At 74.0% G+C, this 57,671-nt stretch carries 37 protein-coding genes and 1 pseudogene (1 of these 38 running past the window's edge); 23 read left to right on the top strand and 15 right to left on the bottom strand.

Features of this window, described 5'->3' with window-relative positions:
- Both ACFYNX_RS24160 and ACFYNX_RS24155 read left to right on the top strand, forming a co-directional pair.
- A pseudogene (locus ACFYNX_RS24160) lies at positions 1-141 on the top strand (GNAT family N-acetyltransferase) (its annotated part extends 114 nt beyond the left edge of the window); the annotation flags it as partial.
- A gap of 118 nt (positions 142-259) precedes the next feature.
- Positions 260-964, top strand: a complete 705-nt coding sequence (locus ACFYNX_RS24155; protein ID WP_388664024.1) for a phosphodiesterase — start codon at positions 260-262, stop codon at positions 962-964.
- A 32-nt stretch (positions 965-996) separates the two neighbouring features.
- On the opposite strand, the gene ACFYNX_RS24150 is transcribed toward ACFYNX_RS24155, so the two are convergent.
- Positions 997-1,146, bottom strand: a complete 150-nt coding sequence (locus ACFYNX_RS24150; protein ID WP_388664022.1) for a hypothetical protein — start codon at positions 1,144-1,146, stop codon at positions 997-999.
- A gap of 285 nt (positions 1,147-1,431) precedes the next feature.
- On the opposite strand from ACFYNX_RS24150, the gene ACFYNX_RS24145 reads away from it, so the two are divergent.
- The 3 genes from ACFYNX_RS24145 to ACFYNX_RS24135 are packed head-to-tail and all read left to right on the top strand — an operon-like array spanning position 1,432 to position 3,268.
- Positions 1,432-2,184 carry a hypothetical protein gene (locus tag ACFYNX_RS24145; RefSeq protein ID WP_388664020.1) on the top strand — a complete coding sequence of 251 codons (753 nt, stop codon included), beginning with the start codon at positions 1,432-1,434 and terminating at the stop codon, positions 2,182-2,184.
- Between the two features lie 2 nt (positions 2,185-2,186).
- Positions 2,187-2,621, top strand: a complete 435-nt coding sequence (locus ACFYNX_RS24140) for a phage holin family protein (RefSeq protein ID WP_125661365.1) — start codon at positions 2,187-2,189, stop codon at positions 2,619-2,621.
- Positions 2,597-3,268, top strand: coding sequence for a DUF3618 domain-containing protein (locus ACFYNX_RS24135; RefSeq protein WP_388664018.1), 672 nt, complete (start codon positions 2,597-2,599; stop codon positions 3,266-3,268). Before ACFYNX_RS24140 ends, ACFYNX_RS24135 begins: the two co-directional genes overlap by 25 nt.
- Before the next feature lie 102 nt (positions 3,269-3,370).
- Here ACFYNX_RS24135 and ACFYNX_RS24130 read toward each other — a convergent pair whose 3' ends face one another.
- Positions 3,371-3,598, bottom strand: coding sequence for a DUF5133 domain-containing protein (locus ACFYNX_RS24130; protein WP_388664016.1), 228 nt, complete (start codon positions 3,596-3,598; stop codon positions 3,371-3,373).
- 260 nt (positions 3,599-3,858) lie between these two features.
- Here ACFYNX_RS24130 and ctaD point away from each other — a divergent pair, with 260 nt between their 5' ends.
- The gene (gene ctaD / locus ACFYNX_RS24125; RefSeq protein WP_388664014.1) at positions 3,859-5,586 is read left to right on the top strand and encodes a cytochrome c oxidase subunit I; all 1,728 of its coding nucleotides are present in this window, start codon (positions 3,859-3,861) and stop codon (positions 5,584-5,586) included.
- The gene (locus ACFYNX_RS24120; protein WP_388664012.1) at positions 5,583-5,951 is read left to right on the top strand and encodes a hypothetical protein; all 369 of its coding nucleotides are present in this window, start codon (positions 5,583-5,585) and stop codon (positions 5,949-5,951) included. Before ctaD ends, ACFYNX_RS24120 begins: the two co-directional genes overlap by 4 nt.
- Before the next feature lie 46 nt (positions 5,952-5,997).
- Here the strand turns inward: ACFYNX_RS24120 and ACFYNX_RS24115 are convergent, their stop codons facing one another.
- From ACFYNX_RS24115 to ACFYNX_RS24085, 7 genes are all read right to left on the bottom strand, one after another.
- Complete coding sequence (locus ACFYNX_RS24115; RefSeq protein WP_365540188.1) at positions 5,998-6,654, bottom strand: methyltransferase domain-containing protein; 657 nt, start codon at positions 6,652-6,654, stop codon at positions 5,998-6,000.
- A gap of 93 nt (positions 6,655-6,747) precedes the next feature.
- Positions 6,748-8,175, bottom strand: coding sequence for an NAD(P)/FAD-dependent oxidoreductase (locus ACFYNX_RS24110; RefSeq protein ID WP_388664009.1), 1,428 nt, complete (start codon positions 8,173-8,175; stop codon positions 6,748-6,750).
- A 153-nt stretch (positions 8,176-8,328) separates the two neighbouring features.
- Positions 8,329-9,555 (bottom strand): LuxR C-terminal-related transcriptional regulator, encoded by a 1,227-nt coding sequence (locus ACFYNX_RS24105; protein WP_388664007.1) that lies wholly within the window; start codon positions 9,553-9,555, stop codon positions 8,329-8,331.
- Positions 9,552-11,294 (bottom strand): phenylacetic acid degradation protein PaaN, encoded by a 1,743-nt coding sequence (gene paaN / locus ACFYNX_RS24100; RefSeq protein WP_388664005.1) that lies wholly within the window; start codon positions 11,292-11,294, stop codon positions 9,552-9,554. Before paaN ends, ACFYNX_RS24105 begins: the two co-directional genes overlap by 4 nt.
- 409 nt (positions 11,295-11,703) lie before the next feature.
- The gene (locus ACFYNX_RS24095; protein ID WP_365540184.1) at positions 11,704-12,579 is read right to left on the bottom strand and encodes an SDR family oxidoreductase; all 876 of its coding nucleotides are present in this window, start codon (positions 12,577-12,579) and stop codon (positions 11,704-11,706) included.
- Between the two features lie 29 nt (positions 12,580-12,608).
- Positions 12,609-13,823 (bottom strand): NAD(P)/FAD-dependent oxidoreductase, encoded by a 1,215-nt coding sequence (locus tag ACFYNX_RS24090; RefSeq protein WP_365540183.1) that lies wholly within the window; start codon positions 13,821-13,823, stop codon positions 12,609-12,611.
- Positions 13,824-13,875: 52 nt separating this feature from the next.
- Positions 13,876-21,132, bottom strand: coding sequence for an amino acid adenylation domain-containing protein (locus tag ACFYNX_RS24085; protein ID WP_388664002.1), 7,257 nt, complete (start codon positions 21,130-21,132; stop codon positions 13,876-13,878).
- Positions 21,133-21,316: 184 nt separating this feature from the next.
- Here ACFYNX_RS24085 and ACFYNX_RS24080 point away from each other — a divergent pair, with 184 nt between their 5' ends.
- Positions 21,317-22,120, top strand: a complete 804-nt coding sequence (locus ACFYNX_RS24080; RefSeq protein WP_388664000.1) for an alpha/beta fold hydrolase — start codon at positions 21,317-21,319, stop codon at positions 22,118-22,120.
- Positions 22,121-22,216: 96 nt separating this feature from the next.
- On the opposite strand, the gene ACFYNX_RS24075 is transcribed toward ACFYNX_RS24080, so the two are convergent.
- Positions 22,217-23,422, bottom strand: a complete 1,206-nt coding sequence (locus ACFYNX_RS24075; RefSeq protein WP_388663998.1) for an MFS transporter — start codon at positions 23,420-23,422, stop codon at positions 22,217-22,219.
- A gap of 155 nt (positions 23,423-23,577) precedes the next feature.
- Here ACFYNX_RS24075 and ACFYNX_RS24070 point away from each other — a divergent pair, with 155 nt between their 5' ends.
- A complete protein-coding gene (locus tag ACFYNX_RS24070; protein WP_388663996.1) occupies positions 23,578-24,483 on the top strand; it encodes a LysR family transcriptional regulator in 906 nt (301 codons plus the stop codon).
- Between the two features lie 13 nt (positions 24,484-24,496).
- On the opposite strand, the gene ACFYNX_RS24065 is transcribed toward ACFYNX_RS24070, so the two are convergent.
- Entirely contained in the window at positions 24,497-25,057 is a 561-nt protein-coding gene (locus ACFYNX_RS24065) for a TetR/AcrR family transcriptional regulator (RefSeq protein WP_388664528.1), read from the bottom strand.
- Positions 25,058-25,308: 251 nt separating this feature from the next.
- Between ACFYNX_RS24065 and ACFYNX_RS24060 the strand changes: the two genes are divergently transcribed.
- From ACFYNX_RS24060 to ACFYNX_RS24045, 4 genes are all read left to right on the top strand, one after another.
- The gene (locus ACFYNX_RS24060; protein WP_388663994.1) at positions 25,309-27,888 is read left to right on the top strand and encodes a beta-glucosidase; all 2,580 of its coding nucleotides are present in this window, start codon (positions 25,309-25,311) and stop codon (positions 27,886-27,888) included.
- Positions 27,889-27,970: 82 nt separating this feature from the next.
- Complete coding sequence (locus ACFYNX_RS24055) at positions 27,971-29,839, top strand: RICIN domain-containing protein (protein ID WP_365540177.1); 1,869 nt, start codon at positions 27,971-27,973, stop codon at positions 29,837-29,839.
- A gap of 114 nt (positions 29,840-29,953) precedes the next feature.
- Positions 29,954-31,633, top strand: coding sequence for a protein kinase (locus tag ACFYNX_RS24050; protein WP_388663991.1), 1,680 nt, complete (start codon positions 29,954-29,956; stop codon positions 31,631-31,633).
- Entirely contained in the window at positions 31,630-32,235 is a 606-nt protein-coding gene (locus tag ACFYNX_RS24045) for a hypothetical protein (protein WP_388663989.1), read from the top strand. Before ACFYNX_RS24050 ends, ACFYNX_RS24045 begins: the two co-directional genes overlap by 4 nt.
- Here the strand turns inward: ACFYNX_RS24045 and ACFYNX_RS24040 are convergent.
- A complete protein-coding gene (locus ACFYNX_RS24040; protein ID WP_388663987.1) occupies positions 32,216-32,464 on the bottom strand; it encodes a hypothetical protein in 249 nt (82 codons plus the stop codon). The genes ACFYNX_RS24045 and ACFYNX_RS24040 overlap by 20 nt on opposite strands.
- Before the next feature lie 157 nt (positions 32,465-32,621).
- Between ACFYNX_RS24040 and ACFYNX_RS24035 the strand changes: the two genes are divergently transcribed.
- The 5 genes from ACFYNX_RS24035 to ACFYNX_RS24015 all read left to right on the top strand — a co-directional run bounded on the left by ACFYNX_RS24035 (position 32,622) and on the right by ACFYNX_RS24015 (position 37,379).
- Positions 32,622-33,077: a MarR family winged helix-turn-helix transcriptional regulator gene (locus ACFYNX_RS24035; RefSeq protein ID WP_365540173.1), complete on the top strand. Its 456-nt coding sequence runs from the start codon at positions 32,622-32,624 to the stop codon at positions 33,075-33,077.
- A gap of 48 nt (positions 33,078-33,125) precedes the next feature.
- Positions 33,126-33,467 carry a GNAT family N-acetyltransferase gene (locus ACFYNX_RS24030; protein WP_388663984.1) on the top strand — a complete coding sequence of 114 codons (342 nt, stop codon included), beginning with the start codon at positions 33,126-33,128 and terminating at the stop codon, positions 33,465-33,467.
- Between the two features lie 247 nt (positions 33,468-33,714).
- Positions 33,715-35,124 (top strand): family 2B encapsulin nanocompartment shell protein, encoded by a 1,410-nt coding sequence (locus ACFYNX_RS24025; protein WP_388663982.1) that lies wholly within the window; start codon positions 33,715-33,717, stop codon positions 35,122-35,124.
- Between the two features lie 107 nt (positions 35,125-35,231).
- Positions 35,232-36,488, top strand: coding sequence for a family 2 encapsulin nanocompartment cargo protein terpene cyclase (locus tag ACFYNX_RS24020; RefSeq protein WP_388663980.1), 1,257 nt, complete (start codon positions 35,232-35,234; stop codon positions 36,486-36,488).
- A 15-nt stretch (positions 36,489-36,503) separates the two neighbouring features.
- Positions 36,504-37,379 (top strand): geranyl diphosphate 2-C-methyltransferase, encoded by an 876-nt coding sequence (locus ACFYNX_RS24015; RefSeq protein ID WP_388663978.1) that lies wholly within the window; start codon positions 36,504-36,506, stop codon positions 37,377-37,379.
- Between the two features lie 94 nt (positions 37,380-37,473).
- Here ACFYNX_RS24015 and meaB read toward each other — a convergent pair whose 3' ends face one another.
- Genes meaB through ACFYNX_RS24000 form a run of 3 tightly spaced genes read right to left on the bottom strand, consistent with a single transcriptional unit; the run spans position 37,474 to position 42,436 of the window.
- Positions 37,474-38,454: a methylmalonyl Co-A mutase-associated GTPase MeaB gene (gene meaB / locus ACFYNX_RS24010; protein ID WP_388663976.1), complete on the bottom strand. Its 981-nt coding sequence runs from the start codon at positions 38,452-38,454 to the stop codon at positions 37,474-37,476.
- Positions 38,451-40,625: a methylmalonyl-CoA mutase gene (gene scpA / locus ACFYNX_RS24005; RefSeq protein WP_388663974.1), complete on the bottom strand. Its 2,175-nt coding sequence runs from the start codon at positions 40,623-40,625 to the stop codon at positions 38,451-38,453. The genes meaB and scpA overlap by 4 nt, the downstream gene beginning before the upstream one ends.
- The gene (locus ACFYNX_RS24000) at positions 40,622-42,436 is read right to left on the bottom strand and encodes a methylmalonyl-CoA mutase family protein (protein WP_388663972.1); all 1,815 of its coding nucleotides are present in this window, start codon (positions 42,434-42,436) and stop codon (positions 40,622-40,624) included. The genes scpA and ACFYNX_RS24000 overlap by 4 nt, the downstream gene beginning before the upstream one ends.
- A gap of 140 nt (positions 42,437-42,576) precedes the next feature.
- Here ACFYNX_RS24000 and ACFYNX_RS23995 point away from each other — a divergent pair, with 140 nt between their 5' ends.
- The 5 genes from ACFYNX_RS23995 to ACFYNX_RS23975 form a co-directional block, all read left to right on the top strand.
- Complete coding sequence (locus ACFYNX_RS23995) at positions 42,577-43,281, top strand: DUF2470 domain-containing protein (RefSeq protein ID WP_365540165.1); 705 nt, start codon at positions 42,577-42,579, stop codon at positions 43,279-43,281.
- A gap of 132 nt (positions 43,282-43,413) precedes the next feature.
- Positions 43,414-45,696, top strand: coding sequence for an MMPL family transporter (locus ACFYNX_RS23990; protein ID WP_388663969.1), 2,283 nt, complete (start codon positions 43,414-43,416; stop codon positions 45,694-45,696).
- Positions 45,697-46,207: 511 nt separating this feature from the next.
- Positions 46,208-47,452: an NAD(P)/FAD-dependent oxidoreductase gene (locus tag ACFYNX_RS23985; RefSeq protein WP_388663967.1), complete on the top strand. Its 1,245-nt coding sequence runs from the start codon at positions 46,208-46,210 to the stop codon at positions 47,450-47,452.
- Positions 47,453-47,863: 411 nt separating this feature from the next.
- Entirely contained in the window at positions 47,864-49,054 is a 1,191-nt protein-coding gene (locus ACFYNX_RS23980; protein WP_388663965.1) for an SRPBCC family protein, read from the top strand.
- A 2-nt stretch (positions 49,055-49,056) separates the two neighbouring features.
- On the top strand, positions 49,057-57,671 hold an 8,615-nt coding region (locus ACFYNX_RS23975; RefSeq protein WP_388664526.1), incomplete at its 3' end, for an amino acid adenylation domain-containing protein.

The raw sequence follows: 57,671 nt of genomic DNA, 5'->3' as shown, positions 1-57,671 counted from the left end.
GACGACACGGCGATGCCGCGCCCCGCCGAGCGCGACGGCTTCGTCCGCGAGGGCGTCCTGCGCTCCCCGGCCCGGGTGACGGGCACGTTCCTCGACGAGGTGCTGCTCGGCCTCCTCGCGGAGGACTGGAAGCCGGGCCCGGAGGCCTGGGCCCGGAGGCCTGAGGGCCTGTCCGGTCGACCGGCACGATCCGGGGCAGACGACGGGCACACCGAGTCCCACCGGGACACCGCCCTCGGCACCAGGAACGGACAGCCCCATGGACCTCCTCGACCGCATCGCCTTCCGTACGGCACGGGCCACCGCCCGCCGACGCGGGGACCGGCCGGCCCTGCACCCCCGTGGGACGGCCCTCGCGGGGCGCCTCGCCGTGCCCGGCCGCCGGGACCACGGGGGCGTGCCGTGGCTCGACGCCCCCGGCTCCTACGCGGTGACGGCCCGCTGGTCCCGGGGCGCCGGACTGCCGCGCCCGCTGCCGGACGGACTGGGCCTCGCGCTGCGGGTGGAGGACGCCGGCGGGCCGGACCGCCCCCTGGACCTGCTTCTCACGACCGGCGGCCGCGGCCGGTGGACCCGCCACGTACCGCTTCCCCGTACGTCCGCCACGGCCGGCCCGTACTCCAGCCTCCTGTCGTACGCCGTCGGCGGGCGGCGGGGCGTGGTGGCCGCGTTCCCGGCGCCCGGGTCCCCGCGGATCCCCGCCGACCCCGCGACGGTGGGAGCCGCCGCGGCCGGGCGGCCCCTGGTGTTCCAGCTCTGCTTCGGGGCGGAGGGAGCGGGCGCGGCCTGGCGGCCCCTGGCCCGGCTCACCCTCCACGGGGAGGCGCCCCCGCCGGACGGCGGCGCGTTCGACCCCTACCTCAACTTCCTGCCCGGCTTCCGCCCCGTCGACCGGCTCCGGTCGCTGCGCCTCGCCGCGTACGCGGGATCACGGGCCGGACGGCACGCGCCGCCGCCCTCCTGAGCGGGTGCGCGGGCGGCCCGCCCCGCTCGCCGTCACGCGCTCTCGTCGTCGTCCGGCTCCCGCTCCCCTTCGGCCTGCGACGGCGTGGTCCGCTCCGGTCCGGCGTCCCGGTGCTCCGTCCCCTCCGGGCCGCTGTCCTCGGGCCGTTCTCCCTCGGCCTGCGACGGGGTGCTCTGCTCCATGGCTCCGTTCCTTCCCTCGGCAGGGTTCCTACGGCTTCGCGGCAACCGCGTACGGGTGCCCCGAGGGCGAGTACCCACTGGGGCACGGTTCACCGCCGGCCACGGCGGACGGGAGGCGCCACGCGGTGGCAGCGCGTGAACCCGCGCCCCCGACCGGGGCGGGAGCGCGCCGGACGGCGAAAGGTCTGGCATCGCCTCGATGTCCGGGCGTATGAGCGGACCGGAAGGGGGCAGGTGGGGGATTCAGCAAGCAGACGGAACCCCTTCCGGCACCCAGGAGGAGCCTTGAGTGACTTCCAGGAATCGAACCGGCAGAACGAGAACAGGGCGGCGGAAGTAGCGCGAACCGCTCAGGACAAGGCGGGAGACGGCGCTTCGCTGGTGGGCGGAAAGGCCGCGGAAGTGGGCGGCACGGCGAAGGAGCAGGCCGGCAACGTCGTCGGCGAAGCCGCGGCCCAGGCCAAGGACTTGGCGAGCGAACTGCGCACCCAGTTGCAGGGCCAGGCCGAGACCCAGACCCAGCGCCTCGCGGAGAACGTACGGCGCCTGTCGCAGGAGCTGCGCGAACTGGGCGAGAACGGCAAGCCGGACTCCACGGTGGCCGACCTGGCCCGCCGGGCCGCCGACGGAGGCCACCAGATGGCCTCCCACATGGAGAAGCGCGGCCCCGACGGCCTGGTGAGCGACCTGCGGGGCTTCGCCCGCCGGCGTCCGGGCGTCTTCCTCGCCGGCGCGGCACTGGCCGGCTTCGTGGTGGCCCGTGCGGGCAAGAGCATCGGCGCGGCGTCCTCCGGCGGCGCGGGCGACAGGGGCGGGGAGACCCGCTCTCCGGAACCGCGCGCCGCGACGTACGAGGTGGAGCGGCCGCTCACGGCTCCCGATCCCCTACCGCGCGCCACGCCGGGCACGTACGAGGACCCGCTCGACACCTACGGCCAGTCCCAGCCCCCGCACGTCACGCCGGCTCCGCCGAACCACCCGCCCGCGGGCGGCGGGCAGACGTACGGCGGCCCCTCGCGTCCGACCGGGGGGATCTGACCATGGCCCTCTCCTTCCAGGAGCGCCCCACCTCGGCGGCCGTGCCGCCGGGCGAGGCGCCCGAACCGTCGATCGGCGATCTGGTCAGCGAGATCGGGCAGGACCTGTCCCGCCTCGTCCGGGACGAGATAGAGCTGGCGAAGGCCGAGATCAAGCAGGAGTCCGTCAAGGCGGGCAAGGCGGTCGGCATGCTCGGCGGAGCGGGCTACGCGGCCCACGTGGTGGCGCTGCTCGGCAGCCTGACCGTCGTCTTCGCCCTGGGCAACGTGATGAACCTTGCCTGGGCGGCCCTGATCGTCACCGCTCTCTGGGCGGTCGCGGGCGGTGTGCTCTACTCCGCCGGGCGCAAGCGCCTGCGCGCCGTCAACCTCAAGCCGGAACAGACCGTGGAGACCCTCAAGGAGGACGCCAAGTGGGCACGACACCCGACGAGCTGAGGAACGACGTGGAGGAACGACGGGCCCATCTGGCCCGCAACGTCGACCGCCTGGCCGACCGGATCACCCCGGGCAGGGTCGCCCGTCGCAAGGCCGATTCGATACGGAACCAGGTGAGCGGAGTGAAGGAGCGCGTCATGGGCAGCGCACACGACTCGGCGCACGGGGCGTCCGAGGGTCTGAACCGCGCGGCGAGCAGCGTCGCGGACACGGCGCGGGAGGCGGGCGGCAACGTGAGCGAAGCGGTCCAGCAGGCTCCGGCCCAGGTGCGCCGGCAGACCCAGGGCAGCCCGCTGGCCGCCGGCCTGATCGCCTTCGGGGCGGGCATGCTGGCCTCGGCCCTCCTGCCGACCACCGAGGCGGAGGAGCGCCTGGGGCAGCAGCTCAAGGAGCACTCCGGCGAACTGCTGGAACCGGTGAAGCGGACGGCCGTGGACGCGGCGCAGGAGGTCCGGGAGGAACTGCGCGGTCCCGCCGCGGACGCCGTCGAGTCGGTGAAGAGCACCGCCCAGGAGGCCGCCGGGACGACCAAGGAGCACGCGCGGGAAGCGGGCCGGGAGACCGCCCGGGAACTGCGCCGGGTCGGCCGCGAAGCCGCCGACGACGTGAAGCACACCTCCGGCGGCGCGGGACGGGCGGGATACTGAGCACCGCGTCACCGCACGCCGACAGGGGCGACCGCCGGTCCACGAGGCCGGTGGCCGCCCCTGTGGGGGGAGGGTGTCCGCGGTGCGGTGCGACCGCCGCGGTCAGCCGACGAGGGCGAAGTCGATCTCGGAACGCGCGCGGGCCAGTTGACGGCGGGAGGCGATCAGGGCGGCGTCGACGTCACGGGTGCCGGTGGACACGCACAGGGTGTAGGTGACGTCCTCGAGCTGTCGGCGCACCTCGGCCGAACCGTTCTCGGCGTACAGGGCCCGCAGTGTCCCGTACTGCTCGACGAGGTTCTCCAGCACCAAGGGGTGGGCCATCAGCATCAGCCGTCTCCTTACTCCGAACGGGGGACATCCCGTTCGGCGCGTGTGCCCCGGACCGCGCGACGGAAACCGTGCGGCGAGCCGTTCTCCGTGCCCGCCGTACGGGTGCTTCCTGTCCGTGGCGGTGGGACGGCGCAGGTCACGGCCCGTGAAGTGAAGCGTTTCACGGCGAGTGCCCGTATTTGTTCGTTTCGCCGGAAAAATTGGTCTACGGTCGCCCTGCCCGCGTGCTTTTCTCCGAGCCCTCCGCAGGAGTTCCCATGACCGTCGCCACGGAGCCGCCCGCCCTCGTGCCCGTGAGGGCGAAGAGCCCGGGGCGGGTCGTCGTGGACTGGCTGACGACGACCGACCACAAGAAGATCGGGCACCTCTACCTGATCACGTCGTTCGTGTTCTTCCTGCTGGGAGGCCTGCTGGCGCTCGTGCTCCGGGCGGAGCTGGCGCGGCCGGGCCTGCAGATCGTCTCGCCCGAGCAGTACAACCAGGTGTTCACCCTGCACGGGACGGTGATGCTGCTGCTGTTCGCCACCCCCACGTTCGCCGGTTTCGCCAACGCGATCATGCCCCTGCAGATCGGCTCGCCCGACGTCGCCTTCCCCCGTCTGAACATGTTGTCGTACTGGCTGTTCCTCTTCGGCGGCCTGATCGCCTTCGCGGGGATCTTCACCCCCCAGGGCACGGCGGACTTCGGCTGGACCGCCTACACGCCCCTGAGCGGCGGGGAGCGCTCGCCGTACGTCGGCGGCGACATGTGGATCATGGGCCTCGCGCTCGCCGGCTTCGGCACGATCCTCGGCGCGGTCAACTTCATCACCACCGTCATCTGCATGCGCGCACCGGGCATGACGATGTTCCGGATGCCGATCTTCACCTGGAACGTGCTGCTGACGTCGGTGCTGGTGCTGTTCGCGTTCCCCGTCCTCGCCGCCGCCCTGTTCGCCCTGGAGGCGGACCGGAAGTTCGGAGCGCACGTCTACGACCCCGCCAACGGCGGGGCGCTGCTGTGGCAGCACCTCTTCTGGTTCTTCGGGCACCCGGAGGTCTACATCATCGCGCTGCCGTTCTTCGGCATCGTCACCGAGATCCTGCCCGTCTTCTCCCGGAAGCCGATCTTCGGCTACGTGGGTCTGATTGGCGCCACCATCGCGATCGCCGGCCTGTCGGTGACGGTGTGGGCGCACCACATGTTCGCCACCGGAGCGGTCCTGCTGCCGTTCTTCTCCTTCATGACCTTCCTGATCGCCGTCCCGACCGGGGTGAAGTTCTTCAACTGGATCGGCACGATGTGGAAGGGGTCGCTCTCCTTCGAGACGCCCATGCTGTGGTCGATCGGCTTCCTCGTCACCTTCCTGTTCGGCGGCCTGACCGGCATCATCCTCGCCTCGCCGCCGATGGACTTCCACGTCACGGACAGCTACTTCGTCGTCGCCCACTTCCACTACGTCGTCTTCGGCACGGTCGTCTTCGCGACGTTCGCCGGGTTCTACTTCTGGTGGCCCAAGATGACCGGCAGGATGCTCGACGAGCGCCTGGGCAAGGTCCACTTCTGGACCCTCTTCACCGGCTTCCACGGCACCTTCCTCGTCCAGCACTGGCTGGGCGCCGAAGGCATGCCGCGCCGTTACGCGGACTACCTGAACGCCGACGGCTTCACGGCGCTGAACACGGTCTCCTCCATCGGCGCGTTCCTGCTGGGGGCGTCCACCCTGCCGTTCTTCTACAACGTCTGGAAGACGGCCAGGACCGCCCCCCGCGTCACCGTCGACGACCCGTGGGGCTTCGGCCGCTCCCTGGAGTGGGCCACCTCCTGCCCGCCGCCCCGGCACAACTTCGTCACCATCCCGCGCATCCGCTCCGAGTCGCCCGCCTTCGACCTCAACTACCCCGAGGTCGCCGCCCTCGACCAGGGCAAGGGGGACAAGCGGGACGTGTTCGACGACTCCGGCGCCGCCACCCACGAGGGCCCCGACGCCGGCCGGAACGCGTGACCGCGTACGGCCCCGGGGAGCCACGGGCCCCGGCCGTGGAGGCGGCCGCGGGCATCGCCCGACTGGAGGGGTACCTCCTGGCGCACCGGGTCAGGACCGAGGCCACGGAGGCCGGGGCCGTCTTCGCCGACCGGTTCCCGTGGCTGGGGCCCCGGGAGCGGTCGGAGATCGCCCGCGAGTTCGCGCGGGAACACCTCGCCGTGCGGCGTCGCATGCTCCGGGACGCCGCCGCCCGCGCGGACGGTCTCCGCCGCGAGTACGGCGACCGCTACGCCCGCCTCCGCCGCCGGCTGCTCGCCGTCGCGCTGGGCGCGGCCGGTGCGACGACGGCCGTGGTGTCACTCGTGGTGAGAAGCACCGGCTGACCCGACGCCCGATGCCCGACGCCCGACGCCCGACGCCCGGCGTCCGTCAGGCGTCCGCCGTGCCGCCCCGGCGCCGGCGGCAGTGCAGGAACACGTGCGGTTCCGGACCGGCGTCCGGGTGGGCCGGGGTGAACAGCGTCTCCTCGCGCTCCAGTACGTCGAGGCCCGCCTCCTCGGCCACGGCGACGAGGTCCGGCGCGCCGAAGCTGGTCACGCGCACGGGCTGCCCCATGAAGACGGCCTCCACGCCCTCCACGTCCAGCGGCACGGTGGCCAGGACCAGATGGCCGTCCGGCGTCAGCGCCCGCGCCAGCCGCCGGACGACGTCCTTCTGCTCGCTCCGGTCCAACTGGAGCAGGGAGAAGTACACGCAGACCGCGTCGAACGAGCCCTCGTCGAGCGCCAGTTCGCGGACGTCGGCGCACCGGAAGGAGGCGGACGGCACCTGACGGGAGGCCAGCTCCACCATGACGGGGGAGACGTCGACGCCGAGGACCTCGTGACCGGCGCCCGCGAGCGCCTCGGCGGTGGGCCGGCCCGTGCCGCTGCCCACGTCGAGCACCCGGCTGCCCGGTGCGAGCCGTCCGAGCAGCCACTCCAGCGAGCGCCGGTGCGCCTCGGAGCCGGCGAACGCCTTCTCGTACGCCGCTCCCAGCGCGTCGAACACGACTGCCGCGGGGGGCCGTTGCCGCTCGTCGGTCACGAGGGTCCTTCCGGTCGGGTCGGGCGGATGCCGTCGCATCGTTCCACCGGCGGGCGGACGCCCGCAAGGGATCCCGGCCCGCCGCCCCGGCGGTCAGAACACCGACACCAGCCGCTTGACCAGGTCCGGGACCCGGCCCCCGCGGTCCTCCCGGGCCTCCACCGCGCGCAGGGCCGGCAGGACGAACCGCGCGCCGGGGTAGCGGACCGGCTCCGGGGGGAACCAGCCGGTCGGCGTCCGGGTGAAGGCCGACCGCGACCACTCGTCGCTCGTGCCCAGGACGAAGGAGGCCAGCACCTTGGCCATCAGCCGTGAGGGCCCCACGCCGTCGCCGGAGTACCCGGCGGCGTAGCAGACCCCCGGCACGGACTTCAGCCACCCGGCGAACGGCAGGGAGGTCACCGAGTACTCCACCGGCGCGGTCCAGCTCATGTCCACGGGCACGTCGGCCAGTTCGGGGAAGAGGCGGCCCAGATGGGCCCGGAGCTCCGCGGGGCGCAGCGCGTCGCCCCACAGGGTGCTGGGGCCGAGGTCGCCGAAGGCGACGCCGGAACCGCCCTTGCCGAACAACAGGCGGCCGTCGGGGGTGGTGCGGTAGTAGTTCAGCCGCCGCCGGGAGTCGCAGACCGAGACCTCGCCGTGCCACCCCAGGGCCCGGAGCCGCTCCGGCACCGGACGGGACAGGAGGGTGTCGCTCGCCACCGTCACCATGCGGCGGCCGAGGTCCTCAATCTGCCCGGCCCAGGCGTTGACGGCGAGCACCACCCGGTCCGCGTGGACACCGCCGTACGGCGTGCGGACGCGGACGGTGCGCCCCTCGGCGGCCCGCAGCGCGGTGAGCGGGGTGCGCTCGTGGATCCGTATCCCCGCGTCGAGGGCCACCCTGCGCAGCCCGCGGACGAGGGCGGCGGGCTGGAGGGTGGCGCAGCCCGGGTCGAGCACCGCCCCGTAGTGGCTCCGGGTGCCGACGGTCCGGCGGGCCTCGTCCGCGGTGATCCGGTGCAGCGGCTCGATCCCGGCGCGGTGCAGGTCGTCCAGGGTCCGCTGCCAGGCGCCGCGCTGGGCCGGCGCGGAGGCGGCCCACATCCAGGGGCCCCGGCGGTGCCCGACGTCGATGCCGTGCGCGTCGGCGAAGTCGACGATCTCGTCCACGGCGGCGGCGGAGGCCTCGCCGATGCGGCGGGCCTCCTCGTGGCCCCCGATCGCGACCAGGCTGCTGAACCGCGCCCACATGGGCATCAGGAAACCGGCGTTGGCGCCGCTGGCCCCGCCGCCGCACACGTCGGCCTCGATCAGCACGACGTCGGTGCCGGGCGCGCGGCGCAGGATCTCCAGCGCCGTCCACAGCCCGGTGAAGCCGCCGCCCACCACGCAGACGTCGCAGCGCAGTTCGTCGGTGAGCGCCGGGGTGCGGCCGTCCTCGGGCTCGGCGGCCAGCGCGTCGCGCAGCCAGGGCGTGCGGCGGGCGGGGGACGGGGCGTCGACGTGGGGCCAGTTCGGGGAGAGGCGCAGTTCGGACACGGGAGAGGATCCTCCGATGGGGCGGGACGGGTGGGTCGGGCGGGGGAGGGGAACTCGGCCGGGACGGCTCGGTTGCGGTGGGGTGGGACAGGGGAACCCGGCCGGGACGGCTCACTCGCAGCGGGCGGGACGGGGGAGCCGGGCCGGGGCGGCTCAGTTGCTGCGGGCGGCCCGCAGCAGTTCGATCCGTGAGCTCACTCCGTAGAGCTTGAACAGCTTGCGGAGGTGGTAGTTGACGGTGTGCGGGGAGAGCGCGAGGCGGCTGGCTATCTGCTGGCTGGTCAGCCCCTCCGCGACCAGGGCCACCAGTCCCCGCTGCCGCTCGCTCAGCTCCCCGCGCCGCGCGGGGCGGTCGGCGGCCGGCGGCGCCGGACGGGCGGGGGCCGGGTGCTGCTGCGCCCTGTGCACGGGCCGGAGCGCCGCGGCCTCCTGCTCCAGGGCCAGCCGTACCGAGGCCGGCACGGACTCGGCGATGAGGCGGCGCAGCAGCGGACTCTGGAAGACGGCGCGGGTGCCGACGTTGCGGACCGCCCCGGTGGCGTACACCTCCTCCAGGGTGGGCAGCAGCGCGGACACGGAGGTGCGCGTCATCAGGGCCAGGTCGCCGTACACGACCTCGTCGCCCAACACCGCCGCCACGCAGAGCAACTGGCGGCAGACCGGCGAGTACCGTTCCAGGGTCTCCCGCACGCGGGAGGAGAGGCGGGCCGGCAACCGCTCGGTCAGCAGCTCCACCTCCCCGCCGGACAGGCGCACGCCGTTCTCCTCCCGCAGACCGGTCAGCAGGTCGATCACCAGCCGGGGGTGCCCGCCGGCGCGGTCGACGAGGGAGGAGAGCGACCGGGCGGGCGGGGCCCCCAGCACGTCGTGGGCGAGCCGGTGGGTGTCGGCGCGGGCCAGCGGCCCCAGGGACAGCCGTTCCGTCCGCACGGCGGGGTGGGCGAGCAGGGCCGCGGGGAGCGGCGGGGCCTCACCGGGCCGGTGGGCGATCAGCCACACGTCCCGGCCCGTGCCGGAGCGGCCGCGCGGCCCGACGGCGCGGGCGGGGACCGGAGGGCGCCCGGGGGCCGCGCGCGGGTCGTCGACGATCACCAGACGCGGCCCCGGGGACGGACTCCCGACGCGGCGGCCGGTGAGGGCGGCGGCCGGGCGGTGGGTCCGGGCCCCGTGCCCGTGGGGGCCGCGCGGAGGCACGTAGCCGAGTCTCCGCGCCAGGTCCGCCGCCTCGGTCAGGAGGCGGGTCTTGCCGATGCCCGGCATGCCCTCGACGGAGAGCACGACGGCGCCCCCGCCGCGGCCGTGCTCCAGCACCTCGCGAATGAGGGCCAGTTCGCGCTCCCGGCCGTACAGCGGGACCTCGTGGGCGAGGAGGGTGTTCACGGGGTACCGCCGTAACGTCGTACGACGACCGTGCGGAAACGTTCCGCCACGAAGGCGCCGTCGCAGAGGACGGCGTTGCCCGCGGGATTCATGCCGGTGCCGTGCAGGTCGGAGTAGACGGCGGACTGCGAGATGTACCAGTCGCCCGTCAGGTTCGTCGAGAGCATCACCCCGGCCTCCAGACAGGCGTCCTCCATCGCCGTCTCCACCTCGGGGGAGACGGAGTACAGACCGACGGAGAGGGCGCCGCACGTGCGCGTGGTCTCCCCGACGAGGTCCACGGCCGCCGTCGCGGAGTCCACGGCCACGGCGAGACAGACCGGTCCGAGCCACTCGGCGAGCAGGGTCTCCCGGTCCGCCTCCCGCCCGGCGTCGAGCTTCACCACGACGGGGGTGCGGACCACCGCGTCCGGGTGCTCGGGGTGCCGCACCGCCCGCGAGGGGACGCCGACCGGACCCAGGGCGCCGGACATCGCGAGGTCCACCCGGGAGAGGACCTCGGGACCGAGCAGCGCGCCCAGGACGTCGCACGCCTCCCGGTCGTCGCCGAGCAGGGCGTCCAGGGCGGCGCCGAGGTCGGCGACCACCTCGTCGTAGCTCTTGTGGCCCTCGTCGGTGGCGACGCCGCCGCGCGGGATCAGCAGGTTCTGGGGGCTGGTGCAGAGCTGGCCGCTGTAGAGGGAGACGGAGAAGGCCAGGTTGGCGAGCATGTCGCGGTAGTCGCGGGTGGATTCGACGAGCAGGGAGTTGACCGCGGAGGCGGCGGTGAAGACCCGGGCCTGGCGCGCGTTCTCCCGGAGCCAGTCGGCGAAGGCGGTGCGGCCCGAGTAGTCCACCAGGCGCACCTCCGCCGCGGTCCCCAGTCGCTTGGCGAGCCCCTCGCCGGGGTACTCCGGGGCCAGGCACACCAGGTCGGGGTCGAAACCGGCCTCGGCGAGCACCTCGCGGGCCTGCTGGACGGTGAGCGCCAGCGGCAGGACCGCGGCGGGGTGCGGCTTGACCAGGACGGGGTTGCCGGTCGCCAGGGAGGCGAAGAGGCCCGGGTAGCCGTTCCAGGCGGGGAAGACGCTGTTGCCGACGAGGAGGGAGATCCCCCGCGGCACGGCCCTGAACCGCTTGCCGATGTCGACGGTCCGGTCCGGACCCTGCGGTTTGCGCCAGCGCGCGCCGGCGGGCAGCCTGCTCTGCTCGGCGTAGGCGTACGCCACGGCCTCCAGGCCGCGGTCCTGCGCGTGGACGGCGCCCGCGTGGAAGGCCATGACGGGGTTGTGGCCGCTGGTGTGCGCCGCGGCGGCCGCGAACTCGGGGCTCCTGGCGTTGATCCGGTGCAGGATCTCCAGGCAGACGGCGGCGCGTACCTCGGGCCCGGCGTCGCGCCACGCGGGCAGCGCGGCCGTCATGGCGGGCAGCAGGACCTCGGGGTCGTGGTGGGGGTAGGAGACGCCCAGTTCCGTCCCGTACGGGGAGCGCTCGCCGCCCCGGTCGGGCCCCGGCCCGACCGTGCCGTCCCGGCCCGGCTGGCCGAGGTCCATCGGCCGGCCGAGCACGGCCCGTAAGGACGCCTCGCCGTCCGCCGCCGCCCCGGACCCGTAGGCCCGGGTGTCCTCGGGGTAGGGGGACCAGTGCTCGCGGGTGCGGACGGCCGTCAGGGCCCGCTCCAGGGTCTTCCGGTGCCGGTCGATCAGGAGCGCCGGGAAGGCGTTGTCGGTGGGGGAGACGCGCTCGGTGGTTCGTACCATGATCTTCATCCTTGTCGTACGGGAGTGCCGGTTCCACAGCAAACTCGGTCAGTGTGACGACGGAGGCGGTCGGGACGACGGCGCGGCGGCCCGTTCGCGCCCGCCGTGCCGCGCACCGACGACCCGCCGTGCGCCGGGGACACGGGGAGGAGAGGGGCCCGCGGCCCCCGGCGGGCCCGCCCGGGGCTCCCGGAACACGGGGGGCACGGTTCCGCGTCACACCCGGAGCAGAGGGTTCGGGTCATGATCGTGGCGTGATCCGTTCGGGGAGCGTGCCGGGCGGGCCCGCGGGCTGGCCTGTTCCCACCGGTGGTCCGCCCCGGACGGCCGGACCGCCCGGAGGCCGCGCTCCGGGCGGTCGCCCTACGGGTGAGGGGGCCTCCGGCGAGCGGGCCTCCGGGGGAGCGGGCTACCGGGTGATCGGGCTCAGGTACCGGTCGAGCGCCGCGTCCGGGAGGGCCCGCGCCAGGACGCTGACGGTACGGGCGTCCCTGCCGACCCGGTAGCGCGACTTCGGCCGCCGGACCGTGAGCGCCCGCCCGACGGTCCGCGCGAAGTCCTCCGGCCGCGTCCCGCTCTCCCTGGCCTGCTGCTCGTTGCCGTGCAGGAAGCGGTGGAACGGCACGCGGTACAGCTCGGCGACGTGCTCGGGGACGCCGTCCATGGCGGCCCGGGCCGTCTCGGCGACCTTCCCCCAGATCGGGGTCATGATCGCCCCCGGCTGGACCACGCTCACGTCCACGCCGTGCGGCCGCAGCTCGCGACGCAGCACGTCGGTGAGGGCCTCCTTGGCGAACTGGGCCGAGGCGTACGCCCCCAGGTAGGGGATGGCCACGCTGCCGAGCCCGGAGGTCACGTTGACCACCCGGCCCCGGGAGCGGCGGAGCTGGGGCAGGAAGGCCTGGGTGACGGCGAGTTGGCCGACCACGTTGATGTCGAGCTGACGGCGGAGCTGTTCGGGCGCCACGCACTCGAGCGGTGCCGAGACGCAGATGCCCGCGTTGTTGACCAGTCCCCACAGCCCCCCGTCCCCGACGGCCGACGCGATCCGCTCGGCCGCCGCGGTGATGCTCTTCTCCTCGGTCACGTCGACGCGGACCGGGGTGATCCGGCCGTGCGCGGCCTCCTGGGCCAGCGACTCGCCGTCGGCCGCGGCGCGCACGCCCGCGAACACCCGGAAGCCGGAGCGCTCCAGTTCGAGCGCGCAGACCCGGCCGAGACCCGAGGACGCGCCGGTGACCAGCACGGACCTGCCGTGCGGCGTGAGGGAGGAAGTGCCTGCCATGCGTCGTCTCCTCAGTGATTCGGTGGTGGTCACGCCGCCGCGGACGGCCGGGGCGCGCGCGGGGCGCTCAGCGGGAAGGCGAGCGAGCCCTCCAGGGTGCGGATCAGCTTCCGCTCCGGCATGAACCGGAAGTACGCGTCCCGGACGGGCCGGCGCACCGGGTCCTCCGACTGCTCGAAGGTGCTGATGCCGCGCGAGGCGGCCACCATGCCGCGGGTCCGCTCCCGGCGCTCGTCCTCGTAGCGGCGCAGGGCGCGCGGGAGGTCGACGGCCCCCCTGAGGGCCCGGCCGAGCACGACGGCGTCCTCGATGGCCATGCCCGAGCCCTGGCCGAGGCTGGTGAGCATCGGATGGGCGGCGTCGCCGAGGAGGGTGACCGGGCCCCGGCCCCAGCGCTCCAGGAACGCCCGGTCCCGGGAGGGCACCGCGATCACCGACTCCTCCGGAGTGACCCTGACGGCCTCCCGCACCTCGTCGGCCCACCCGGCGTAGGTGGCGAGGATCTCCTCCTTGCCGCCCCGCCAGTTCGCGGAGCGCTCGGCGGGCATGTTCTTCGTCCCCCACCAGTAGAGCCGTCCGCCGCCCATGTCGACCATGCCGAAGCGCCTGCCGCTGCCCCAGTAGTGGGTGACCGAGCCGGGGGCGAACCGGGGGTGCGAGAAGGGGACCACGGCCAGCCAGCAGATGTACCCGCTGTCCCGGGACTCCTCCGGCCCGACGAGCTGCCGGCGGACCACGGAGTGGAAGCCGTCGGCGCCGATCAGCACGTCCCCCTCGACCTCGCGTCCGTCCTCGAAGCGCACCCGCACCCCGTCGCCCGGGTCCTCCCCGGTCTCGAAGCCGGTGGCGGCACTGCCGAGGACGAGGGGTATGCCCTCCGCCGCCTCCAGCAGGGCCGCCTGGAGGTCGGCGCGGGTGATCAGCACGCTGGGGACGCCGAGCCGGCCGATGATCTCCGGGAAGGGGAACTCGCGTATCAGCCGGCCCTTCGCGGTTCTGACGTGGTACGACTCCAGGGCCGTACCCCGCCGTTCCAGGTCGATGCCGACCCCGAGGGAGTCCAGGGCCCCGACGGCGTTGCTCATCACCGAGAGCCCCGAACCGGCGGTGCGCAGCTCGCCCGCCCGCTCGTACACCTCGACGTCCAGCCCCGCCTCGCGCAGGGCGACGGCGGCGGTGAGCCCGCCGATACCCGCTCCGAGGACGATGGCCTTCCGCGTCCTGCCGCCGCTTCGCTCCGTCACGCCGTCCGTGTCCTTCCCGCTCTGTTCGTTCCGTGTGGGGTGGGTGGTCATGTCACTCGCCGATCAGCTCGACGACGGTCCTGACCATGTGGCCCACGTGCGGCTCCTCCATGATCGTGAGGTGGTCGCCGGGGACGTCGACCACGTCGAGGACGCCGCTGGTGCGCTCGCTCCAGCCGTTCGCGGGGTCCGCGTGCATGCTCTCGATCGCCGTGTGCATCGAGTCGAGGACCTCCGGCAGCGGCTCCGAGGCGTGGATGAGGACCATGTCCTGGTCCACCACCTCCGGGCGGTAGGCGAAGGCCGCCTTCCAGTTGGCCTCGTACACGTGGAACAGGCGCCGCACGACCGCCCCCGTGCTGCCGGCGGGCAGTACGCCCTCGTCGACGGCGAGCTGGGCGATGAAGTCGAACTTCTCCTCCAGCGTGGACAGTTCGCCCGGTATCAGCTCCAGCGGGGAGTCCCCGCCGCGCCGCAGCCAGAGCAGCTCCCAGAAGAACCAGCCCAGCAGCGCCTCGTCACCGGTGTTCAGCCGCCGTCCGGGGTTGAGCGCGGTGGTGTCCAGCAGCACCAGACGGGCGATCTCCTCGCCCGCCGTGCGCAGTTGGCGGGCCATCTCGAAGGCGACGAAGCCGCCGAACGACCAGCCTCCGATCACGTACGGACCGCTGGGCTGCACCCGGCGGATCGCCTCGACGTAGTCGGCCGCGATCTCCTCCACGCTGCGCAGCGCCTCGGTGCCCGGATCGGCCCCGGCCGCCTGGAGGGCGTAGAAGGGCCGGTCGTCCGGCAGGTGCTTGGCGAAGCGGACGTAGCACAGGACGTTGCCGCCCATCGGGTGCACGAAGAACATCGGCCGCTTGTCGCCCTCGGGACGGATGGGGACCAGCGGGTCGAAGGCGGCGCCGGCCTCCCCGGAGCGCAGCCGGGCCGCGAGGGCGGCGGCGGTGGGGGCGGCGACGAAGTCCGAGAGCGGGACGTTCGTGCCGTACCGCTGCTCGATCTGGACCACCAGGCGCATCGCGGTGAGCGAGGTGCCGCCGAGGTCGAAGATGTTCTGGTGCGGTCCCACCGACGGGAGCTGGAGCAGGTCCGCCAGCATCACGGTCAGCGTCCGCTCGTACGAGTCGAGCGGCTCGGCCGTCTCCTCCCCGGTGCCGGAGGTCAGCGGCCTCCGGCGCAGCGCGGCGTCGTCCCGCTTGCCGCTCGGCGTGAGGGGCAGGGCGTCCAGCCACTCGACGTGCGAGGGCACCATGTAGTCGGGCAGGACGGTGCGGAGCTGCTTGCGGAGCAGGGCCAGGTCGGCGCCGTCCGGGTCGCCGGTCAGGAAGACGGCCAGGAACGAGTCGTCGCCCTCGCGGCGGCGGGCGACGGCGGCGGCCTCCCGGATGCCCGGGTGCGTCGCGGCGAAGCGGCTGACGGCCAGCTCCACCTCGGCCGGCTCCACCCGGTAGCCGCGCACCTTGACCTGGGCGTCCACCCGTCCCAGGCACACGATGTCGCCGCCGGGCAGCAGCATGCCCAGGTCGCCGCTGCGGTAGAGGCGCTCGCCCGTGACCGGGTGGGTCACGAACCGCTCCGCGGTCAGGTCGGGCCGGTCCGCGTACCCCTCGGCCAGGCAGTCGCCCGCCAGGTACAGCTCGCCCTTGACGCCGGGCGGTACCGGCCGCATCCCCGTGTCGAGGACGTGGACCGCGGACCGGTCGACGGGCCGCCCGACGGGCGGCAGGGCCGGGAACCCGGCCGGGTCCCCCTGCATGGTGTACGAGGTGACCACGTGCGACTCGGTGGGCCCGTACTGGTTCTCCAGGATCACCCCGGGCAGCGACGCGCACAGCCGCCGTATCTCGTCGGTGACGCGCAACTGCTCGCCCGACGAGAGCAGCGCCCGCAGGCGGCGCGGCGCGAGCCCGAGCGCGGCCGCGGCCTCGGCGAGCTGCTGGAGGGCGACGTAGGGCAGGTACAGGCGCTCGACGCCCTCGCGGTCGAGCAGGCGCAGGAGACCGGGCATGTCGCGGCGCTCGTCCTCGGAGAGGACGTACAGGGTGCCGCCTCCGCAGAGCGTCGAGAAGATCTCCTGGAAGGAGACGTCGAAGCTCAGGGGGGCGTACTGGGCGGTGGTGCCGCCCACGACGCCGCTGGGCCGCGAGTTCTGCCAGGCGACGAGGTTCGCCAGCGAGCGGTGCGGCATGGCGACGCCCTTGGGCGCTCCGGTGGAGCCGGAGGTGAAGAGGACGTACGCGACGTCCGCGGCCGTGATGCGGGGCGCCCCGGCGAGGGCCGCGCCGGTCCCGTCCGTCCCGTCCGCGCTTCCCGTCCCGTCGGCCGCCCCGTCGAAGAGGTCCTCGGCCGGAAGCACCGGGGCCAGCTCGCCGAGCGTGCCCGCGTGCTCGGCGTCCGCGACGATCCGGAACGGCCGGGCCTGCTCCACCATCGAGGTCAGGCGCTCGACCGGATAGCCGACGTCGAGGGGCACGACCGCGGCCCCGGCCCGCACGACGCCCAGGACGACCGCGACGGCCTCCGGGGAGCGGGGCAGGGCGACGCCCACCCGGTCGCCGGTGCGGGAGCCGAGGGCCAGCAGCCGGGCGGCCACCCGGTCGGCCGCGCGGCCGAGTTCGGCGTACGTCCACCGGCGGGAGCCGAAGGCGACGGCGACCGCGTCCGGGGTGAGCGCCGTTCGCTCGGCGACGGTCCGGGCCACGTCCCGGAAGGGGGTCCCGGCGTCGTCCGTGCCGGCGGACTCCGTTCGCGCCGGCACGAGGAAGCCCGGGTCCGGCGCCTCGTGGGGGTGCCGGACGATGCGGTCGAGCACGGCGGTGAAGGCGTCGGCGTACAACTCCGCCTGGGCGGGGGTGAAGGTCTGGCCGTGGAAGTCCATGCGCAGGCGCACGGTGTGCTCGACCGGGTCGGTCATGGCGTTGACGAGCACCTGGAAGTTGGTCTCCTCCCAGGTCCGGAAGGCCGGCATGCGCACGCCGGGCAGTTCGAGGACGGCGGCGAGCTGACGGAAGTGGATGTAGTTGAAGGCGGTTTCGAGGACGGTCGTGCCGTGGTCCTCCTGGACGGCGCTGAGCGGGTAGCGGCGGTGCTCGTGGCTGAGCCGCTCCTCCTCGAAGACCGCGCGGACCACGCCGGCCCAGTCGGCGGCGGCCCCGGTGTCGATCCGTACGGGCATGGTGTTGAGGAAGAGCCCCGCGGTGCGGTCGGCGCCCTCGACCTCGGGGCGGCCGTGGGTGACGAGCCCGGTGGTGACGTCGGCCGAGCCGGAGTACAGCCGCAGGGTGAGGCAGTGCGCCGCGAACAGCACCGACTTCGCGGGGAGACCCCGCTCGGCGGCGAACTCCCGCATGGTGCGGGTCAGTTCCTCCGGAAGGTCGACCAGCCGGGTGATCTGTCCGGTGCCCCGCGGTGCCTCGTGCGGCCGGAAGGCCTCCATCTGCGGCAGCGGGGCGCCCGCCAGCCGGTCCCGCCAGAAGCGCCGGGTGTCCGCAGACTCCAGGGCCCGGCGCTCGGCCAGGACGTGGTGGGCCCCGGAGGGGAGGGGACCGTCCGGCACGGGCCCGATCGGGTGGCCCAGGCGGTGCAGGTAGTCCTGGAGGAGTTCGCGCAGGAGGGTGGCGACGCTGCCGCCGTCGAGGATCGCGTGGTGGAAGCTGAGCACCAGCTCCACCGTCCCGTCCAGGACGTGCGCCCGGAAGAGGTACAGCGGAGCGCGCTCGAACTCGTAGGGGTGGAAGCGGCGTTCCTCGACGTGGGCGGCGACCTCGGCACGGGCCTCGGCCTCCGCGCGGCCGCGCAGGTCCAGGACCTCCAGACCGCCGTCGACGGTGTGGTCCACGATCTGCAGCGGCTCGGAGAAGGAGCCGAGGTCGAAGGAGGAGCGCAGCACCGGGTGCCGCTCGACGAGACGGCCGAAGGCCTCCCGGAAGAGCTCTTCGTCCCAGTCCAGGACCAGGCTGTACTGGAAGACGTCCCGGTAGACGGCCGAGTGCTCCTCCGCCCTGCTGTGGTAGAGCAGGCCCAGTTGGAGGCGGGTGACGGGGTGGGCGTCGGCGCGGCCTTCGAGCCGGGCCCGGTCCACCTGGGACACCAGGGCGAAGGGCGCGAGTTCCGCGGGGGCCCGCACCGGGGCGCCGGTGGTCGCCCGGGCGGCGAGCCGGGCCACGGTGGGGTGGTTCATGAGGTCGGTCGGCGAGAAGCGGATGCCGGCCTTCTCGGCCTGCGCGTGGATGCGCAGCACGGTGATGGAGTCGCCGCCGAGGGCGTAGTAGTCGTCGTGGACGCCGAGCCGGCCCGGCTCGATCTCCAGGACCCGGGCCCAGATGCCGGCGAGCGTCGCCTCGGTGGCGTTCCGGGGCGGCTCCGCGCCGCCCCCGGCGCCGGGGGCGGTGGTCGGGGCGGGCAGGGCGCGCCGGTCGGCCTTGCCGTTCGGCGTCAGGGGGACCCGGTCGATCCGGACGAAGTACGACGGGACCATGAACTCGGGCAGCCGCGAGGCGAGTTCGACGCGCAGCTCCGCCGGATCGCGGGCCTCGTCGGCGACGTAGTAGCCCACCAGGACGGTGCCCCGGGTCGCCGTGTCGCGGTCGACGACGACGGCGTCGCGGACACCGGCCAAGGAGGCGAGCCGGTTCTGGACCTCGCCGAGCTCCACGCGGTTGCCGCGGATCTTGACCTGGCCGTCGATCCGGCCGAGGTACTCGATGCCGCCGTCGGCCAGCCGCCGGGCGAGGTCTCCGGTCCGGTAGATCCGGCCCTCCGGCGTGAAGGGATCGTCCCCGGGGACGTACCGGGCGGGGAAGGGGTCCTCGACGAACTTCTCCGCCGTCAGCTCCGGCCGGTCCAGGTAGCCCCGGGCCACGCCGACGCCGCCGATGCACAGTTCGCCGGGGACGCCGGGCGGCTGGAGGCCGCCGTGCGCGTCCACCACGTACAGCACGGTGTTGTCGATGGGCAGGCCGATGGGCACCCGGCGGACGGGCACGCCCGGCTCCGCGGGGCAGTCGTGGTACGACACGTCGACGGTGGCCTCGGTGGGCCCGTACAGGTTGACCAGGCGCGGGGCGCCGGGACCGGCGCCGAGGACCCGGTTGAACTGCTCGACGCGCGCCGCCGGCAGGGCCTCCCCGCTGCAGAAGACCGTGCGCAGCGAGCCGGCGCGGGCGCGGAGCTCCGGCGAGACCTCCAGCAGGTCGAGGAAGGGCCCGAGCATGGACGGCACGAAGTGCAGCACGGTCGCCCCGCGCTCCTCGACCGCGGCGAGGATCGCGCGCGGGTCCTTCTGCCCGCCCACCGGGAGCAGGGCGAGGCCCGCGCCCTCGACGGCCCACCAGAACAGCTCCCAGACGGACACGTCGAACGAGACGGGCGTCTTCTGGAGCAGCACGTCGTCCGCGCCGACCGGGTAGGCCCGCTGCATCCAGGCCAGCCGGTTCACCACGGAGTGGTGCTCGACCATCACGCCCTTGGGGCGGCCGGTGGAACCGGAGGTGTAGATGACGTACGCGAGGTCGCGCGGTCCGGCGTGCGGTTCGAGCGGGCCGTCGGGGCCGGTGAGCAGCTCGGCCACGGTCAGCGGCAGCACGTCCGCGGCGGCCCCGTCCGGGGCGGCGCCGGGATCGACGAGCACGGCGGCGGCGCGGCTGTCGTCGAGGAGCAGGGCGATCCGCTCGGCCGGGTAGCCCGGGTCGACGGGCACGTACGCGCCGCCCGCCTTCAGCACGCCGAGCAGGGCCACGAGCAGCAGGGGCGAGCGCTCCATGAGGACCGCGACGCGATCGCCGGTGGCGACGCCGCGCTCGCGCAGCCCGCGCGCCACCTGGTTGGAGCGGGCGTCGAGTGCGGCGAAGGTCAGGGTCTCCCCGTCGGCACCGGTGACGGCCGTGCGGTCCGGAGTGCGGGCGGCCTGCGCGGCGACCAGCGCGTGCAGGGTGGTGTCGTCGGCGTACGGCACCCGGGGGCCCCGGGAGCCGCGCACGAGTTCGGCGTACCCGTCCGTGTCGAGCAGGGGCAGGGCGACGGCCGGCAGATCGGGTCGCCCGACGCCCGCCCTGATCAGGGTCAGCAGGTGGTCCGCGACGGCGGTGATCGGCAGGTCCTCGTCGAAGACGTCGAGCGCGTAGTCCAGGTCGACGCGCAGGTCGGCGTCGTCGTCGAAGGCGTGGATCATCACCGACAGCGCGTCCCCGGCGTGGACGGGCGCCTTGACGACGATCTCGGCCTCGACGCCGGGCAGCGCCGCCGGGCGGGGGAAGCGCAGGTAGGAGAGGGTGACGTCGAAGAGGCGGCGGGGTCCCGCGCCGTCGGCGGGGAGTTCGCGCACCACGTCGCCGAGGGCCAGCCGCTCGTGGCCGCGCAGGGTGTCGGTGCCGGTGCGGATCCGGGCGGCCAGCTCGGGCAGCGTGGCCTTCCCGTCGACGGCGACGCGGACCGGGAGGCTGTTGGCGGCCTGGCCGACGACGGCCTTCTCGGCCTCGGAGCCGCGGTTGAGGAACGGCACGCCGAGCACGGCCTCCTCGGCGTTGTGCACGCGCGCGAGGTAGGTGGCGAAGGCGGCGGCGACGAAGGCGAAGGGCGAGTGGCCCCCGTTCCGCATCCCGCGGACCAGCTCGGCCTCCACGGTGACGGTGTGGCGGCCGCGGAGCACGGAGGCGTCGGCGGCGACGGCACGGGGGAAGAGCGCCGGCGCGACGCCGGCGAGGGCCTCGCGGTGGTGGGCGCGGTCCTGCCCGTGGGCCGCGGAGGAGCGGTACGCGGCCTCCGCGTCCAGCAGCGTCGTCACGGAGGGGGCGGACGCGGCCGGTGCGGCGGGCGTCGTGCCGGTGCGGCGGAGGTACTCGTCGTGGACCTGCCGCAGGACCAGGGTCAGCGCCCAGGCGTCCGCGATCACGTGGTGCACGGTGAGGTGCAGATGGACCACGCGCTCGCTCTCGCGCAGCACGGCAGCCGTGAACAACCGCGAACGGCGCAAAGTGAAGGGCTGGTTGAAGGAGTTGCGCTGCCACGCGGCGCACGCCGCCGCGGGAGCGGGCGCGTCGGAGAGGTCGACGTACTCCACCGGGGGCGCGGCGTCCTCGGACGCGAACCACTGGCGAGGGACGCCGTCGGTGTCGTCGAAGCGCAGGGAGAACGCGTCGTTGGCCCCCAGGACGTGCCGGAGGGACTCCCGGAGCACGTCGGTGTCCAGCTCCCCGTCCAGGCGCTCGTGCACGAGGACGTTGAACTGGGGGTCGGCGGTGGCGACGGATTCGGCAGCCCAGATGTCGCGCTGGTAGGCGGACAGCGGGAACTGACGTGAAGTGAGCATCGGCCTTCCTTAGATAATTCAGGCTCAGGGAATTGTCGTTGCCCGATGCTCGTGAGCCTACGTTTCGCTCGATCCCGTCCACCACTACCTGAGTGAGTAGCCGCCGGCCGCTCGATCGAGTAGTCGTCCGCGGGAACTTCAAGAAGTCGTCGGAGAATTCTGAGGAGTGGTCGGATGCTTCGTTATGCTCGCCGTCATGACCTCTTCCCTCCCTTCCTCGTTTTCCTGCTCCGTGTGGGGCAGTGGCCCCGGCCTGCTGCTCGCGCACGGTGCGGGCAGCGACGTACAGGACAGTTTCGGACCCGTCATCGAATCCCTGTCGGAATCCAGGACGGTGGTCGGGCCCGATTTCCCGGGTTCGGGTTCCACTCCTTCCGCGAATGGTCCACTGAATCTGGACATGCTGGCCGATGGAATTGTGGAAAGCGCGGTCCAGGCCGGTGCGGACTCCTTTGCAATTTCCGGTTTCTCGATGGGCACGGCCGTGGCCGTACGGGCCGCCGTCCGGCATCCGGAGCGGGTGACCGCACTGGTGCTTTCCGCCGGCTTCGCCTTTCCCACCCCGCGGTTGCGCCTCGCGGTCGAGACGTGGCGCTCGCTGGCCCGCCGGGACCCGGCCGGCCGCGAACTGGCCGCCTACCTGTCACTGATGGTCGGCGGCCCCGACTGGCTGGACGGGCGCTCCGGCGCGGAGGTCGAGGAGCAGCTCCGGCTGTTCGCCGCGGGCATGCCACCCGGCGCGGACGCCCAGCTCGCCCTGTTCGACCACATCGACGTACGGCCCGACCTGGCCCGGATCCGGGTGCCCGTCCTCGTCGTCTCCGCCGCGCGCGACCTGCTCATCACACCCGTTCACTCCCGTGAACTCCTCGACGCGATCCCCGGGGCGAAGTCGGTGGTCCTGGAGGCCGGGCACGCCCTGGCCGCCGAGCGGCCGGCCGAATGGGCCGAGGTGGTGCGGGACTTCCTCGACGGCGTCGGCCGCTGATCCGCGGCGCCGGCCGTCGGTGCGTCCGGTGGCGACGCTCCGGGAGGGGGGGAGTGACTCCCGGAGCGCCGCCCGCATGGGACCGGGTCCTCCGGTTCAGAGGCGGCCGTCGGCCGGTGCGCGGCCCAGGGCCGTGACCGCCAGGGAGCCGGCGGCGAGCGCCGCACCCAGGTACATCACGGCCTCGATGCCGAGACCGTCCGCGGCGAGGCCTCCGACGAACGCCCCCAGCGCGATCGAGCCGTTGAACACGCCGACGAACAGCGCGGACGCCGCCTCGCGTGCTTCGGGGGCCGCCGCGAGCAGCCAGGTCTGGGTGGCGACCGACACCCCGCCGTACGACAGGCCCCAGACGCCGAGCAGCACCGCCGCCGTGATCACCGAGCCTCCGAGCAGCGGCATCAGGCAGACCGTCCCGGCCAGGACCAGGCCGATCACCAGGAGCGTGCCGCGCGGGGAGCGCGGGGCGCCCGCGCCCGCGGCGAAGTTGCCGAGCACGCCCGCGACGCCGTACACGAGCAGCAGCGTGCCGATCGCGGAGGCGCTCGCCCCCGAGATCTCCTCCAGGGCGGGGCGCACGTACGTGTAGGCGGCGAAGTGCCCGGTGACCAGGAGCGCCACCACGCCGAGCCCGGTCGCGACCCGCGGTTCGCCCACGAGCCGCATCACGCCGCCGAGCCGGATCTCCTGCTCGGCGGGCAGCTTCGGCAGCAGCACCGCCAGGGCCACGAGCACCACGAGCGCGAGACCGGCGACGGCCACGAACGCCGTCCGCCAGTCGGACAGCTCCCCGATGTACGTGCCGGCCGGGACGCCGAGCACGGAGGCCACCGCGATCCCGCTGAAGACCAGCGAGGTGGCCGAGCCCACGGACTTCCCCGGGACCAGCCGTACCGCGAGACCGGCCGCGATGGCCCACACGCCGCCCATGCCGACGCCGACCAGGACGCGGGCCACCACCATCACCGCGAAGTGCGGGGACCAGGCGGCGAGGAGATTGCCGGCGATCAGCACCGCCATCAGACCGCACAGCACCAAGCGACGGTCGAAGCGGCCGAGCGCCGGGGTGAGCAGCGGCGCGGACACCGCGCCCACCAGACCGGTGATGGTCAGCGTCAGACCGGCCGTGCCCTCCGTCACCCGCAGGGCCTCGCCGATGGGCGTGAGCAGGCCCACCGGCAGCATCTCGGAGGTGACCACCGTGAACGTGGCGCCGGCGACAGCCGCCACGGCGGGCCAGCCACCACCCCGGGGAGGCGGGGCCTCCGGGGGCGCGCCTGCGATTTTCTCTGTCTGTGCCATGCCTTCAGCAAACCCGCCGCCACCTGCGGGAACAACGGTCAATCCCTCATGCTTCGATGAGCCTGACTACTTGATCGACTCGTCCGGGCCGCCTGGCGGGAACGGAGGGTCACCGGGTAGACAGCTCTGGGGCACTCGGCACGGAAAGGGAGACCATGGGCAGTCTGGAGATCCGCGAACTGGAGGCCTTCCTCGTGCTGGCCGAGGAGCTGCACTTCGGCCGGGCGGGCGAGCGGCTGTACGTGTCCCAGAGCCGGGTCAGCCAGCTCCTCCGGTCGCTGGAGGGCCGGATCGGGGCCCCGCTGGTGGAGCGGACGAGCCGCCGGGTGGGCCTGACGCCGCTCGGCGAGTCCTTCCTGGCGTCGCTGCGCCCGGCGTACGAGGCGCTGCAGGCGACCGTGGACGAGGCCCGGACCGCCGCCCGGAGCTTCGACGGCGTGCTGCGGATCGGCTTCCAGGGGACGGTGGACGACTACCTGGCCCGCGCCATCGCCCTGTTCGAGGACCGGTGCCCGAAGTGCGCGATCGAGGTGGCGGAGATAGCGCTGTCCGACCCGTTCGGCCCGGTGCGCCGCAAGGAGGTGGACTGCGCGGTGGTGCTGCTGCCGGTGGAGGAGGAGGACCTGGTGCTCGGGCCGGTGTTCTCCCGGCAGCCGCAGACCCTGGCGGTCTCCACCCGGCACCCCCTGGCACGGCGCGCCTCGGTCTCGGCGGAGGACCTGGCGGGCTGCCGGCTGATCGGCATCCAGGACTCCGCGCCCGAGTACTGGCGCCGGGCGCAGGCCCCCCGCGAGACGCCGGGCGGCCTGCCGATCCCCGTGGGGCCCCTGGTCAACACCCTCCAGGAGGGCCTTTCGCTCACGGCGGCGGACCGGGGGGCGATGCTCCTCTGCCGTTCGACGGCCGACTACCACGGCAGCCGCAGCTCCATCGCGTTCGTCCCGGTCGAGGGCCTTCCCGACTCCCTCCTCGGCGTGGTCTTCCGCCGCGTGAACCCCGCGCCCCAGGCCCGCATCTTCGCGCAGGCGGTCGACGAGACCCTGGCACGGGGCGCGGAGTGACGGCCCCCGGCGTTCACTCCCCGGCGGGGAAGCGGTCCGGTGCGAGCGCGGTGAGGAGGGAGTCCAGGGCGAGTTCCGTCGACACGGCCATGTCGACCGCGTCGGGCGCGAGGAGCCACTGGACCTGGAGGCCGTCCATGACGGCGATGATCGCGCTCGCGGCCGGCTCGACGCGGGCGTCGTCGTCGGCGAGGCCGCCCGCCTCGCGCAGCGCGTCGGCCACGAAGGCGCGCAGCCCGGTGTAGCGGTCGCGGAAGTAGGTCTGCGCCGGGTGGTCGACGGTGACGGACTCGGCCGAGAGCACCGCGTACAGGCGCACGATGCCCTCGCGCTCGGCGTTGCGGCGGGCGGTGTCGACGAGGTGGCGCAGGAACTCCGTCCCGCGCGGCCGGTCGGGCCCGAGCTGCTCGATGTCGGACTGGTCGCGGAGTTCCAGGACGCTGGTGAGCAGTTGGGCCTTGGTCCGGAAGTAGTGCAGGACCCCGGCCTGGGTGAGTCCGGCGCGGTCGGCGATCTCCTGGATCGGCGCGTTGTGGTAACCGCGGGCGGCGAAGGTGTCCATGGCGATGTGCAGGATGTCCTGCCGTCGCCGCTTGGCCTCGGCGCTGCGGGGCGTACGGGGCGGGCGCTTCGTCTTACCTACCGGGTTGTCGCTCACGCGCGCCAGCATAGGTGCCCCCGGAAGCCGGGAGACCGGCTCGGGAGACGCTCCGGGAGGCGCTTCGGGGAGTGTGAGCCAGACCACTTACTAAGTACTTAGCGAGTGTGCTTTCATGTGGCCGTCACCACGACGACACGCCGTCGTCACGGCCCGAGGGGATCCCCATGTCTGCCCTGTCGCCCGCGCGTCCCGCCCCTCCGGCCCGGTCGGAGGCGGCGGACGAGAGCCGCTGGGGCGCGCTGATCGAGGCCCTGGACCTGACGGCCAAGGTGCGGCTGCTGACCGGGGCGTCCCTGTGGACGCTGCACGGGGAGCCGAGGCTCGGACTCCATCCCGTCGTCACCTCCGACGGACCACAGGGCGTGCGGGGGACCGGCGAGGTGCCCGGCGAGACCGGCCTCCTCGCCCCGGCCCCGAGCGCCACCGGCGCCACCTGGGACACGGAGCTGGCCGAGCGCCTCGGACGCGTCTTCGCCGCCGAGGCCCGCCGGAAGAAGGTGGACGTCGTCCTGGCCCCGCTGGTCAACCTCCAGCGCACCCCGGTCGCCGGCCGCCACTTCGAGTGCCTCTCGGAGGACCCCCTGCTCTCCGGCGCGCTCGGCGCCGCGCTCGTGCGGGGCCTCCAGGACGAGGGCGTCGCCGCCTGCCTGAAGCACTTCGTCGCGAACGACTCCGAGACGGACCGGACGCGGTACCGCGCCAGGATCGACCCCCGTACGCTCCGCGAGGTCTACCTCGCCCCGTTCGAGCGCATCCTCGCCGAGGCCGGGCCGTGGAGCGTGATGGGCGCGTACTCGGGCCTCGACGACGGCACCGAGTCGGCCCCGCTCCTCGAACACCGGCGCGTCCTGCGGGGCGTCCTGAAGGACGAGTGGGGCTACGACGGAGCGGTGATCAGCGACTGGGCCGCCACCCGGACGACCGCGGCCACCGCCGTCGCCGGCCTCGACCTGGTGATGCCCGGCCCCGACGGGCCGTGGGGCGACGCCCTCGTCGGGGCGGTCCGCCGCGGCGAGGTGGACGAGGCGGCCGTCGACGACAAGGTCCTGCGGCTGATGCGGCTCGCCGCCCGCGTCGGCAAGCTCACCGAGCCCTGGACGCCCGGCGGGCAGCCCCCGCCGGCCGCGCCCGCGCCCGCACCGGTCGGCGAGGCGGACTTCGCCGCGCTGCGCGAGGTCCTCACCCGGGGCACCGTCCTGCTGCGCGACGAGCGGGCCCTCCTCCCCCTGGACCCGGACCGGCTGGGCAGCGTGGCGCTGATCGGGCCGAACGCCGTCGAGCCGTACCTCCAGGGCGGCGGCAGCGCCCACGTCCCCGCCGTCCGCACGGTGGGATACGCCGAGGGGCTGCGGGCCGCCCTGCCGGACGGGGTTCGCCTCACCGTGCACCGCGGCGGCTCGTCCCGGCGGCACGCCCCCTTCGTCGACCCCGCGCGCCTCACCGGGATGCGCGCCGCATACCTCTTCGAGGACGGCACGCCGGTGGGCGAGGAGGTCCGCCGCACCGGCGACTGGGGGGTCTTCGACGTGCCGGACGGCGTCACCGACGTGGTCCTGACCGGCCGGATCACCCTCGCCGAACCGGGCGAGCACCTCCTGGAGTTCGGCTGCGCCGGACGCTTCACGGTCGCCCTCGACGGCAAGCCGGTCCACACCGGCGAGGACGACCGGGGCGTCGAACTGATCCTGGAGTCCGGCCACCACCACCCCGGGACCCACCGCCGCACCGTGCGGGTGGACGCCGCACCGGTCCGCCTGGACCTGAGGATCGACCTCCGGGTCGTCGACGCCGACTCCTACGGCCGCTTCGTCACCGCCCACGTGCGCCACCTGCCGCCCGGCCCCGGCGTCGAGGACGAGATCGCCGAGGCCGTCGGGGCGGCCCGCGCGGCCGACGTCGCCGTGGTGGTCGTCGGGACGAACGAGGAGGTCGAGTCCGAGGGCTGGGACCGCCCCGACCTGGAACTGACCCCGCAGCAGCACCGCCTCGTACGCGCGGTGGCCGCTGCCAACCCCCGTACCGTCGTGGTGGTCAACGCCGGCGCCCCGGTCCTGCTGCCCTGGGCCGGCGAGGTCCCCGCCCTGCTCTGGGCGTGGCTGCCCGGACAGGAGGCCGGACACGCCCTCGCCGACGTCCTGTTCGGCCGCGCCGAACCCTCCGGCCGCCTGCCCTGGACCCTGCCCGCCCGCGCCGAGGACGTCCCGGTCCCCGACGCCGTCCCCGTCGACGGCGTCCTCGACTACCACGAGGGGCTCCACGTCGGCCACCGCGGCTACGACCGCGCCGGCACCGAACCCGCCTTCCCCTTCGGCCACGGACTCGGCTGGACCACCTGGTCCTACGACCGCGCCGAGGCCCTCGCACCGTCCGCCCCCGCCACCGACGCCGCGGGCGGGGACGGGCCTCGGATCGCGGTGACCCTCACCAACACCGGCCCCCGGACCGGACGGGAGGTCGTCCAGGCGTACCTGGAGGCCCCCGACGGCGCCCCCGGCGACCCCGTCCGCGTCCTGGCCGGTTTCGCCGTCGCCGAGGTCCCCGCGGGCGGCACCGCGACGGTCGCCCTGACCCTGCCCCGGCGGGTCTTCCAGTCCTGGGACGAGGAGCGCCGGAGCTGGCGCCCGGCCGCCGGACGCCGCCGCCTGCGCGTCGGCCGCTCCAGCCGCGACCTGCGCCTGACGCTCGACCTGGACCTGGACCTGGACCTGCACCTCGACCTCGACCTCGACCTCGACCTCGACTGACGCCCGTACCCCACGCGCCACGTTCCGCACGGACGCACCACCCCCTCGTGTCAGGTCACCCCCACCGAAGGAGAGCCGCACCGTGTCCCACCGAACGACCGCACGGGCCCGCGCCGCGGGCGCCGCACTCGTCCTCGCCGTCGCGTGCCTCGGCGCCACCGGCGCCGGCAGCGCCCAGGCCGCCGACCCCACCGCCCAGGTCTGGGTCACCACTCCGGACGGAGCCCGGAAGCTCGCCGCCGAGACCGTCCCCTTCACCGGTACGGTCCAGCCCGTCGACATCCGCGTCGACGCCGGCAGCCGGGGACAGAGGTTCACCGGCGCCGGCGCCTCGGTCACCGAGGCGTCCGCCCACCTCGTCCAGGGCCTGCCCGCCGACAAGCGGGCCGACCTGATGAAGTCGCTCTTCTCCCCGAGCGAGGGCATCGGGCTGAACTACCTGCGCCAGCCGCTGGGCAGCACCGACTTCAACTCCGGCGGCTTCTACACGTACGAGGACACCAAGGGCTCGTTCTCCCTCGCCCGCGACCAGCAGGAGATCATCCCGGTCCTCAGGCAGGCGACCGCCCTCAACCCGGCGATCCGGTTCATGGGCTCCCCCTGGTCGCCGCCCGCCTGGATGAAGACCGGCAACTCGCTCAACGGCGGCGGCCTGAGGGCCGACCAGTACCAGGCGTACGCCGACTACCTGGTCAAGGCGATCAAGGCGTACGGGCAGCAGGGCATCACCCTCACCGACCTCACGGTCCAGAACGAGCCCGAGTTCGCCACCAGTTACCCCTCGACGTCGATGACGGCGGCCGAACAGGCCGCGTTCCTGAAGGTCCTCGACCGGACCCTCACCGCCGCCGGACTGCCGACCAACGTCCTCGCCTACGACCACAACTGGGACCACCCGAACTACCCGCTGGAGGTCTTCGGCTCCACGCAGGGGATCCAGCGCGTCATCGGAGCGGCCTTCCACTGCTACGGCGGGCAGCCCTCCGCCCAGCAGCAGGTCGTCAATGCCGGGAAGCGCGTCTTCTTCACCGAGTGCTCCGGAACCGACAGCGCGAACCCGGCCACCACCTTCGCCGACACCCTCCGGTGGCACGCGGAGAACCTCGTCGTGCAGAACATGCGCAACGGCGGCGAGACCGTCGTCAACTGGAACCTCGCCCTCGACCGGAACGGCGGCCCGCACCAGGGCCACTGCGCCGACCGCTGCAACGGCGTCGTCGAGATCGCGAACGGCGACGTCACCCGCAACGCCGAGTACTACGTCCTCGGCCACGTCACCAAGTTCGTCAAGCCCGGCGCCACCCGGATCGGCTCCACCAGCCAGGGCGCCGGGGGCGTGCAGAACGTCGCCTTCCAGAACCCGGACGGCTCCTTCGCCGCCTACGTCGTCAACACCGCGAGCAGTGATCGGCGCTTCTCCCTGACCGAGGGCGGGAAGTCCCTCGCCTACACCCTCCCGGCCGGCGCCGTGGCGACCGTCGTCTGGACCGGCGGCGGCACTCCCGGCGCTCCGATCGACCCGGCCGCCTGGTACCGCGTCGCCGGCGCCCACAGCGGCGCCTGCCTGGACGCCGCCGACTGGGGCACGGCCGACGGGACCGCCCTCCAGCAGTGGAGCTGCGGCACCGGCACCAACCAGAGGTGGCAGTTCCGTCCCACGAGCGACGGCCACTACCAGGTCGTCAACCAGTTCAACTCCCGCGTCTGGGACGTCGACGGAGGCTCCGGCGCCACCGCCGCCGGCGTCAGGGTCCACCTGTGGGGCTACGTGGGCGGCACCAACCAGCAGTGGCGGCCCGAGGCCGTCGGCACCGGCGGCCGGTACCGCTTCGTCGCCCGCCACAGCGCCAAGTGCCTCGCCGTCGACAACGCCTCGACCGCCGACGGGGCCCGGCTGTCCCAGCAGCCCTGCGACGGTTCGGCCGCCCAGACGTTCACCCTGACGGGCTGATCCCCGGCGCCACCGCTCCCTTCCCGTTGTTCCCCCTCTTCCTCCGGAACCGGCCGTGGCGAGAATCTGTCCCTGTGGGGGAGGACCGCGGCGGTGCCGGGGAGGGGGACGGGGATGAACGCGTGGGTGGTCCCGGGCTACACGGAGACCCGGGAGCTGGGGGCGGGCGCCAGTGGGCGCGTGGTGCTGGCCGTGCACGACGCGACCGGTACGCCGGTGGCCGTGAAGTACCTGGGGGAGCGGCTCCGTTCGGACGGGGCGTTCGTCCACGGCTTCCGCTCCGAGGCCCGGGTGCTCGGCTCGCTCGACAGCCCGTACGTCGTCGGGTTCTACGAGTACGTCGAGGCGCCGCCGGGCGCGGCCATCGTGATGGAGCTGGTGGACGGCGTCGCGCTGCGCGCCCTCCTGTCCCGGGAGGGCGCGACCGGCCCCGAGGCCGCGCTCGTGGTGCTCAAGGGCTCGCTCCTGGGCCTCGCCGCCGCCCACCGGGCGGGCGTCGTGCACCGCGACTACAAGCCCGAGAACGTCCTGGTCGCCGCCGACGGGTCGTCCAAGCTGGTCGACTTCGGGATCGCGACCGGACGCGACAGCAGGCCCGGCGTCGCCGGGACGCCCGCCTACATGGCGCCCGAGCAGTGGAACGGCGCCCCCGCCTCCCCGGCGGCCGACGTCTACGCGGCGACCGCGACCTTCTTCGAGTGCCTGACCGGACGCAAGCCCTTCGCGGGCGACAGCTTCGCCGAGCTCGCCCTCCAGCACCTGGAGGCCCCCGTCCCCGACGGGGAGGCGCCGGAGCCGCTGCGCCCGCTCATCCGGCGGGGCCTCGCCAAGGCGCCGCACGAACGCCCGGAGAACGCCGCCGCGTTCGTCGGCGAACTGGAGTCGGTCGCCACCGCCGCGTACGGCCCGGACTGGGAGGAACGCGGCCGGGGCCGCCTCGCGGCCCTCGCCGCGCTCCTGCCGCTGCTCTTCCCCTCCTCCGGCGGTACGACCCGGGGCACGACCGCGCTCGCCATGACCACGTTCGCCCGGCCGGGGACGCCGCGCCTCCGGCGCCGGTTCCCCCGCGGCCTGCCCGCCGGGGCGGCCGCGCTCGTCCTGGCGCTGCTGCTCGCCCTCGCCGCGCGGGCCGGGGGAGGGGAGCCGGACGGGGACCGGGCCGCGCAGGCCTTCGCGACGACGGACACCGCGTCGAGCACGCCCCCGCCGGATCCGAGTACGTCCTCCCCTCCCGCTCCCTCCCCCTCGCTCTCCTCCGCGTCCACGCCCGCACCCACGCCGACGGATCCCGGACCCTCCGTTCCGCCGGACACGCCCTCCCCGACGGACGGCACGCCGACCGCGACGCCCCCCTCGGCCGCTCCGGCCATTCCGACCGCTCCGACCGCTCCGACCCCGGAACCTCCGTCGACGCCGCCGCCGACCACGCCCCCCACCACTCCGCCGACCACACCCCCGACGGCACCGCCCGTCTCCGTGACGGCCGTCTCCGTCACGGGTCTGCGGCAGACCGGGGCCACCACCGGCGAGGCCACCGTCGAGATCACGACCGACGGCACGGGACCGGTGACGCTCCTCGTCGAGTGGTTCACCGGCGACGAGAAGGGGTCGCCGGGCGCGCCGGACGGCTCCGAGACCCTCCGGCGCGAGGGGGACACCCGGTACACCCTGACGCTCCCGCACGCCTTCCGGGGCTCGGGCTGCTACTGGGGAGCGCGCGCGACCACCGACCCGGCCGCCGCGAACGGCGGTTCCCTCCAGCAGGTCTTCGTCCGACGGTGCGTGATCGCGTGAACGACGACGACTACAGCGCCACCGAACTCGGCAGCCACTGGTTCCAGGGACCGGCGCCGGACCCGGTGCCCGACCGGCGGGAGGGCGAGGTCCTGCGCTTCGGGCCGGGGGTGACCGCGGCCGCCGCCCGCCGCGCCGGGAACGGCCCCACGGCGGTCGAGATCTGGCACGGCACCCTGCCCGGTGCCCCGCCGCCGCGCCCGGCCCGCCCCCGGCGGCTCCGCCGCCACGTGCCCGCCGCGCTGGTCCTGGCCGCCGTCCTGCTCTTCCTCGCCTGGCGGGAGTACGGCCCCGGGGCGGCGGTGCGGGACGTCGCCGTCACCGCCCCCGGGAGCCCGCTGGGCTGCGACGGCACGGCGGACGTCGTGGGCGTCGTGCGCACCGACGGCCGGCCCGGCACCCTGACGTACCACTGGGAACGCAGCGACGGGTCCCGGTCCGCGCCCCTGCGCGAGACCCTGGCCCGGGGGCAGGAGGAGGCCCGGCTCCACCTCCTGTGGACCTTCCGCGGACCCGGCGCCCACCGGGCCGTGGCGCGCCTGGTGATCACGTCGCCCGCCGCCCGCGCGGCCGAGGGGACCTTCACGTACCGCTGCGGGTGAGCGGGCCGTTGCGGGCGGGGTCTCCTCCCCGGCCCGGGGCGAGGGCGGCGAACCGCCTCTCGGTGGCGTCGAGCAGCCGCCGGCGCTGCTCCGGGGTCCTCCCGGTGACGCGGTCGAAGTTGACCCACCGCAGGTTCCGGACGCCGATCTTGCCGAAGGCGCCCTTGAAGAGGATCTTGGTCAGTGGGTCGCGGTACCACCAGCGGTAGGCCTTGTCCGGGGTGGTCATGACGGACAGGACGGTGACCCCGCCGAGGCGAGGGTGTAGGGGTGGTCGAGGACCAGCAGGACGCGCACGGGGACTCCCGGAGGGCGAAGGACCGTTTCCAAGACAACGGTTGCAGTCGAAACGGTTGTCTGTCAAACACCTGGGCTACCCTGACCCCATGGACAACCAGCCGCCGCTGCCCGACGACCTGGCCACGCTCTGGTACCTCACCCGCCGGGTCGCGGGACTCATGGACCGCAACGGAGAGGCGCTGTTCCAGCGGGAGTTGGGCATCTCCCTGGCGCAGTTCCTGGTCCTCTCCGTCATCGACGCCCACCCCGGGACGCTCAACCAGCAGCAGGTCGCCGACCGGCTCGGTCTGACCAAGGGCACCGTCAGCCGCCAGATCGACCACGCGGTCTCCGCGGGCCTCGTGGAGGTCCGGCCGGCCCCGCACAGCCGCCGCGAGAACGCCGTCCGCCTCACCCCGGCCGGCACCGGCCTGGTGCGGCGCGGCGACGCGGCGTTCGACCGGGAGCGCGAGGAGGTGCTGCCGCTCCTCGACCCCGACGACCTGCGCGCCGCCCTCCGCGTCCTCACCCACATGAACGACGCCCTCGGCACGTACCGCTGACGCCCAGGCACCCCCGCTCCCTCCCTCCGCCATCCGAAAGGCACCCCCATGACCCAGCAGACCCCCGCCCCCGACGTACGCCGCGTGGACGCCCGGCACCGCTACGAGATCCTCGTCGACGGCGAACGCGCCGGTCTGACGGCCTACCGCGACCGCGACGACCGGCGGGTCTTCTTCCACACCGAGGTCGACGACGCCTACGCGGGCCAGGGGCTGGCCGCGATCCTCGTCGAGCGGGCCCTCGCCGACGTGCGCGCCTCCGGCCTGCGCATCGTCCCCGTCTGCCCGTACGTGGCGAAGTTCCTTAAGAAGCACGAGGAGTTCGCCGACATCACCGACCCGGTGACCCCCGAGGTCCTCCAGTGGCTGGACGCCCAGTCGGGGCGCTGACCCCGGACGTCGGCCGACACGCGAACGGATGGCTCGAAAACCTACGTTCGGGCAGGTAAACCCTGTTCGGATCAAGATCACTGCATGGAGGTAAAGACCCCGTTCCCATGGGGTGGGCCGGGTGCGTCGGCCGTTACTGTTCCCCGGGATCCGGGCGAACCGCCGGATCCCCGCACCCCGTTTCTCCTTGCGGCGGTGGGACGCGCCCGGGCGCCGATCACCGCCTTCGTGGAAGAGAGCCCGCCCGATGACCGTTGACGACCGCCCGGAAGCGCGGCCCGCGCCGCCCAGGCAGTCCAGTCTGAGCACCGCGGCCGCCCGCGGGCTCGCCCACACGGCCAAGTCCGCCCCGCAGACGCAGGAGATCACCTCCCGCTGGCTGCTGCGGATGCTCCCCTGGGTGGAGGCCAGGGGCGGCGCCTACCGGGTGAACCGCCGGCTCAGCCACACCGTCGGCGACGGGCGCGTCGAGTTCGTCCAGGACGGCGCCCGGGTCCGGGTCGTCCCGCGCGAACTCGGCGAACTGGCCCTCCTGCGGGGCTTCGACGACGAGCGGGTGCTGACCGCGCTCGCCGCCCGGTGCGTCCAGCGCGACTTCCGGGCCGGCGAGGTGCTGGTCCGGCACGGCGAGCCCGCCGAGGGCATCCACCTGATCGCCCACGGCCGGATCGGCCGGACCTGTCCGGGCAAGTACGGCGGCGAGGACACCGTCGCCGTCCTCGCCGACGGCGACCACTTCGGCGAGAGCGCCCTCCTCGACGCCGGCGCACGCTGGGGCGGCACCGCCACCGCCGAGACCGCCGGCACCCTGCTCACCCTCTCCCACGCCGACTTCGCCGCCGTCCTGGCCTCGGCGCCCGGCCTCCAGGCCCACGTCCGGGAGCTCGGCTCCCGGGCCCACCTGCCGAAGAACAAGTACGGCGAGGCCGCGATCCCGATGTCGTCCGGCCACACCGGCGAGGTCGCGCTGCCGGGCGCCTTCGTCGACTACGAGCTCGCGCCGCGCGAGTACGAACTCTCCGTCGCCCAGACCGTCCTCAAGGTCCACACCCGCGTCGCCGACCTCTACAACGGCCCGATGAACCAGACCGAGGAACAGCTCAGGCTGACCGTCGAGGCGCTGCGCGAGCGCCAGGAGCACGAGCTGATCAACAACCGGGAGTTCGGCCTCCTCCACAACGCCGACTTCAAGCAGCGGATCCAGCCGCACTCCGGCCCGCCCACCCCGGACGACCTCGACGAGCTGCTCACCCGCCGCCGGGGCACCCGGTTCTTCCTCGCCCACCCCCGCACGATCGCGGCGATCGGACGCGAGCTCAACGCCCGCGGCGTCTACCCCGGCCACGTCGACCTCCACGGCCGCCGCGTCCGGTCCTGGCGCGGGGTCCCGATCCTGCCCTGCGACAAGATCCCCATCAGCGCGGAGAACACCAGCTCGATCCTCGCCCTGCGCACCGGCGAGGACGACCAGGGCGTCATCGGCCTGTGGCAGACCGGCCTGGCGGAGGAGTACGAACCGGGCCTCTCGGTCCGCTTCATGGGCATCGACGAGAAGTCGATCATCTCCTACCTGGTCACCACCTACTACTCCGCCGCCGTCCTGGCGCCCAACGCGCTCGGCGTCCTGGAGAACGTGGAGATCGCCCGCAGGCGCTGAGGCCCCGGCGCCCCGCGCACCCGCCCGTTCAGCACCGCCCGGCGCCCCCGGGCCGGGCGAGCACGCCCGGAACCGGGCGGCCCGCCCACCCCTCCAAGGAGTCACGGATGCCCGAGCCCGGGCCCTCCCCCCTGCGGCCGACCCTGCCCACGGCCGCGTCCCACGCGCTCACCCTGCCCACCGCGCCCCCTGCCCCCGCCGTCCCCGCCACTTCCGCGGTCCCCACCGTCCCCGCCGCCTCCGCCGTCCCCGAAGCCCCGCCCCGGCCCGCCCTCGAACGGATCCTGCGCGGTCCCAGCGGCCTGGGCACGGCGGGCCTCTCCCTGGTCCCGCGCGCGGAACCCCCCTCGTCGGAGAAGCCGGCGGCGTCGGCGGACCCGGCGGAAGGCCGCCCGATCCCCGGCCTCTACTTCCACCCGGTGCCGGAGCCCGACCCCGCGCGCGTGGCGGAGGTCAGCCGCCGCATCAAGGAGTGGGCGGTCGACGAGGTCGACCTCTTCCCCGACGACTGGGAGGGGGAGTTCGACGGCTTCCTGGTCGGCCGCTACATGGTCGCCTGCCACCCCGACGCCCCGACCGTCGACCACCTGATGGTCGCCACCCGCCTCATGGTCGCCGAGAACGCGGTCGACGACTGCTACTGCGAGGACCACGGCGGTTCCCCCGTCGGACTCGGCGGCCGCCTCCTCCTCGCCCACACCGCCCTCGACCCGCTGCACACCACGTCGGCCTACCAAGCGCCGTGGGCGGACTCGCTCCACGCGGACGCCCCCCGGCGCGCGTACCGCTCCGCGATGGAGTACTTCGTCCGGCAGGCCACCCCCTCCCAGGCCGACCGGTACCGGCACGACATGGCCCGGCTGCACCTGGGCTACCTCGCCGAGGCCGCCTGGGCCGAGACCGACCACCTGCCGGAGGTGTGGGAGTACCTCGCGATGCGGCAGTTCAACAACTTCCGCCCCTGCCCCACCATCACCGACACCGTCGGCGGCTACGAACTCCCCGCCGACCTGCACGCCCAGCCGGCCATGCAGCGGGTCCTCGCCCTCGCCGGCAACGCCAGCACCATCGTCAACGACCTGTACTCGTACACCAAGGAACTCGACAGCCCAGGCCGCCACCTGAACCTGCCCGTGGTGCTCGCCGAACGCGAGTCGCTCTCCGAGAAGGACGCCTACCTGAAGGCGGTCGAGGTCCACAACGACCTCATGCGCGACTTCGAGGCCGAGGCCGCCGCCCTGGCCGCCGCCTGCCCCGTCCCGAGCGTGCTGCGCTTCCTGCGGGGCGTGGCCGTGTGGGTCGACGGCAACCACCACTGGCACCGGACCAACACCTACCGCTACAGCCTGCCCGACTTCTGGTAAGAAACGGAAACCTCAGTGACCAGCACCGACACGACCACCACCGCCGCGTTCGTCCCCGGCCCCGCGACCCCCTACCAGGGCGACATCGCGCGCTACTGGAACGCCGAGGCCCGGCCCGTGAACCTGCGCCTCGGCGACGTCGACGGGCTCTACCACCACCACTACGGCGTCGGCGACGTCGACCGCGCCGCCCTCGGGGACCCGGAGGACAGCGCGTACGAGAAGAGGCTCGTCGCCGAGCTGCACCGCCTGGAGTCGGCGCAGACCGACGTCCTCCTCGACCACCTCGGGGACATCGGCCGCGAGGACACCCTCGTCGACGCCGGCTGCGGCCGGGGCGGTTCGAGCGTCATGGCCCACCAGCGCTTCGGCTGCACGGTCGAGGGCGTCACCCTCTCCTCCGCGCAGGCCGAGTTCGGCAACCGGCGCGCGAAGGAGCTGGGCATCGAGGACCACGTCCGCGCCCGCGTCTGCAACATGCTCGACACCCCGTTCGAGAAGGGCGGCGTCGCCGCCTCCTGGAACAACGAGTCGAGCATGTACGTCGACCTGGACGACCTCTTCGCCGAGCACGCCCGGTTCCTGAAGGTCGGCGGCCGGTACGTCACCATCACCGGCTGCTGGAACCCGAAGTACGGCCAGCCGTCGAAGTGGGTCTCGCAGATCAACGCGCACTTCGAGTGCAACATCCACTCCCGCCGGGAGTACCTGCGGGCGATGGCCGACAACCGGCTCGTCCCGCAGGCCGTCGTCGACCTGACCCCGGCGACCCTGCCCTACTGGGAGCTGCGGGCCACGTCGTCGCTGGTCACCGGCATCGAGGAGGCGTTCATCGAGTCGTACAAGGACGGCTCCTTCCAGTACGTCCTGATCGCGGCCGACCGGGTCTGACCGGGGTCGCGCCACCGGAACGCGCCGGGGGCGACCGGACCGACCTCCTACGGTCCCGTCACCCCCGGCGTCGGTCGTTCCCGCCGGACAGGCCCTAGTCGGAGTCCCCGAACGCCTTCAGGACGCGTTCGGCGGCCAGTGTCGCCGTCAGCTCGCCGTCCCTGACCTGTCGCTCCAGGAGCGGTGCGAGCTCCTGGACCGCCGGGTTCGTGCGCAGCCGGTCGAGGAGCTCCTCGCGGACCATGGTCCAGGTCCAGTCGACCTGCTGGTCCTGCCGCTTGGCGGCGAGGCGGCCGGTCGAGTCGAGCAGGGTGCGGTGCTGCTCCAGGCGTCCCCACACGTCGTCGAGGCCCGAGGACTCCCGGGCGCTGCAACTGAGCACCGGCGGCGTCCAGAACGCGTCGGCGCCGTGCATCAGCCGCAGGGCGCCCGCCAGTTCGCGCGCGGCGGCCCGCGCGTCGCGCTCGTGCGGGCCGTCCGCCTTGTTGACGGCGACCACGTCGGCCAGCTCCAGGACGCCCTTCTTGATGCCCTGGAGCTGGTCGCCGGTGCGGGCCAGGGTGAGCAGCAGGAAGGAGTCGACCATGTTGGCGACGGCCGTCTCCGACTGCCCGACGCCCACCGTCTCCACCAGGACCACGTCGTACCCCGCCGCCTCCATGACGACGATCGACTCCCGGGTCGCCTTCGCGACCCCGCCGAGCGTGCCGGCGGTGGGGGAGGGGCGGACGAAGGCCGCCGGGTCGACGGCGAGCCGCTCCATCCGCGTCTTGTCGCCGAGGATGGAGCCGCCCGTACGGCTCGACGACGGGTCGACGGCGAGGACCGCCACCCGGTGGCCGAGCCCGGTCAGCATCGTCCCGAACGCGTCGATGAAGGTCGACTTGCCGACCCCGGGCACCCCGCTGATCCCGATCCGCACCGCCCGGCCGCTGTGCGGCAGCAGCTCGGTGAGCAGCTCCTGGGCGAGGGCCCGGTGCTGGGGCCGGGTGGACTCGACGAGGGTGATCGCCCGGGCGATCAGCGCGCGCTTCCCGTCGAGCACCCCCTTCACGTACGTGTCGAGTCCGATCACAGGTCGTGCCCGAGTCCGGCGGCGAGGCGCGTCACCAGGTCGTGGGCCGCGTCCGGGATGACGGTGCCGGGCGGGAAGACCGCCGCCGCGCCCATCTCCAGGAGCGTCGCCACGTCCTGCGGGGGAATCACCCCGCCGACCACGATCATGATGTCCTCGCGGCCCTCCGCCGCCAGCTCCTCCCGGAGCGCCGGCACGAGGGTCAGGTGACCCGCGGCCAGCGAGGAGACCCCGACGATGTGCACGTCCGCCTCGACGGCCTGGCGGGCGACCTCGGCCGGGGTCTGGAACAGCGGGCCGACGTCCACGTCGAAGCCCAGGTCGGCGAAGGCCGTGGCGATCACCTTCTGGCCGCGGTCGTGGCCGTCCTGGCCCATCTTGGCGACCAGGATGCGCGGACGCCGTCCCTCGGCCTCGCCGAAGGCGTCGACCAGGGTCCGGGTGCGCTCCACGGAGGGGGACTCGCCGGCTTCGTTGCGGTACACACCGGAAATGGTACGGATCTGGCCCGCGTGGCGCCCGTACACCTTCTCCAGGGCGTCCGAGATCTCGCCGACGGTGGCCTTCGCGCGGGCCGCGTTCACGGCCAGTTCGAGGAGGTTCCCCCCACCGCCCGCCGCACGGGTGAGCGCGTCGAGCGCGTCCCGGCAGGCGGTCTCGTCCCGCTCCTCGCGCAGCCGGCGCAGCTTGGCGATCTGCTGGGCGCGCACGGAGGAGTTGTCGACCTTGAGCACGTCGATCTGCTCGTCGGTCTCCACCCGGTACTTGTTGACGCCGATCACCGGCTGCCGGCCGGAGTCGATCCGGGCCTGGGTGCGGGCCGCGGCCTCCTCCACGCGCAGCTTGGGGATGCCCGCGTCGATGGCCTTCGCCATGCCGCCGGCCCCCTCGACCTCCTGGATGTGCTGCCAGGCGCGGCGCGCGAGGTCGTAGGTCAGCCGCTCGACGTACGCGCTGCCGCCCCACGGGTCGATGGTCCGGCAGGTGCCCGACTCCTGCTGGAGGAGGAGCTGGGTGTTGCGGGCGATGCGCGCCGAGAAGTCGGTCGGCAGGGCGAGCGCCTCGTCGAGCGCGTTGGTGTGCAGCGACTGGGTGTGGCCCTGGGTCGCCGCCATCGCCTCCACGCAGGTGCGGGTGACGTTGTTGAAGACGTCCTGGGCGGTCAGCGACCAGCCGGAGGTCTGCGAATGCGTGCGCAGGGAGAGGGACTTGGTGTTCTTCGGGTCGAACTGCCTCACCAGCTTGGCCCACAGGAGGCGGGCCGCGCGCAGCTTGGCGACCTCCATGAAGAAGTTCATGCCGATCGCCCAGAAGAACGACAGGCGCGGGGCGAACGCGTCCACGTCGAGCCCGGCCTCGCGGCCCGCGCGGATGTACTCGACGCCGTCCGCGAGCGTGTACGCCAGCTCCAGGTCGGCCGTCGCGCCCGCCTCCTGGATGTGGTAGCCCGAGATGGAGATCGAGTTGTAGCGCGGCATCCGCTGCGAGGTGTAGGCGAAGATGTCGGAGATGATCCGCATCGAAGGCCCGGGCGGGTAGATGTACGTGTTGCGGACCATGAACTCCTTGAGGATGTCGTTCTGGATGGTCCCGGCCAGCTTCTCGGGCGGTACGCCCTGCTCCTCGGCGGCCACGATGTAGAGCGCGAGGACCGGCAGGACGGCGCCGTTCATCGTCATCGACACCGTCATGCGGTCCAGCGGGATGCCGTCGAACAACTGGCGCATGTCGTAGATCGAGTCGATGGCGACGCCCGCCATGCCGACGTCGCCGGTGACGCGCGGGTGGTCGCTGTCGTAGCCGCGGTGGGTCGGCAGGTCGAAGGCGACCGACAGGCCCTTCTGTCCGGCCGCCAGGTTGCGCCGGTAGAAGGCGTTGGACTCCTCGGCGGTGGAGAAGCCCGCGTACTGGCGGATCGTCCAGGGCTGGTTGACGTACATCGTCGGGTACGGGCCGCGCAGGTACGGCGCCATGCCCGGACGGGTGTCCAGGAAGTCGAGGCCCTCCAGGTCCTGCCCGGTGTAGAGCGGCTTGACGCCGATGCCCTCCGGGGTCTCCCAGAGCAGGTCGTCGCCGCCGGCCGCCTTCTTGACGGCCGTGCGCCACTCGTCGGGGCCGCCGGCGGCGGCGGGCGGCCCGAGTTCGATCCCGGAGAAGTCGGGGACGGTCATCGGGACACTCCCATGCGGTCGAGGGCGGTGGAGAGCAGGGCGACGGCGTCACAGCCCGCGAAGAGGTAGGTGTCGACACCGGAGTACCGCGCGGGGCGGCCGGCGAGGAGGACGTGCTCCGCCCCCGCCGCGCGCAGCCCGGCCGCGGTCTCCTCCGCCCGCTCCTCGTACAGCGCGTCGCTGGAGCAGAGGCAGGCCTCGCGGGCGCCGCTCTCCTCGAACGTGCCCTCGGTGACCGGCTCGATGCCGCCCGCCTGGAAGAGGTTGGCGGCGAACGTCAGCCGGGCCGAGTGCGCGGCCGCCGGGCCGAGCGCGGCCAGGTAGACCCGGGGCCGGGCGCCGGTCGCGGCGAGGTGGGCGTCGGACCGGGCGCGCAGCGCCTCGTACGCCTCGTCGCGCCGGACGCGGGGCAGACCGCCGGAGGGCGGCTCGGGCGCGGGGGCGCGCTCGACGGGCTTCTCCGCGAGGTGCGGGAACTCGCTGACGCCGGTGATCGGTTCGCGGCGGGTGGCGAGCTTCTTGCTCCGGGCGGCCCAGGTCGCGGCCAGGCGCTCGCCGGTGAAGCCGGAGCGCAGGGCGGCCTCCTGGCCGCCCTCCCGCTCGATCGTGCGGAAGAACTCCCAGGCGGCGTGCGCCAGTTCGTCGGTGAGCCGCTCCACGTACCAGGAGCCGCCGGCCGGGTCGACGACCCGGGCGAGGTGGGACTCCTCGATGAGGACGGTGGAGGTGTTGCGGGCGATGCGGCGGGCGAAGGCGTCCGGCAGGCCGAGCGCGTCGTCGAAGGGCAGCACGGTGACGCTCTCCGCGCCGCCGACCCCGGCGGCGAGCGTGGCGATCGTGGTGCGCAGCATGTTCACCCACGGGTCGCGGCGGGTCATCATCACCGGCGAGGTCACCGCGTGCTGGCGCTGCGCGCCCGCCTCCGGGGCGCCGGAGGCCTCGGCCACCCGGGCCCAGAGCCGGCGCGCCGCGCGGAGCTTGGCGATCGTCAGGAACTGGTCGGCGGTGGCCGCGTAACGGAACCCGACCTGCCCGAGGGCCTCCGTGACGCTCAGGCCCGCCCCGGTGAGTCCGCGCAGGTAGGCCACGCCGGTCGCGAGGGAGCAGCCCAGCTCCTGCGCGGCCGAGCCGCCCGCCTCGTGGTACGGCAGGGCGTCCACGGTCAGGGCCCGCAGGCCCGGGTACCCGTCGGCGCAGCGGCGCGCGAGACCGGCGACGGACGCGAGGTCGTACGCCTGCCGGCCCGTGCGGGCCTCGTGGCCCAGCGGGTCCGCGCCCAGGTTGCCCCGGGCCGCGTCCGGGGCGACGCCCCGCTCCTCGTACAGGCGCAGGAGGCGCTCGGCGGCGGCCGCGGTCTCGTCGCCCGCGTCGAGGACGACGGGCGCGAGGTCGAGGTAGACGCCGTCGAGGGTCCGGTCCAGGGCGTCGACCGGGATGCCCGTGCCGCCGACGCCCAGCCAGAGGGAGGTGACGCCGTTCTCCAGGTCGGAGAGGACCGCGCCGTTGTCGGCGGTCAGGTGGCGCTGGCGCACGTCCCAGCCGCCGGTGGTGTTGCCCTCGGCCCGGCCGCCGCGCACGAAGGGCGCGAAGCCGGGCAGGCCGGGGTCGGGCGCGGCATCGCGCGCGGTGTACAGCGGGCGCGTGTCGAGGCCGTCCTCCAGCAGGGTGGACAGGGCGTCCTCGGCTTCGGCGCCGGAGACCTCCTTGCCCGATTTGCGCAGGACGCCCGCCACGAGGTTTTGCCACTGCTCATGTGGCGCGTCTGGGAATTCGGACGCCAGGGAAAGCCCGTCGTCAGGCAGGACCGTCATGCTCGGATGCTAGGGGAGATCGACAAGCGAGCAGGAGAGCGCACGACTGTGACCTTCTTCTCTTCACCCCTTGCGGGTTAGGTTAGGCTTGCCTAAGTTTGGTCTCCGGTCTTTCCGCCCCCTGCTCCGGGAGAACTCGCATGCGCCCCTCCAGCACCCGCGCCGCCCGTCCCACCCCCGCCGAACGCGTGCGCTCGATCCTGACCGCGGCCCACTCCATGACCGTCGTCACCGACGGCGGCGAGCAGGAGGTGCACCGTCTCGACGGCACGGGACCGATGGGCCACATCCACCTGCACGACCCCTCCGAGGACTGCCCCACCGGGAGGACCGCCCGCCTCCCCGTGCGCCTCGAACTCACCGACATCGCCCCCACCCCGGTCCGCGACCGCCTCCGCGCCCGCGTCACCCTCACCGGACTCCTCGACGCCCCCTACGAGTCCGACGCCAGCCGGAGCACCTGCATGGAGTTCGGCCAGGCCCTCCTGGAGGACGCCGACGGCCGCACCTTCGTCGCGCTCGACGAACTCCAGGCGACCGAGCCCGACCCGATGGCCACCTGCGAGGCGGCCATGCTCACCCATCTGGTCGACGACCACGCCGAACTCGTCCCCCTGCTGCTCCGCCTCGTCCGGCCACGCCCCGACCGGGACATGGTCCGCGCACTCCCCGTCGCCCTGGACCGCTACGGCATCACCCTGCGCCTCGAACACCCCACCGGCCACCAGGACGCCCGGCTGCCCTTCCCCACCCCCGTCACCGACATCGACGAGGCGGGCCCCCGCATCCACGCCCTCCTCGCCGCCGCCCGCCGCTCCTCCCACACCAACCGCCTGCTGACCTGAACGGCCCCTCCCCGGGCCCCGCGCCCCGCCGAGATGCCGAAGCGCGGCCGCGGACGAAGAATGGACGGGTCGGCCCGTACGTCGTCGGCGCCGAAACCGCTCGGGGACCCCCTACCGGGACACGGCCACGCCATGAACGCAGGAAGCCCGGCCGAGGGACGGCCGTCACCGCAGAGGGGCGCGCTGTACCGCACGGGACACTGGTGCGCCCGCCACTTCGTCGTCGTCATCGTCCTGTGGCTGGCGGCCGTGGTGGGCCTCCAACTCCTCGACCGGGCCGTCGGCGGCCAGTACTCCGACGACTTCGACCTCCCCGGAGTGCAGTCCGCCCAGGGCCTCGACGTCCTCAAGACGCACGACCCCGCGGCCGGCGGCTACGGCGCCCAGATCGTCCTGAACCGGCCCTCCGGCCCCCTCGCCGACGAGGCGTCCGCCGTCAACTCCACCGTCACCGCCCTGGAGAAGCTGCCCGACGTCCTCAGCGCCCAGAACCCGCTGCCGCCGCCGGGCACCACCCCGCCCGCCACCCCCGCCGGAACCCCCGACACCGGGCCGCTCTCCACCGACGGCAAGACCGCCTACATCACCGTCCGCTTCGGCGTGCAGCCCTCCACGCTCGGCACCGACTACCTGAACGGCGTCGACACGGCCGTCCAGCCGCTCCGCGACGCCGGCGTCACCGTCGAGTACGGCGGCACCCTCGGCGAACTGGCCCGCCCCGAGGCCGACGACCGCACCAGCGAGGCCATCGGCTTCGCCGTCGCGATCGTGGTCCTCGTCATCGGCTTCGGCAGCCTGATCGCCGCCGTCCTGCCCCTCGTCACGGCGCTCCTCGGGGCGGTCTGCGGCCTCGCCCTCCTCGGTCTCGTGGCCGCCGCCTTCACCTTCGGCACCGTCTCGCCCACCCTCGCCACGATGATCGGCCTGGGCGTCGGCATCGACTACGCCCTCTTCCTCATCACCCGGCACCGGCAGAACCTCATGGACGGCCACGATCCCGCCGACGCGGCGGGCCTCGCGACCACCACCAGCGGCCGCGCCGTCCTGGTCTCCGGCTGCACCGTCGTCATCGCCCTGTCCGGCCTGTGGGTCTCCGGCGTCACCTTCATCGGCAAACTCGGCCTCGCCGCCGCCTTCACGGTCGTCACCGCCGTGCTCTCCGCGCTCACCCTCGTCCCCGCCCTGCTCGGACTCGTCGGCCGCCGCATCGACCGCTACCACCTCCGCGGGCCCGTCGCGGAGACCGACGCCGAACCCGGCGCGCCCGCCCACGGAACCTGGCACCGCTACGCCCAACGGGTGGAGAAGCGGCCCTGGTGGTTCCTGACCGGCGGCGTCCTGCTCCTGCTCGTCCTGGCCTTCCCGCTGCTCTTCATCCAGCTCGGCCACATCGGCGACGGCGCCGACCCCGAGTCCTTCACCGACCGGCGGGCCTACGACCTCGTCTCCACGGCCTTCGGCCCCGGCGCCAACGGCCCCCTCACCCTCGTCGTCGACCAGTCGGCCGTCCCCGCCGACGACCGGGCGGCCCTCGCCACCAAGCTCCAGCAGTCCCTCGCCGACGTCCCGGACGCCGCCTCCGTCACCCCCCTCCAGCCCACCTCCGACGGACAGGTCCTCGTCGGCACCGCCTACTCGGTCGCCTCCCCGCAGGACGAGCGGACCACCGAGCTGACCGACCGCCTCGTCGACGACGTCCTGCCGCAGGCGGTCGCCGGCACCGACGCGCGGACCTACGTCACCGGCACCACGGCCGCCCAGGTCGACTTCCTCGACCTCGTCTCCAGCCGCCTGCCGCTCATCATCGCCGTGGTGGTCGCCCTCGCCTTCCTCGTCATCCTGATCGTCTTCAGGGGCCTCCTGGTCGCCCTCAAGGCCGCCGTCCTCAACGTCCTCTCCATCGCCGCCTCGTACGGCGTCGTCGTCGCCGTCTTCCAGTGGGGCTGGGGCGGACCCGCCCTCGGCGTCTCCGGCAAGGTCCCCATCGAGAGCTACGTCCCGATGATGATGTTCGCCATCGTCTTCGGCCTGAGCATGGACTACGAGATCTTCCTGCTCTCCCGCGTCCGCGAGGCATGGCTGCGCACCGGCGACCCCAAGGCGGCGGTCGCCCACGCCCTGGAGATCACCGCCCGGGTCATCACCTGCGCCGCGCTCATCATGGTCAGCGTCTTCGCGGCCTTCGTCGTCTCCGACGACATCGTCGTCAAGATGCTCGGCCTCGGCCTCGCCGCCAGCGTCCTCATCGACGCCACCGTGGTCCGCCTGCTGCTCGTCCCCGCCGTGATGACCCTCCTCGGCCGGCACGCCTGGTGGACACCGCACTGGCTGGACCGGATCCTGCCGCACCTGGACACCGAGGGAGGGGGCGGGGCCGAACCGGAACGGACTCCGGCGGACCGGCGCCGGGCATAGGCCCGCGTCCGGGGTCTACCGCGCTGACGGGGCGTCAGGCATAGTGGTCCGATCGTCCCGGCGCGTGCCGCCGCCGTTCGCGGTGCCGTTTCCCGCGTGTCGGCGGACGTCTCCTTCTCCGGGCCGCCGAATCACCCGCCGGGCTTGTCGCGCCCCGGGTGACCGATCGGTGGACGGCTCCTTTCGGGTGGCGCAATCCCGGTCCTCCGAAAGCGGAATCACTTCTTTTGACTTTCCTGATCCGTTGCCTGGAAAGGCTTGTTCTTTACCCCCTCTTGGGGTGTGTCGTGCATCACATTATCGCTTGCATCTGCATGGCATATCGGGCATAACGGCTGACGATGCGGCGGAATGAGTTCTTCAGGTGGCGGAATATCCACCACCACGCATTACTAGATCATTACCGATACTTGACCTGGATCAGCCCTCTTCCTTAGCCTCCGTACCACGCTCGTACCGCAGGACTGACTGACCTTCAGGTCCTGAAACCGACCAAGCGGGGGATCTCCGTATGTACGATGTCGTTATTGTTGGCGGCCGTTGCGCCGGAGCGCCTCTGGCCATGCACCTCGCCCGTCAGGGACACCGCGTTCTCGTGGTGGACAGGGCCTCTTTCCCGAGCGACTCGGTGTCGACCCACTACATCCACCAGGCGGGCCTGCTGCGCCTCAAGGAGTGGGGCCTGCTCGACGAGATCATCGCGGCCGGGACGCCCGCGCTCCGCACGATGCACTACGCGTACCGGGGCATCGAACTCAACGGCTTCGCGGACCCCGTCGACGGCGTCGACGCCGTCTACTGCCCGCGCCGCACCGTGCTGGACGAGATACTCGTCAACGCCGCCCGCCGGGCCGGCGCCGAGGTCCTGGAGGGCTTCACCGTCACCGACGTGGTGGTCTCCGACGGCCGCGTCACGGGCATCCGCGGACGCGAAGGGGACGGCCCGGAGCGCGAGTTCCGCGCCACGATCGTCGTCGGCGCCGACGGCTTCCACTCCACGGTCGCCAAGAAGGTGGGCGCGGAGCTGTACAACGTGCGTCCCGCCCCCGGCTTCGTCTACTACTCGTACTACACCGGTCTCGAGTCGTGGGGCCTGCACCACAAGAACGGCATGAACGAGAAGTGGTTCGGCACCTGGCCGACCAACGACGGCCTCACCATGGTGGCCACCATCTGCACCAAGCGGTACCTCAAGGAGTTCCGCCAGGACGTCGAGGCCAACTTCCGGGCCGTCATCGACGACGTCTCCCCGGAGATGGGCGAGCAGTTCCGCGACACGGCCCGGCGCGCGGAGGACTTCCGCCCCATGCGCTACCCGGACAACTACTACCGCCGCGCGTACGGCCCCGGCTGGGCGCTGGTCGGTGACGCCGGCTACCACAAGGACCCCTACACCGGCTGGGGCATCACGGACTCGTTCCTGCACGGCGAGCTGCTCGCGGAGCGCATCCACCAGGGCCTCGCGGGCGAGCGCCCCATGGAGGAGGCGCTGGCCGAGTACAACAAGCTCCGCGACGAGGAGAGCGCCGGCGTCTACGACTTCACGACGACGCTGGGCGAACTCACCGAACTGCCGCCGTTCTTCAAGGCGACGATGAGCGCGATGAGCAAGTCCCAGGAGTGGACGAACAAGATGCTCGGTCTGATCGGCGGCGTCGTCCCCGACTACGAGATCTACGCGCCGGACGCCCTGGAGCGGCTCTACGACGACGCCGGCGTGCCGCAGGACGAGCGGATCTACGACCCCGCCGCCTGACCGCGCCGCCCGCGGCCCCCGCCGCCCCTCCTCCGGGGACCTCCCGGCCCCGGAGCCGTACCCCTCCGTCGGACACCGTGCGCCCGGCCCGCCCCGGGCGCTCGCACCGGTGCCCCGCACCACCCGTGTGCGCCGCGGCCTCCTCCCACGCCGCCCTCTCCGCGTTCCCGTGCCGGGACGACCGTCCCGGACGCCGGCCCCCGCCCCCACGGGGGACACCGGTGTCCGGCCCGGTCCGCTCCCGGACACCGGTGCGCCGGGCCCGCCCGGATCCGCACACCCCTCCCCCCAGAGCACCCCGTCACCCCGCCGTCCCGACGCGCCGGGGCCCGGTGCGGCCCGTCCGCGCGCCCCGGACCGCCGCGCCGCCGACACGGCATTCCATGCGCTTCGTTCGAGGGAGACCAGCAGATGACGCGTGCGTCCAGCATGTTCGATCTCATCAGTGACCAGAATGAGGACAGGCCCTACTTCGAGACCGGCGGCATCGGCAGGTCGCACGGGTTCTACACGGGCGAGGAGCAGTTCCGCCGGGAGATGTCCCGCATCTACGGCCGGCGCTGGCTCCCGGTCGACCACGTCTCCCGCCTGAAGGAGAAGGGCGCCTACAGCACCCTCAACATCGGCTCCGGATCCATCCTGCTGATCCACGGCGACAACGGGATCCAGGGCTACCACAACTACTGCCGGCACCGCGGCTACAAGCTCGTCGAAGAGGCCACCGGGAAGCGCCAGAGCCTCGTCTGCCTCTACCACTGCTGGGTCTACGACCGGAACGGCAAGCTCAAGAGCCTCAACGGCACGTACCTGGACCACTTCTTCGACAAGGAGAAGAACGGCCTGCTGCCCGTGCGGACCGAGGTCCGCTTCGGCGTGGTCTTCGTGGCGCTGTCCGACGACGCCCCGGACCTCGACGAGTCGCTGGGCGAGTTCGGGGAGTTCGCCAAGGTCTACGACCTCGCCGACCTGGAGTGCGTCGAGGCCAAGGACTACCCGGTCGCCTCGAACTGGAAGCTCGTCGCGCACAACGTCAACGAGAGCCTCCACTTCCCCACCGCCCACAAGGACCTGCACCGCATCACCGACTTCGACGACGCGGGCACCTACGACCTCAGGGGCGACATCGTCGGCGCCTGGCAGTCGATCCGCACCGGCTACAACTCCGTCTCCCTGTCGGGGCGCAGCCCCCGCACACCGATGCCGAACGTCCCCGAGGGCGACCTCCGGAAGATCAACTGGATCACCATCCTGCCCAACCTGCTCTTCGGGTTCACGGCCGACTACGTGATGATGCAGTGGGTCTGGCCGGAGAGCCCCGGCACCTGCTTCGTCCGCCACTTCTGGCTGTTCCACCCCACCGAGACCACCAAGAGCGACTTCTCGCACGAGGACGTCTTCGCACTGTGGGACAAGGCCAACTACGAGGACTGGGAGATGTGCGAGCGGACCCACCGCGGCCTCTCCAACCCGCTGTGGACCCCCGGCCAGCTCTCCTACGACGAGGAGGTCGTCGCCCAGATCGACGCCTGGGTCGCGCGCGAGACCGCCGGGGCGCCCGAGGACGGCGGCGAGGCCGCCGGCCCCGGAAAGGCGGAGCGGTGAGCATGAAGCCCAACTGCTACCTGATCGGCGGCACCCGCGTCCTCACGCAGTGCGGCACCCGACTGCTCGACGCCGGCGTGACGATCGAGGGCGTCCTCAGCGACGACCCCGCCGTCGTCGCCTGGGCCGGCGCCCACGGGATCCCCGTGCACGACCCGGCCGGCGACCTCGTGGCGCTCCTGTCGGAGCGGCCGTTCGACTACCTGTTCAGCATGGTCAACTTCCGCATCCTGCCCGGAGCCGTACTCGGCCTGCCGAAGACCGCCGCCATCAACTTCCACGACGGCCCGCTGCCGCGCTACTCCGGCAGTCACGTCCCCGCCTGGGCCCTGTACGAGGGCGCCCCGCGCCACGCGGCCACCTGGCACCTGATGACCGAGGCCGTCGACGCCGGCGGCGTGCTCCTGGAGCGCTGGTTCCCGGTCCGCGACCACGCCACCGCCCTCTCCCTCACCTACGAGGCGGCCGAGGCGGGCATCGAGCTGTTCGCCGACCTCGTCCCGCACGTCGTCCGGCGCACCCTCCCCGAGGTCCTCGACACGAGCGGCCGCGAACGCCGCTTCTACCGCCGGTCCGCGCGCATGGCGGGCGGCGGCGTCATCCACGCCGGCACCACCGCCGCCGAGGCCGTACGGCTCGTCAGGGCCCTCGACCACGGCTCCTTCCCCAACCCGCTCGGCCTGCCCGCCCTCGTCACCGAACGGGGCGCCGTCCACACCCTGCAGGCCCGGCTGATCCCGCGCGACGAGACCCGCACCGAGACCACCGTGCTGTCCGTCACCACCACGGCCATCACCCTGGCCGCTCCCGACGCCGACCTCGTCCTCAGCGACTGGCGGGCCGTCGACGGCAGCACGCTCAGCGGCCAGGCCGCCGCCCAGCGGCTCGGCATCGCCCCCGGCGCCGCCCTCCCGGCCGTCCCGGAGGAGCGGCTGGCCGACATCTCCGCCGCCCAGGAGCTCCTGCGCCCCCACGAGCCGTGGTGGCGCGCCCGCCTGGAGGACGTGCGGCCCGCCCCGCTGGCCGCCGACGACTTCTCCGCGGCCACCGCCCACTACGGGCACTACGAGCTGGCGTACGTCCCGGCCTCGCGCGACGAGAGCGTCGCCGTCCTCCGTGCCTTCCTCGCGGCCGTCGCCGAGCGCGTCGGCGAGGAGGTCTTCGACTTCGCCTGGTCCCCGTCCGGCGCCCGCGACCTCGCGGAGCGCACGCACGGGCTGACGGCCGCCCGCTTCCCCGTCCGCTACGACGGCGGGACCGCCCGCACCCTGCGCGAGAGGCTCGACGAGGCCTCCGCCCGCCACGGCTACACCGGTGACCTGGAGGTCCGCCTCGGCATGGCCGGCCGGCCGCTCGGCACCGACGAGCCGAGCTTCACCCGCGTCATGGTGCTGGAGCGCGCTCCCGGCGAGGAGGCGTCCGCCGACCCCCACACCGAGATCGCCCTGCTGTGCCTGACCGACGGCCCGCCCACGGTCTTCGTGCGGGAGACCGCCATGGGCGAGGACGAGGCGCTGGACTTCGTCGAGCGCGTCGAGGACCTGGCCATGGCGGCGCTGCTCCGGGGCGACGAGCCGCCGGCGGAGGCCGCCGGGTCCGCCCGGTCCGCCGACTCGGGGGAGGCCACCGATTCCGGCGAGGCCACTGACTCCGCCGGGCCCGCCGACTCCGGCGCACGGATCGGTGGAGGGCCCGGCGGCCCGACCGTGCTGGACCTCTTCGCCACCGCGGCCGCCGAGCGGCCCGGAGCCGTCGCCGTCCGCGCCGGGAACCGCACGCTCGACTACGCCGGTCTCGACGGCTGGGCGGACGCCGTCGCGGCCCGCCTGCACGACGAGGGCGTCGAGCGGGGCTCGGTGGTCGGCGTCCTGCTGGAGCGCGACACCGCGCTGCTCCCCGCCGTGCTCGGCGTCCTGCGGGCCGGCGCCTCCTTCCTGCCCCTGGACCCGGGCTACCCCGTGGACCGGCTGAGGCGGTACGTGGACGTCTCGGACTGCGACCTCATCCTCACCGACGCCCGCACCCACGACCTGGGCGCGTCCCTGGGCCCCGCGCGGCGGGTGCCCGGGGCGGACGGGGCGGCCCAGGCGGTGCCCCCGCGCGTGACCGCCGCCGACCTGGCGTACACCCTCTTCACCAGCGGCTCGACCGGCGACCCGAAGGGCGTCGAGATCGGCCACGGGGCGCTCGCCGACTTCCTCACCGGCATCGGCGGACGCCTGGGCGTCACCGCGGACGACACCGTCCTCGCCCACACCACGGTCGCCTTCGACATCTCCCTGCTGGAACTCCTCCTGCCGCTCACCGTCGGCGCGACGGTCGTCCTCGCCTCCCGCGAGACCGCGGCCGACCCGTACCGACTGGCCGAGCTGGCGAGCGGGGTCTCCGTGGCCCAGGCCACGCCGAGCCTCTGGCGCCTGCTGCTGGGGACCGGCTGGACCCCGCACGCCGGGCTGACCGTCCTCTCCGGCGGCGAGGCCCTGTCGCCCGCCACCGCCGAGCGGCTGCACGAGCCCGCCCGCGCCCTGTGGAACCTGTACGGCCCCACCGAGGCCACGATCTGGGCCGCGGCCCACCGGGTCGGGTCGGTCGGCGCCTTCCTCCCGCTCGGCGAACCCCTCCCGCACATGGAGCTCCACGTCCTCGACGAGGAGCTGAACCCGTGCGCGGCCGGGAGCACCGGCGAGCTGTACCTCTCCGGCACCGGGCTGGCCCGCGGCTACGCAGGACGGCCCGACCTGACCCGGGAGGTCTTCGTCGACCACCCCGCCACCGGGACGAGGCTCTACCGCACCGGCGACGAGGTCCGCCTGCACGCGGACGGCGCGGTCGAGTGGCTCGGCCGCACCGACGCCCAGGTCAAGGTGCGGGGCCACCGCATCGAGCCCGCCGAGATCGAGCGGGTCCTGGAGAGGATCGACGGCGTCACGGCCGCCGTCGTCGTCGCGGCGCGCTTCGAGGGCCGCGGCGAACCGAGGCTCACCGCCTACCTGGTGGGCGACGCCGTACCGGGCAAGTCGCGGCTCGACGCCCTGGTCGCCGCCGCCCTGCCCGCCTACATGGTGCCGGACGCCTATGTGGACCTCGACGTCCTGCCGCTCACCGACAACGGCAAGGTGGCCCGCGCCGAGCTCCCGCCGCCCACGCGCGACAGCATCCTGCGCTCGGGCGAGGAGCCCGAGTCCGCCGCCGGGCCCGCCGCCGAGTCCGGGACGAGCCCCGGGTCCGCGCCTGGGGCGGCGGCACCCGGGCCCGCGACGGTCGCGACGGCCGGGGATCCGGCACCCGTGCCGGCGGCGGCCGGTGACACCTCCGTACCCGCCGGGTCCGGCGTGACGGCCGGGTCCGGCGAGCCCGGCATGACGGAGGAGGCGCTGGCGCGGTCCATCGCGCGGGTGTTCGCGGCCACGCTGGGCCACCCCGGCTTCGACGTCCACGCCAACTTCTTCGACCTGGGCGGCGATTCGGTGAACGTCACCGTCGCCGCCGCGCGCCTCGGCGACGAGCTGGGCGCGCCCGTCACCGCCCCCGCCCTCTTCGCCTCGGGAACCCCGGTGAAGCTGGCCCGCCTCCTGGGCGCCGAGGGCGTCGTACTCCTGCGCGACCAGGAGACGGCGACGGCCCCCGAGACGGCTCCCGTCGCCGTCGGGGCCGCGGCCGGGCCCGTCCGGACCGCGCCTCCCGTGCCGGACACGCCCGTCGCGCCGGCCGCCCCGGTCGCCCCGGCGACCGCGCCCGCCGCCTCCGCCCCCGGATCCGCGGCCGCGCGGCCGGCCGACGACGACGCGCTCGCCGTCATCGGCATGGCGTGCCGGTTCCCCGGCGCGAGCACCCCGGACGAGCTCTGGCAGAACCTCGTCGCCGGCGTGTCCAGCATCGGCGACGCCCCCGAGGGCAAGCGCGGCTGGGCCCACCTGTGGTCCGAGGCGGGCGCCGACGACGTGCGGATGGGCTGGGTCGACGGCGTCGAGCACTTCGACGCCGCCCGCTTCGGCCTCACCGACCGCGAGGCGCGCCGCATGGACCCGCTCCAGCGGATCCTGCTCAGCGTCACCGCCGAGGCCATGGAGAGCTGCGGCCGGGACCACACCTCCCTCGGCGCGTCCACCGGCGTCTTCGTCGGCGCCATCGCCAGCGACTTCCCGGAGATCGTGGCCCGGAGCATCGGCCACTCCGACCCGCACGTGGCCACCGGCACGGCCCCCTCCATGGTCGCCAACCGCCTGTCCCACGTCTTCGACTGGTCCGGCCCGAGCTTCGCCGTCGACACGGCCTGCTCGTCGTCCCTCGTCGCCCTGCACGAGGCCGCCATGCACCTGCGGGCCGGCGAGGTCGACGCCGCCGTCGTGGCCGCCGCCAACCTGGTGCTCACCCCGGCCAAGACCCGCTCCTTCACCCGCAACGGCATGCTCTCGCCGCGGGGCGCCTGCCGGGCCTTCGACGACGCCGCCGACGGCTACGTGCGCGGCGAGGGCGCCGGCGCCCTCGTCCTCAAGCGGCTCTCCGACGCCGAACGCGACGGGGACCCGGTCCTCTCCGTCATCCGCGGCACCGCCGTCAACCACACCGGCGGCAGCGCCGGCTTCCTCACCGCGCCCAGCAGGCCGGCCCAGGAAGCCGTGCTCCGCCGGGCGCTGGCCCGCTCCGGGCGCACCGCCGCCGACATCGGCTACGTCGAGGCGCACGGCACCGGCACCCAGCTCGGCGACCTCATCGAGCTGGAGGCCCTCCACGCGGTCCTCGGCGAGCCCGCCGGCCGCGCGCCGGTCGCGGTGGGCTCCGTGAAGACCAACATCGGCCACCTGGAGCCCGCCGCGGGCATCGCCGGCCTCATCAAGACGGTGCTGGCGCTCCAGGCGGCCCACATCCCGCCGTCCCTGAACTACGAGACGCCGAACCGGTCGTTCGACTTCGACGGCTCGCCGCTGTTCGTCGCCGACCGGCTCCTCCCGTGGGGCCCCGGCCCGCGCGTCGCCGGAGTCAGCAGCTTCGGCTTCGGCGGCGCGAACGCCCACGTCGTGGTCGAGGCCGCACCCGGCACGGAGCGGGGCGGCACGGACTCCGGCCCGCAGCTCCTCGTCCTCTCGGCCGGCTCCGACGACGCGCTGCGCACCCTCGCCCGCAGGCTCGTGCTCATGCTGCGCTCCGCCTACTGCCCCTCCCTGGAGGCCCTGGCCGAGGCGAGCCGGCTGCGTCCGGCCGGGGCGCACCGGCTGGCGTGCGTGGCGGACAGCGCCGAACAGCTCCAGGACAAGCTCCAGTTGTTCCTGGCCGGCGTCGAGGACGTCCGCTCCCTCCACGTGGGGATCGCGTCCGCGGCGGCACGCCCGTACGGCCTGCCCACCGGCACGCCCGCGGACCGCGGCGAACTCGCCGCCGCGGCGGAGGCGTTCGTCTCGGGCGCCGACCTCGCCGCCGGGCCGCGCCGCCGGCCGGGGGTGCGCTTCCCGACCGCGCCGCACGCCGAGAAGCGCCTGTGGCTCGAACCCGCGCGGCAGGAGGCGCCCGCGCCCGCCGCCCGTACGCGCGGCCGGTGGACGGACCACCCGGAGGCGGCGGAGCACCTCGTCCTCGGCCGTCCCACCCTGCCGGGCGCCGGCTACCCGGCCAAGGTCGCCGACTTCCTCGGGCAGGACCGCTTCGGCCTGCGCGACCTCACCTTCCGGGCGGCCGTCGAGGCCCCCGCGACCCTCACGGCCGCGCGCGACGGCGACGCCCTCGCCTTCCGCGACGGCTCCGGCGCCCTGGTGTGCACCGCCACGCTGACCGCGCCCGAGCGGCCCGCGCCGATCGTCCCGCCCACCCCGCACGGCTTCACCGAGGTCGGACTCGACGCGATGTACGCCGCGTTCGCCCGCGCCGGGCTGGACTACGGCACCGGCTTCCGCACCGTGGCGTCCCTGTCGGTCGCCCCGGGGGAGGCCCTGGGCGTCCTGCGCGGTGACGCCGCCGGGACCGTGGACGCCCGGCTCCTGGACGGCGCCTTCCAGATCGCGCTCGCCGCGTGCGGCGCGCAGGGCCTGTACGTCCCCTTCACCGTCGAGCGGCTCACCGTCCTCGGCAGGCTCCCCGGCACCGCCCGCGTGTACGCCCGGCGCGACCGGGACTCCGGGCCGGACTCCGGCCTGCTGACCGCCAGCCTGGTCGTCCTCGACGGCGACGAGCCCGTGCTGGAGGCGCGGGGCATCACCTGGAAGCGGCTCTCCGCGGCCCCGTCCGGGCCGGCCGTGGCCGGTGACACCGGCCACGGCCACCGCCCGGTTCCGGCCGTGCCCCCGGCCGCGCCCCCCGCTCCCGCCCCGGCGCCGGCCCCCGTGCCCGCCGCCAACGGGCACCTGCCCGGCGGCCGGCCGGGCCGCGCGCTGGAGGCGGCACTGACCGAGTGGGTGGCCGCCGCCCTGGAACTGGACGCCGCCGAACTGGAGGCCGACCGCCCGCTCCAGGAGCAGGGACTCGACTCGATGCTCGCCGTCTCGCTGGCCCAGGACATCCGGGCCCGCCTCGGCGTCGACATCCCGGTGACGCTCGTCCTGGAGGTCGGCACGGTCGACCGCCTCGCGCGGGAACTGCGGGACGAGTACGGCGTCACCGCGCCGCCCGCGGACGCGGGCGGGCTCCCTGCCGGTGCCGACGCGGGCGGGTCGGGCGGCCCGGCCGGACCGGGCGACGAGCCGGTGCACGTACCGGCTCCGGCCCTGACCCCGGCGCCGACCGCCGCGCCCGCCCCGGCCCCGGCCGAAGCTCCGGTCCCCGGCCCGGCAGCGGCTCCGCTCGCGGCCCCTGCCGCGCCCGCAGCCGCTGCCGTCCCCGCCACGCCCGCGATCGTCCCCGCCGCCCCCGTGGCGGCGGACGCCGACACGCACGACATCGCCGTCATCGGCATCGACGGGGTGTTCCCCCACGCCGGGAACACCGACGAGCTGTGGCGGGTCCTGGTGGAGGGCGAGGACTGCCTGACCGAGGTCCCGGCCTCCCGCTGGGACATCGACGCCTACTACGGGACGGACGGCGCCCCCGGCACCGTCTACCTGCGGCGGGCGGGCTTCGTCGAGGGCCTGACCGACTTCGACCCCGGCTTCTTCCGGCTCTCGCCCGCCGAGGCCGAGTGGATCGACCCGCAGCAGCGCCACCTCGTCCAGTCCGCCTGGCGGGCCCTGGAGGACGCGGGCCTGGCGGGCAAGGCCCAGCCGGCCACCGGCGTCTTCGTCGGCGCCAGCTACCAGCACTACCGCGACACCGTCGTCGGGGACGTCGTCCAGACGCCCGCGGGACTGGGCAACCACAACGCGATCCTGGCGAACCGGGTGAGTTTCTTCCTGGATCTGCACGGGCCGAGCATGACGATCGACACGTTGTGTTCGTCGTCGCTGGTGGCGTTGCACACGGCGGTGCGGAGCATCCGTGCCGGGGAGTGCGAGCAGGCCGTCGTCGCCGGCGTGCACCTGGGCATGTCCCCCCAGTACTTCCAGCTCGGCTCCCGCCTCCGCTCGTTCTCCCCGTCCAACGCCCTGCGGCCGTTCGATTCGGGTGCGGACGGGTTCGTGCCGGGTGAGGGTGTGGTGACGGTGGTGTTGAAGCCGTTGCGGGCGGCGTTGCGTGACGGTGACCGGGTGCGGGGTGTCGTGAAGGGTACGGCGGTGAACCACGGTGGCCGTACGAGTGGGTTGACCGTTCCCAGCAGTGCGGCGCAGCAGTCGGTGATCTCGGCGGCGCTTGCGGATGCGGGGGTGTCGGTGGAGTCGATCGGTCTGGTGGAGGCGCACGGGACGGGGACGGGTCTGGGTGATCCGATCGAGGTGGAGGGTCTGACGCGTGCGTGGCGTGCGGTGACGGACCGTTCGCAGTTCTGTGCGATCGGTTCGCTGAAGGGGAATGTCGGGCACCTGGAGCCGGCGGCGGGTCTGGCGGGTCTGGTGAAGGTGTTGTTGTCGATGGAGCGGGGTGTGGTTCCGCCGTCGTTGCACGTGGTGCGGCCCAACGATCACATCCGTTTCGAGGACACGCCGTTCTTCCTGGCGGACCGGGTCATGGAGTGGCCGCGTCCGGGGGACGGTCCGCGTCGTGGTGCGGTGAGTGCGTTCGGGATGGGCGGGGTCAACGCGCACGTGATCCTGGAGGAAGCCCCCACCGCCCCGGTGCGGGAGGTGGTGGCGCAGGAGTCGTACCTCGTCCGGGTGGACGCGGCCGACGAGACCACCGTCCGGACCCTGGCCGGTGCCTACGCCGACCGGCTGGCCGAGGTCGACGCCGACCGACTGGGCGACTTCGCGTTCACGGCCAACACGGGCCGGGCCGGGCACCGCTTCGGCACGGTCGTCTCGGGAGGTGACGCGGGCGAGCTCGCGGTGGCGCTGCGGGACGTTGCCTCGGGTACTTCCGCGGTCACCCGCCGGCGCGGCGGGAACGCGGCGCCCGTGGTCTTCATGTTCACCGGCCAGGGCTCGCAGTACGCGGGCATGGGCCGGGGCCTGTACGAGGCCGAGCCCGTGTTCCGGGCGGCGCTCGACGAGTGCGCCGACCTGCTCGCCGGCCACCTCGAAGTACCGCTGCTGGACCTGCTGTTCACCGATGCCTCCGGCGTCCTCGGCCGTACCCGTTTTGCTCAGGTGGGGATTGT

Source organism: Streptomyces sp. NPDC007872, assembly GCF_042868165.1.
Taxonomy (GTDB): Bacteria; Actinomycetota; Actinomycetes; order Streptomycetales; family Streptomycetaceae; genus Streptomyces.
The sequence above is the reverse complement of the archived record's forward strand: the minus strand, read 5'-3'. Positions and strand labels throughout refer to the sequence as shown.

Excerpts from the sequence above, each read along its gene's own strand:
- ACFYNX_RS24155 (WP_388664024.1), top strand. The coding sequence starts at position 260 with ATGGACCTCCTCGACCGCATCGCCTTCCGTACGGCACGGGCCACCGCC.
- ACFYNX_RS24150 (WP_388664022.1), bottom strand. The coding sequence starts at position 1,146 with ATGGAGCAGAGCACCCCGTCGCAGGCCGAGGGAGAACGGCCCGAGGAC.
- ACFYNX_RS24140 (WP_125661365.1), top strand. The coding sequence starts at position 2,187 with ATGGCCCTCTCCTTCCAGGAGCGCCCCACCTCGGCGGCCGTGCCGCCG.
- ACFYNX_RS24130 (WP_388664016.1), bottom strand. The coding sequence starts at position 3,598 with ATGCTGATGGCCCACCCCTTGGTGCTGGAGAACCTCGTCGAGCAGTAC.
- ctaD (WP_388664014.1), top strand. The coding sequence starts at position 3,859 with ATGACCGTCGCCACGGAGCCGCCCGCCCTCGTGCCCGTGAGGGCGAAG.
- paaN (WP_388664005.1), bottom strand. The coding sequence starts at position 11,294 with ATGGTACGAACCACCGAGCGCGTCTCCCCCACCGACAACGCCTTCCCG.
- ACFYNX_RS24095 (WP_365540184.1), bottom strand. The coding sequence starts at position 12,579 with ATGGCAGGCACTTCCTCCCTCACGCCGCACGGCAGGTCCGTGCTGGTC.
- ACFYNX_RS24085 (WP_388664002.1), bottom strand. The coding sequence starts at position 21,132 with ATGCTCACTTCACGTCAGTTCCCGCTGTCCGCCTACCAGCGCGACATC.
- ACFYNX_RS24080 (WP_388664000.1), top strand. The coding sequence starts at position 21,317 with ATGCTCGCCGTCATGACCTCTTCCCTCCCTTCCTCGTTTTCCTGCTCC.
- ACFYNX_RS24075 (WP_388663998.1), bottom strand. The coding sequence starts at position 23,422 with ATGGCACAGACAGAGAAAATCGCAGGCGCGCCCCCGGAGGCCCCGCCT.
- ACFYNX_RS24070 (WP_388663996.1), top strand. The coding sequence starts at position 23,578 with ATGGGCAGTCTGGAGATCCGCGAACTGGAGGCCTTCCTCGTGCTGGCC.
- ACFYNX_RS24060 (WP_388663994.1), top strand. The coding sequence starts at position 25,309 with ATGTCTGCCCTGTCGCCCGCGCGTCCCGCCCCTCCGGCCCGGTCGGAG.
- ACFYNX_RS24050 (WP_388663991.1), top strand. The coding sequence starts at position 29,954 with ATGAACGCGTGGGTGGTCCCGGGCTACACGGAGACCCGGGAGCTGGGG.
- ACFYNX_RS24040 (WP_388663987.1), bottom strand. The coding sequence starts at position 32,464 with ATGACCACCCCGGACAAGGCCTACCGCTGGTGGTACCGCGACCCACTG.
- ACFYNX_RS24035 (WP_365540173.1), top strand. The coding sequence starts at position 32,622 with ATGGACAACCAGCCGCCGCTGCCCGACGACCTGGCCACGCTCTGGTAC.
- ACFYNX_RS24030 (WP_388663984.1), top strand. The coding sequence starts at position 33,126 with ATGACCCAGCAGACCCCCGCCCCCGACGTACGCCGCGTGGACGCCCGG.
- ACFYNX_RS24025 (WP_388663982.1), top strand. The coding sequence starts at position 33,715 with ATGACCGTTGACGACCGCCCGGAAGCGCGGCCCGCGCCGCCCAGGCAG.
- ACFYNX_RS24020 (WP_388663980.1), top strand. The coding sequence starts at position 35,232 with ATGCCCGAGCCCGGGCCCTCCCCCCTGCGGCCGACCCTGCCCACGGCC.
- scpA (WP_388663974.1), bottom strand. The coding sequence starts at position 40,625 with ATGACCGTCCCCGACTTCTCCGGGATCGAACTCGGGCCGCCCGCCGCC.
- ACFYNX_RS24000 (WP_388663972.1), bottom strand. The coding sequence starts at position 42,436 with ATGACGGTCCTGCCTGACGACGGGCTTTCCCTGGCGTCCGAATTCCCA.
- ACFYNX_RS23995 (WP_365540165.1), top strand. The coding sequence starts at position 42,577 with ATGCGCCCCTCCAGCACCCGCGCCGCCCGTCCCACCCCCGCCGAACGC.
- ACFYNX_RS23990 (WP_388663969.1), top strand. The coding sequence starts at position 43,414 with ATGAACGCAGGAAGCCCGGCCGAGGGACGGCCGTCACCGCAGAGGGGC.
- ACFYNX_RS23985 (WP_388663967.1), top strand. The coding sequence starts at position 46,208 with ATGTACGATGTCGTTATTGTTGGCGGCCGTTGCGCCGGAGCGCCTCTG.
- ACFYNX_RS23980 (WP_388663965.1), top strand. The coding sequence starts at position 47,864 with ATGACGCGTGCGTCCAGCATGTTCGATCTCATCAGTGACCAGAATGAG.